Raw genomic sequence first — 55,437 nt, 5'->3', positions numbered from 1 at the left:
GTATGGCCGTCATCCGAGCGAAAATGCCTGGCCCTCACATGGCTGGGCACGGTTGATTGACTGGAAGCTGCTCGACAGCAGCCATGACGACGATGGCGTGCGGCTGCATTGGCAGCTTCAGCTTTGCGACTGGCAAGTGGACCTGCACGCACACCTTGGCGAACGCATGGATCTGCGCCTGAGCACTGAGCATCAGGACAGCCTGCCGTGCCAATTGAGCCAGGCTTTGCATGCGTATTGGCGTATTGGTGATGTCGGAGAGATAGCGCTGTCTGGGCTCGATGGCGCCCAGGGTTACGACCAGTTGAATCGTCAGGTTTGCCAGCAGGAAGGGGAGTTAAGGGTCGACGGTGGGTGTCAGCGGGTGTTCCAGCATGACGGTGAATTGCAGCTCAAGGACCACGCCTGGCAGCGGGAATTGTGCATCGACACCGGTGACCATGCGGACACGGTGGTCTGGCATCCCGGCTCGCGGCCGTTGCTGGGAGTGAGCTGGGACGAGATTTCGGAGTTTGTGTGTGTTGAAGCGGCGAGTGGCGGGACGGACAGTTTGAGCCTGGCACCGGGGCAGAAGGCGCATTTGAGTTTGCAGGCGAGGGTTGGGGTTTAGTTCAAAGTCTATGGTGTTGCCGCTGACGCCTTCGCGGGCAAGCCTCGCTCCTACAGGGTTGATGCTGGCCGCGAATGGATGGCCAACCGAAAAGTCGTAGGAGCGAGGCTTGCCCGCGAAGAGGTCAGCACAGGCAATGAAGATGCTGGCCTAGTTGAACTCATCCCCAACCGGATACCGGCTCGCATTCAGGCTCTCTTTGATCTTGCGCAAATGCGGCTGGAAATCCACGCCCCGGCGCAAGGTCATGCCCGTCGCCAGCACATCCAGCACAGTCAACTGAATGATCCGCGACGTCATCGGCATATAGATGTCGGTGTCTTCCGGCAGCGGAATATTCAGGCTCAAGGTACTGGCCTTGGCCAATGGCGAGCCCTCGGCCGTAAGACCCAGCACCGAAGCACCGTTCTCCCGGGCGATACGCGCCACCTCCACCAATTCGCGGGTGCGGCCGGTGTAGGAAATGATCACGAACAACTCGCCGGTATGCGCCACCGACGCAATCATGCGTTGCATCAGCACGTCGGCATGGGCGGTGACGGCGAGGTTGAAGCGGAAGAACTTGTGCTGCGCATCCAGCGCCACCGGGGCGGAGGCCCCGAGGCCGAAGAAGTGGATCTGCCGGGCCTGGATCAACAGGTCGACGGCGCGGCTGATCAGGTTCGGATCCAGCGCCTGCAAGGCACTGTCCAACGAGGCGATGGCGCTGCCGAAAATCTTCTTCGTATAGGCTTCAGGATTGTCATCAGCCTCGACCGCACGGCTGACATACGCCGCGCCGCTGGCCAGGCTCTGGGCCAACTGAAGCTTGAGTTCGGGGTAGCCGCTGACGCCGAACGAACGGCAGAAACGGTTGACCGTCGGCTCACTGACCTTTGAAGCCTGGGCGAGGGCGGCGATGCTGAACCGGGTGGCCTGCTGTGGGTTGAGCAGGATCACTTCAGCGACTTTGCGTTCAGCCTTGTTCAGGTCTTCAAGGCGATTCTGGATCTGTTCCAGTAAATTTCGCACGCGGTCCATTTCATGTTCCTTAGGTCAGCAGCGCAAATAAGCGTTCGGCTAATGCAAATTGGGCCTTTGATACGGCCCGTAACGGTGGCCTATCCTACTGATGGCTCCGACCGACCACCACTCGGAATCTGTATTTTGCGAAAATGTTGTGGTTATTACTACATTTTCCCTTGAGTGATGCCTTGAAAAAAGGTATTTGTAGCTTAACTTGATAAAAGAACAAACATCATGCCTTCGATTACGGTTGAACCGTGCACCTTTGCCTTGTTCGGCGCCCTCGGCGATCTGGCCCTGCGCAAACTGTTTCCTGCCCTTTATCAACTCGATGGCGCAGGCCTCTTGCACGAGGATACGCGCATTATCGCGCTGGCCCGTGAGCCTGGCAGCGAGCAGGAGCACCTGGCGTTCATCGCCTCCGAACTGCGCCGTTACGTGGGTGCCAAAGAGCTGGACGAAGCTGTGGTCGAACGCTTCCTGGCCCGTTTGAGCTACCTGCATGTCGACTTCCTCAAGGCCGACGATTACGTCGCCCTGGCCGAAGTGGCCGGCAGCGCTCAGCGAGTCATTGCCTACTTCGCCACGCCGGCCGCCGTTTACGGCGCGATCTGCGAGAACCTGGCGAAAGTCGGCCTGACCGAAAACACCCGCGTCGTGCTGGAAAAGCCCATCGGTTCGGACCTGGAATCCTCGCGCAAGGTCAACGACGCCGTGGCGCAGTTCTTCCCGGAGAACCGCACCTACCGAATCGACCACTACCTGGGCAAAGAGACCGTCCAGAACCTGATTGCCCTGCGTTTCGCCAACAGCCTGTTCGAAACCCAGTGGAACCAGAATTACATCTCCCACGTGGAAATCACCGTGGCCGAGAAGGTCGGTATCGAAGGCCGCTGGGGTTACTTCGACAAGGCCGGTCAGCTGCGAGACATGATCCAGAATCACCTGCTGCAACTGCTTTGCCTGATCGCCATGGACCCACCGGCCGACCTGTCCGCCGACAGCATCCGTGACGAGAAAGTCAAAGTGCTCAAGGCCCTGGCGCCGATCAGCCCGGAAGGTCTGACCACGCAAGTGGTGCGCGGCCAGTACATCGCCGGGTACAGCGAAGGCAAATCAGTACCGGGTTACCTGGAAGAGCCTAATTCCAACACCCAGAGCGACACCGAAACCTTCGTCGCCCTGCGTGCCGACATCCGCAACTGGCGCTGGGCCGGCGTGCCGTTTTACCTGCGTACCGGCAAGCGCATGCCGCAGAAGCTGTCGCAGATCGTCATCCACTTCAAGGAACCGTCGCACTACATCTTCGCCCCCGAGCAGCGTCTGCAAATCAGCAACAAGCTGATTATCCGCTTGCAACCGGACGAAGGCATTTCCTTGCGTGTGATGACCAAAGAACAAGGCCTGGACAAGGGCATGCAGCTGCGCAGCGGTCCGTTGCAGCTGAATTTTTCCGACACCTATCGCAGCGCGCGGATTCCCGATGCCTACGAGCGGTTACTGCTGGAAGTAATGCGCGGCAATCAGAACCTGTTTGTCCGTAAAGATGAAATCGAAGCCGCGTGGAAGTGGTGTGACCAGTTGATCGCCGGGTGGAAAAAATCCGGTGATGCGCCCAAGCCGTACGCGGCCGGGTCCTGGGGACCGATGAGCTCCATTGCTCTGATCACGCGGGATGGGAGGTCGTGGTATGGCGATATCTAATTTGAAACTGCCTCAGGGCGTCAGCGCCCATGAGTTCAAGAGCCCGGTGCTGCTGGCCGATGGTCTGGCGCTGAATGTGGCCAAGCACCTGAGTGACGCCATCGACGCTCGCGGCACAGCGACGCTGGTGGTGTCCGGTGGCCGCAGCCCCGTGGCGTTTTTCCAGAACCTGGCCAAGCAGAAACTGGACTGGTCCAAGGTGGTCATCACCCTGGCCGACGAGCGCTGGGTGCCGGTGGAGCATGCCGACAGCAACGCTGGTCTGCTCAAGCGTTATCTGCTGCAAGGCCCGGCGGCCAAGGCGCAGTTTCTGAGCCTGTACAGCGCCACCGCGAACCTTGAGCTGGCAGCCGAGCAGGCCGACCGCTTGCTCGCCGAGTTGCCGCCGATCGACGTGCTGATACTCGGCATGGGCGATGACGGTCACACGGCCTCGTTGTTCCCCAACAGCCCGAACCTGGCCGACGCCTTGAAAGTCGACGGCACACGCCGTTGCTACCCGATGCTGGCGCCCACCGTGCCGCATCAGCGCCTGACCATGAGCCGTGCGCTGCTGGCCTCGGCCAAGACCACCGTTCTATCGATTTCCGGTCAGTCCAAGCTGACCACCCTGAGTGCCGCATTGGCCGGTGACGATGTCGCCGCCATGCCGATTCGCGCGTTTCTGCAACCTACGTTAGAGATTTACTGGTGCCCATGAGCCAAGGATCAGCCGCTATGACAATGACATCCCCGACCGTTTCCATGGCGGACAAAGTTGCCCTGATCGACAGCCTCTGCGCCAAGGCGCGGATCCTGCCGGTCATCACCATCGCTCGCGAACAGGACGTCCTGCCACTGGCCGACGCCCTGGCCGCCGGTGGCCTGACTGCCCTGGAAGTGACGCTGCGTTCGCAGTTCGGTCTCAAAGCCATCCAGATTCTGCGTGAGCAGCGTCCTGAGCTGGTGACCGGCGCCGGTACGGTGCTGGATCGCACCATGCTCGCCGCTGCCGAAGCCGCCGGCTCGCAGTTCATCGTCACGCCGGGCATTACCCGTGACCTGCTCGAAGCCAGCGTCGACAGCCCGATCCCGCTGTTGCCAGGCATCAGCAATGCGTCCGGCATCATGGAAGGCTATGGTCTGGGTTATCGCCGCTTCAAGCTGTTCCCGGCGGAAGTCAGCGGTGGTGTTGCCGCCATCAAGGCCCTCGGCGGCCCGTTCGGTGAAGTGAAATTCTGCCCGACTGGCGGCGTCAGCCCGGCCAACATCAAGAGCTACATGGCGTTGAAAAACGTGATGTGCGTGGGCGGTAGCTGGATGCTTGATCCGGAGTGGATCAAGAACGGCGACTGGGCCCGCATTCAGGAATGCACCGCCGAGGCACTGGCGCTGCTGGACTGATCAGCTTTTTACCCAACACTTCGTTGTGTGTTCTACGGCTTTACGGTGCACTTGGTCGGTGCACCGTTTTTTTTTTGCCCAACACAAACCCTGTAGGAGCGAGGCTTGCCCGCGAAGGCGTCGGTCCAGCCGGCATCGTATGTGACTGGGCGGACGCCTTCGCGGGCAAGCCTCGCTCCTACAGGGGACATCACGCGATACATAGTTACCGCATCCCGCCGCTCGACCAGCGTTAACCTGCGTTCATCTTATGGAAGAGAGAACGTCATGGACGACAACAACTCCGTTGCACCCACCCCCCCGGTTTACCTGCTGTCTCCCGAGCAAATCGCCGGCCCGTATTTCCGCAATCCGAAACTGATCCGACGCAACATCAGCGAAAGCGCCGATGGCATTCCCTTGGTGCTGCGACTGGCGATTGTCGATGCCATGACCGGCCAGCCTGTGACCGGGGCCCTGGTCGACATCTGGCATTGCAATGCCCGCGGATCGTATTCGGGCTGGAGCAAGATCAACCCGGACAAGGAAGTCGATGTCGGTGACATCGGCTCGGTCCCGCGCACCGACGACGACACCTATCTGCGTGGCGGGCAATTCACCGACAAAAAGGGCGTGGTGCGGTTTACCACAATTTATCCGGGGTTCTATGCCGGTCGTGCCATGCACATTCATGTCGCGGTACGCATCACGTCCGGCAACAATTTCCTCGATGAGCGACACGTCGCCTGGGTCGGACAGCTCTACTTTCCCGAACCCGCCTCGCGTTCGGTGCTCAATGCCCGAGAGTACAGCGGTCGGTCCGCCTCGCCGCTGACCAACAATGAAGACTTTCACTACCGGCATCAGGGCGGCGAGGCCTCGACATTAACGGTCCACACCCTCGGTCGAGACTCGAATGAGGATGGCTTTTTCGGGCACACGACCATCGGTATCGACACCTTCGCTGCTTCCACGCAAATCAAACCGGAGGACTTCGACAAGTACACGGTCTGACGTCAGCGCAGTTCGGTCAGCGCCCGGGCCAGCAGATCCATGTCGGCCGCGGTGGTCGTGAGCCCTGGCGTAATGCGAATGCATGGCCCGCTCGCCGCGCCGCTGCGGACCACGGTGAACAGGTTGTAGTCGCTAAGCAGCCGCGCGACCATCGCCTGTTGATCGGTATGCCGGGTAAAGCGCATCGAAGTGATGCCGCAATACAGTCGTGGGTCATCGGGTGTCATGACATCGATACCTGGTAGCTCGCGAACCGCCTTGACCCACCGGTTGCGCAGGTAGTTGAGCCGTGTGCTCTTGGCCGCCGTCCCGCCCATGGCGAGATGCTCCTCGAACACCAGCGGCAGTGTCAGCAAAGCCGGGATGTTCGGCGTACTGTACGGCGTGCGGGCGCGAATATCGGTGACCGGGAAATGCATCTCGCCCATGTCCGGGTCGATGTCGGCCAAGCGTTCAGGGGCGATGTAGATAAACCCCAGGGTCAGGGGCGCGCCGATCCATTTGTGCAGGTTGAAGCCGGCGAAAGAAACGCCCAGTTCATCCAGATTTAACTCGATCTGGCCCAAGGCGTGCGCGCCATCGAGAATCACATCGATGCCGTGTTCCTTCGCGGCGGCAGTAATGGCCTGAACCGGCATGACCAATCCGGTGCGATGGGTGACGTGGGTCAGGGCCATTAATTTGAGCTTTGGATAACGCACGAATGTGTCGCGATAGGTCGCCAGCAAGCTGTCGAAAGTTGCGGGATGGGAGTGGTCGATTTCGATCACTTCCACGCCGCGATGCCGGGCCAGCCAACGCATTGCACCTTTGACCGTGTCGTACTCCAGGTCGCAAATCAGCACCTGATCGCCCGGTTGAAGGCAATTGTAGTTACGGATCAGCGACTGAAGGCCGTCCGAGGCGTTGCGGGTGAGGGCCACGGTTTCGGCTGGAACATCCATCAGCCCGGCAAGCTGCGCCCGGATCTCAAGGCTTTCGACCTGTTCGAAACGCTGGCGCACATGCACCGAGTTGCTGCGGTTGATCAGCTCGATGTTGCGCTGGTACTCCTCGACCACGGTGCGCGACATTCGTCCGAAGTAGCCGTTTTCCAGGTTGATGGGCCCGGGTTCGACAGCGTAGCGGTCGGCAAAGGTCTTCCAGAAGTGTTCATCACGGGCGCGACGGGTGTTATCGGGCATGGGTTACTCGGTTTCGGCAATTTCAGTGGCGCGGGGCAGGTTTGCCGTGTTTGGCGCGCAGTGGTTCGAGCAGTTCCGACAGACCGTTGTGATCGATCTCCTGCATTAGGGCCAGTAAACCGCCCAGTTCGCCATGGGGGAAACCTTCCCGGGCGAACCAGTTCAGGTATTGGCCGGGCAGGTCGGCAATGATTCGACCCTTGTATTTGCCGAAGGGCATTTCACGGGTGATCAACAGTTCGAGTTTTTCTGGGTTCATCATGGGTCGTCTGAATTCATTCGATCTGGAAAATACAGGCATTCTGCATGCAGGCCAATTGACAGATCATGCAAAAAAAGCGGATACAGATTTAGTCTTTAAAACTAAGTCATTGAAAAATAACGGATAAATTATCAATTCGAAGCTGGCATGCAGGGTGCAATAGCTATTGCATCTTTCATCAACCCGCAAGGAATTGAAAAATGACCGACATGAATAAAGAAGCGATCTCTGTACTCAATGACCTGATTGAAACCAGCAAAGACGGTCAGGAAGGGTTCAAGACTTGCGCTGAAGACATCAAACACCCTGAACTCAAAACCCTGTTCGTGCAACGCTCCGCTGACTGCGCCACCGCCGCTGCCGAACTCCAGAGCGCCGTGCGTTCGATGGGTGGCGATCCGGAAACTTCCACCAGCGTCAGCGGTGACCTGCACCGTCGCTGGGTCGATGTGAAAGCGATGTTCACCGGCAAGGATGAAGAAGCCGTGCTGAACGAAGCCGAACGCGGTGAAGACCATGCACTGAAGGCTTACAAAGAAGCCATGGAAAAAATCAACAAGCACAACCTGGTGGGCATTCGTGACATGGTTGAACGTCAGTACCACGGCGTGCAACGCAATCACGATCAGGTCAAAGCCCTGCGTAACCAGGCTCGCGCACGCTCTTAAGCGTCCGTAACCTGTCAAAAACGCCAGCCAGTCTGGCGTTTTTTTGTGCCTGGCGTTTAATCATGAATCATTCCTCGTAGGAGCTGTCGAGTGAAACGAGGCTGCGATCTTTTGATTTTGCTTTCAAGAAACAAGATCAAAAGATCGCAGCCTCGTTTCACTCGACAGCTCCTACATAAACTGTGTGTTGTTGATGGAATTCCGCCGAACCCGACTATCGTTAAATCGTCCTTTCAAGAGTGCTTTTCGTGCCTATCACTTTGCAGGCGTTATTCGCGCCGGACCGCCGCGCGCTGCAGTTCGCGATCAAGACCTTGATCGGCGGCGGCCTGGCACTGTGGCTGGCATTGCGCTGGGGCCTGGAGCAACCCGCCTGGGCGCTGATGACCGCGTTCATCGTCGCTCAGCCGTTGTCCGGAATGGTGGTGCAGAAAGGGCTGGCGCGGCTGCTGGGCACGCTGGTCGGAACGATCATGTCGGTGGTGTTCATGGGCTTGTTCGCCCAGACGCCGTGGCTGTTTTTACTGGCGTTGGCGTTGTGGCTCGGGTTGTGTACGGCGAGTTCGACACTGTTGCGCAGTGCCTGGTCCTACTCATTTGTGCTGGCCGGTTACACGGTGGCGATCATCGCGTTGCCGGCCATTACTCATCCGCTGACCGTGTTCGACCAAGCCGTGGCGCGCTGCACGGAAATCTGTCTGGGCATCCTTTGCGCCACGGCGGCCAGCGCGTTGCTGTGGCCGATGCGGGTCGAGCGGCAATTGGCGGATCAGGCTCGCGCAGCCTGGAACAGCGGAATGAATGCTGCGCGTGCCACCCTGGCCGGCGATGCTCAGGCGCGTAAAGGCTTGCTGGAAATCCTCGGGCGCATTGTCGCCGTCGATGCCCAGCGCGAACATGCCTGGTTTGAAGGCGGCCTCGGTCGGCAGCGCGCGCGAGCCATCAGCGGTTTGAGTCAGAAACTCCTGATGCTGTTGCGCATCGCCCGTTCGGTGCGCCGTCAGTGGAAGCAATTGGAACCGCAAGAAGCCGAGCAACTGTTGCCTTGGATGACCGAGGTTCAGGCCGCGCTCAGCGGTGCCGATACCGCGACCTTGCAAGCGTTGCGGCCCAGGTTGCTCGACGCCTGCCATGAGCCGCACATCAGCTCCGCGCAGAGTTATTGCCTGGCCCGTTTCACCTTGCTGCTCGATACCGCGATGGCGGCGACTGCGGCGTTGAAAGCGGTGGAGGAGGGCCGTGAGACGGTCGATCCGCCACGCACCCTGACGCCGCACCGCGACCTGTCATTGGCGCTGGTTTTCGGCGCGCGCAGTGCCTTGGCGTTTCTGGTGGTGTCGTGCTTCTGGCTCGCGACCGCCTGGCCCGCCGCGGCAGGAGCGTTGGTGCTGACCTGCGTGGTGTGCAGCCTGTTTGCCAGTCGCGAGAACGGTGCGCAGATCGGCATGAGTTTTATGCGCGGGATTTTCCTGGCGATTCCGGCGGCGTTTTTCGTCGGGCAGATTCTGCTGCCGCAATGGAGCGGATTTGCCTTGCTCTGCATGGGCATGGGCGTGCCGTTGTTTCTCGGTGCGCTGGGCATGGCCAAGCCGCAGATTGGCGCCACGGCCACTTCGTTCTGTCTGCACTTCATCGTGCTGGTGTCGCCGCTGAACGTGATGAAATTCGACGTCGCCACGTTCTTCAACAGCGCCCAGGCGATGGTGGTCGGTGTCGGCGCAGCGGTGCTGGCGTTTCATTTGCTGATCCTGCGTAACCCGGTGTGGCATGGCCGCCGATTGCTGGCGGCGACGCTCGACGATCTGGTACGGCTGACCCGACGCAACCTGCGCGGTGCCGAAAGCTGGTTCGGCGGGCGCATGGCCGACCGCTTGCTGCAACTGGCGCGGCACTATCCTGAACTGCCGGAACCGGCGCGAAGCCGCTGGGATGACGGATTGCTCGGTCTCGATATCGGCGATGAATTGCTGCATCTGCGGTTGAGCCTGGCGGTGGCTCAGGCGCCGGTCAGCGTGCCACAGCGACGTTATCTCGAGCAGCTGGAAAAAGTCCTCGAGCAAGGCCCGGCGGGTGACTGCGTCGATGCGCTGGAACAACCCAGTGAAGAATTCTTGAAGACCTTGTACGCGTTGCCGCCCAGCGACGCGGTGAAACTGGCCCAGGGTGCGGTGCTGCAATTGCAAAGCAGCTGGCGCGCCTGGTGCCGTCAACAGGAGCAAAGCCATGGGCTTGCGTGAGTGGTCGGTGGGCGGTGTGCTGCTCAGTCCTTTTCTGATTTATGTGCTGCTGGCACTGCTCGTCACCGCAGCCTTGCGCATGCTGTTACGCCTGACACCGGTTGGCCGCTGGATCTGGCACGAAGCATTGTTTGATTGCGCCTTGTACGTCTGTGTATTGACCCTGATCACCGTCGTCCTCGGACCTTTATAAGGAGTTGAAAATGCGTACCCCCGTACGTGTCGCGGTAACCCTGTGCCTGGTGGCGGTGGCGATCTTTGCCGGCTTCCATTTGTGGCAGTACTACATGCTCACGCCCTGGACCCGGGATGCGCGGATCCGCGCCGATGTGGTGGTGATCGCCCCGGACGTCTCGGGCTGGGTGCGTGAGCTCAAGGCATTCGATAACCAGCAGGTCAAGGCGGGTGATCTGTTGCTGAGCATCGATCGTGATCGTTTCGAAGCGGCGCTGGAGAAAGCCCAAGCGGTGGTGCAGACCCGCCAGCAACAACTCAATCTGCGCGAACGGGAAGCCAGTCGCCGCGCCAGCCTTGGGCCGCAAGCGATCAGTGCCGAGCTGCGCGAGAACGCACAAATCAACGCCGGTATTGCCCGTGGTGAACTGCGTGAGGCTCAGGCGGAAGCCAAGGTCGCGGAGCTCAATCTGGCGCGCAGTCAGGTGCATGCGCCACGTAGCGGCCACGTCACTAACCTGCGACTGGCCCAAGGTAATTACGTGAATGCCGGGCAACCGGTGATGGCGTTGATCGACGATTCGACTTTTTATGTGCAGGCGTATTTCGAAGAAACCAAGTTGCCGCGGATTCGCGTGGGCGATCCGGTGAAGGTCTGGTTGATGAGCGCGGGTGAAGCGCTGGACGGGCATGTGGAAAGCATCAGTCGCGGGATCACAGATCGCAATACCACGCCGGATGGGCAGTTGTTGGCGGAGGTCGAACCGACGTTTAACTGGGTAAGGCTGGCGCAGCGGATTCCGGTACGAATCAAGATTGATCAGTTGCCGGAGGGGATGAATTTGAGTTCGGGGATGACGGCGAGTGTGCAGGTTGGGGAGGGGGAGCGGTCGCGGTGAGTTTCAGATCTTTATCTGACTTTAGAATCACCCCTCACCCCAGCCCTCTCCCCAGTGGGGAGAGGGGGAAAGGGGGCCGATCGGGGGCTTTTCAGAGCCTGAGTTCGACTCGAACTCTCAGGTCGATGTAGCCCGAAAGAACACCTCGGTAGGTCCCCCCGCCCCTCTGGGGCGGTCCGACGTTTCGGGAGGGTTAGGGTGAGGGGTGGATTCAGCTGACACCCCTCACCGGTTCAGCCGATGCTGATCGCCGGCAACGTCGGCAATGTCACCGTCTGCTGCTTGCGCGGCGCAAGAATCTCAGCCTCGCCATCCACCACCAATTCATCGCGCTGGTTGAACACTCGAGTGGCAATCCGCACACGAAACTTCGGCAGCTTTTCCAGGATCTCCAGACGCACGGTCAAGGTGTCGCCAATCTTCACCGGCTTCTGAAAACTCATCTGCTGACCGATATAAATAGTGCCCGGCCCAGGCAACTCGCAAGCCACGGCCGCGCTGATCAGCGCACCGCTGAACATGCCGTGGGCAATGCGCTCCTTGAACATGGTGCCAGCAGCGAATTCGGCGTCCAGGTGCACCGGGTTGTGATCACCGGACATCGCGGCGAACAACTGAATGTCGCGCTCTTCGACCGTCTTGCTGTAACTGGCGGTCTGGCCGACTTCGAGGGCTTCGTAAGGGGTGTTGGTAACCTGGGTCATCTGTTTCAATTCCTGTGACGAATAAAAAAATCCACAAAAAAACTATTCCGATCTGGGTGGCCGGCGGTGGCTCAGCGCCTGGGCGATCCAGTTCAACACGTCATCGATCACTTCATCGCGGTTGCTTTCGTTGAACAGTTCATGCCGTGCCTGCGGGTAAATAGTCAGTTGCAGGTTCTGGCTGCCGGCCGCGCGCAGCGCATTGGCCAGATCATTCAGACGTTTGCCTTCGCTCACCGGATCACATTCACCGCCAATCACCAGCAACGGCAGGCCCGGATCAATCTGAGCGAGATTGGACGCTTTGCTGATTTGCTGCAAGCCGCCAAGCAAATCGATCCACAGCTGATTGGTGCAACGAAAGCCGCAGAGCGGGTCGTTGGCGTACAGATCGACTTCCGCCGGGTCACGACTGAGCCAGTCGAACCGCGTGCGCACCGGTTTGAATTTGTTGTTGAACGAGCCGAACGACAGCCATTCGATCAGCGCACTGCGGCCCTTGGGGCCCTGGCGCACGCCTTCGAGCCGGGCAATTTGTCGCGCCGCGCGATAAAGCGCGATGGGCTGGAAGTTCGAACCGCTGAGTACCGCGCCATGCAGGCTGGCGCTGTGATGCAGCAGATAGGCCTGGGCGATGTAGCTGCCCATGCTGTGGCCGAGCAGCACGATCGGCAAGCCGGGATGTTGCTGGCCGATGTGCTGGTTGAGGCTGGCCAGGTCGCCGACCACTTTGCACCAGCCATCGTCGTCGGCGAAATGGCCCAGTGTCCCGTTTTCGGCAGTTTTGCCATGTCCACGCAGGTCCGGCGCGTAGACGCCGTAACCCTGCGCGCAGAGTTTTTCCGCGAGGCGGGCGTAGCGACCACTGTGTTCCGCCATGCCATGGGCCAGCAGGATCACGGCTTTTAAAGGTGGATCGGGCAGCCACTGGTTGACGTAGAGGCGGCTGCGGTCACTCGCGGTGAGCCAGAAAGTGTCGTGGATCATGGCGATTCCTTTGCATGGGGCTGCCGGGTGGGAAAACAGCCTCGGTGCATTTTATAGCGCATCCTGCGCTTGCCGTCTGATCAGGCCACGCCGCTGCAGCAAGATTCACGCGGTCAATGACGCCCGTTGGCATATTTGCCTGTTTCGCCATAGCTGCTAGTGTCCGTGAAGCCCCGCCTTTTCAAAAGTGACAGAAAAAGCGGCCCGGATAGGCTCAGGTAAAGAGGACAAGAACAATGCAACCTGATTTCTGGAATGACAAACGCCCGGCCGGCGTGCCCCTGGATATTGACCTTGGGGCCTATAAGTCGGTGCTTGAGGTGTTCGAGCGTTCCTGCAAGAAATTCGCTGATCGCCCCGCCTTCAGCAACATGGGCGTGACCCTGACCTACGCCGAACTGGAACGCCACAGCCTGGCGTTCGCCGGTTACCTGCAAGCCCACACCGACCTGGTGCCGGGGGATCGCATTGCGGTGCAGATGCCCAATGTCCTGCATTACCCGATTGCCGTGTTCGGTGCCTTGCGCGCCGGGCTGATCGTGGTCAACACCAACCCGCTGTACACCGCGCGGGAGATGCGTCATCAGTTCAAGGACTCCGGCGCCCGGGCGCTGGTGTACCTGAACGTGTTCGGGCAGAAGGTCCAGGAAGTGCTGCCCGACACCGATATCCAGTACCTGATCGAAGCGAAGATGGGCGACCTGATGCCCAGTGCCAAGGGCTGGCTGGTCAACACCATGGTCAGCAAGGTCAAGAAGATGGTCCCGGCGTATTCCTTGCCGCAGGCGATTTCCTTCAAGAGCGCGCTGCGTCTGGGCCGGGGCCTGGGCATCAAGCCGCTGAAAGTCAGCCTCGACGACATCGCGGTCTTGCAGTACACCGGCGGCACCACCGGCCTGGCCAAAGGCGCGATGCTGACCCACGGCAACCTGGTGGCGAACATGCAGCAGGCGCGGGCGTGCCTTGGGCAGTTCGGCAGCGACGGCCAGCCACTGCTGCGCGAAGGTCAGGAAGTGATGATCGCGCCGCTGCCGCTGTACCACATCTATGCGTTCACGGCGAACTGCATGTGCATGATGGTGACCGGCAACCACAACGTGCTGATCACCAATCCTCGGGACATCGGCGGCTTCATCAAGGAGCTGAAAAACTGGCGGTTCTCGGCGTTGCTGGGGCTGAACACGCTTTTCGTCGCGCTGATGGATCACCCGGACTTCAAGACCCTGGATTTTTCCAGCCTCAAACTCACCAACTCCGGCGGCACTGCGCTGGTCAAGGCCACGGCCGAGCGCTGGGAGCAGCTCACCGGTTGCCGCATCACCGAAGGTTACGGCCTGACCGAAACCTCACCGGTGGCCTGCACCAACCCGTACGGAGACAAATCGCGGATCGGCACGGTCGGCCTGCCGGTGCCGGGCACCACGCTGAAAGTCATTAATGATGAAGGCGTAGAGCAGCCATTGGGCGAGCGCGGCGAACTGTGCATCAAGGGCCCGCAAATCATGAAGGGCTACTGGCAGAAACCGGAAGCCACCGCCGAGGTGCTGGATGCCGAGGGCTGGTTCAAGTCCGGCGATATCGCGGTGATCGACCCGGACGGTTTCGTGCGCATCGTTGATCGCAAGAAAGACATGATCATCGTCTCGGGTTTCAACGTGTACCCGAACGAGATCGAAGACATCGTGATGGCTCACCCGAAAGTCGCCAACTGCGCGGTCATCGGCGTACCGGACGAGCGTTCGGGGGAGGCGGTGAAGTTGTTTGTGGTGGCCCGCGAATCGGGGGTCAGCCTTGAAGAGCTGAAGGCCTACTGCAAGGAAAACTTCACAGCGTACAAAGTGCCCAAGCACATTGTGTTGCGTGAGTCGTTGCCGATGACGCCGGTCGGGAAAATTCTGCGACGAGAGTTGCGTGATATCGCCTGACCGGTGAATGGCCGCGCTTCGCGCGGATCGCGGGCAAGCCACGCTCCCACAGGTTTTCGCGTCGTTCACCTGTTTGTGAACAACACCGAACCTGTGGGAGCGGGCTTGCCCGCGATGCTTTTTAGGGAAGTCCCCAAAATACGGGGCTTTCAGGGCTGTATAGAATCTTTGCTCTAAAATGACCGCTAGAAATTCTTGAGTCACTATTGTGACCATAGAGGCCGCTTTTGGCTCTGGTCGACCCTTGGCAAAGCTGCTACTCTCGGCGCGCTTTGTGACTTCTCGGGCTTGTAAAAGCGCTAGATTCACCTACAAACACACACCAATAATAATCGCATCAAATGCGGTGAAGAATTCGCGTTGCTGAGGAGTGGGCTTCCATGAACGAAGACTTTTGGAAGGATAAGTACCCTGCCGGGATTGCTGCCGAGATCAATCCTGACGAGTATCCGAATATTCAGGCAGTGTTGAAACGATCCTGCCAGCGCTTCGCCGACAAACCGGCATTCAGTAACCTGGGCAAGACAATCACTTACGGTGAACTGTACGAATTGTCCGGTGCCTTTGCCGCTTACCTGCAACAGCATACCGACTTGCAGCCGGGCGATCGAATCGCCGTGCAACTGCCCAACGTGTTGCAATACCCGGTCGCTGTGTTCGGTGCCATCCGCGCCGGGCTGATTGTGGTCAACACCAACCCGCTGTACACCGCGCGGGAAATGGAACATCAATTCAACGATTCCGGTGCCAAAGCCCTGGTCTGCCTGGCCAACATGGCGCATCTGGCCGAGACCGTCGTGCCGAAAACCGGCGTCAAGCACGTGATCGTCACCGAAGTGGCCGACCTGCTGCCGCCGCTCAAGCGCCTGCTGGTCAACAGCGTCATCAAGTACGTGAAGAAGATGGTCCCGGCGTATCACCTGCCCAAGGCCATCAAGTTCAACGACGTGTTAAGCAAGGGCCACGGCCAGCCAGTGGCGGAAGCCAATCCGGCCAACAGCGACGTTGCCGTGCTGCAATACACCGGCGGCACCACCGGCGTGGCCAAGGGCGCGATGCTGACCCATCGCAACCTCGTCGCGAACATGCTGCAGTGCAAGGCGCTGATGGGTTCCAACCTTAATGAAGGCTGCGAGATCCTGATCACGCCGCTGCCGCTGTACCACATCTATGCCTTCACCTTTCATTGCATGGCAATGATGCTGATCGGCAACCACAACATCCTGATCAGCAACCCGCGCGATTTGACGGCGATGGTCAAGGAACTGTCGAAGTGGAAGTTCAGCGGCTTCGTCGGCCTCAACACCTTGTTCGTGGCGCTGTGCAACAACGAAGGCTTCCGCAAGCTGGATTTCTCCGCACTGAAAGTCACCCTGTCCGGTGGCATGGCCCTGCAACTGGCCGCGGCCGAGCGCTGGAAAGCGGTCACCGGTTGCGCCATCTGCGAAGGTTACGGCATGACCGAAACCAGCCCGGTGGCCACCGTGAACCCGATTCAGCACATCCAGATCGGCACCATCGGTATTCCGGTTCCATCCACCGTGTGCAAAGTCATCGACGATGCCGGTGTTGAGCAGCCGTTAGGCGAAATCGGCGAGCTGTGTGTGAAAGGTCCGCAAGTGATGAAGGGCTACTGGCAACGTCAGGACGCCACCGATGAAATGCTCGACAGCGAAGGCTGGTTGAAGACCGGTGACATCGCGGTGATCCAGCCGGACGGCTACATGCGCATCGTCGATCGCAAGAAAGACATGATCCTGGTCTCCGGTTTCAACGTTTATCCGAACGAACTGGAAGATGTGCTGGCGACCCTGCCGGGCGTGCTGCAATGCGCGGCCATCGGTGTGCCGGACGAGAAGTCGGGTGAGGCGATCAAGATCTTCATCGTGGCCAAACCGGGCGTGACGTTGACCAAGGAGCAGGTGATGGAGCACATGCGTGCGAACGTGACCGGCTACAAGGTCCCGCGCTCCGTGGAGTTCCGCGATGCGCTGCCGACCACCAACGTCGGCAAGATCCTGCGCCGCGAATTGCGCGACGAAGAGCTGAAAAAGCTCAACGCCAAGAAAGTCGGCGCGTAACCCACAAAAAGCCCCGCAGATGCGGGGCTTTTTGTTTATAACGATGTCAGAAGTGCTTTTGTGGCGAGGGAGCTTGCTCCCGCTCGGCTGCGCAGCAGTCGTAGTCGTCTTCCAGTCGATGGAGATACACCAAAAATACCGCAGCGCCTGATTTGGGGCCGCTTCGCAGCCCAGCGGGAGCAAGCTCCCTCGCCACAGGGGATGTGCAAAGTTATAGGCGGAACGGCGCGAAATTGACGTTGGTGCCCGCCGGGCGCATGTCCTGCAGGTACGAATCCTTGTCCGCGCTCAGTTCCAGGCTCAAAGCGGCTTTGCGCTTGCCTTCGTTGCGCACCACCAGGCCTTCAAGCTTCTCGCGCAGGAACACCGTCGGCACTTTCAGGTGCAGCAACTCGTCGGTGTCCGGCGTGTGCATCAGCAGGTGAACCCATTCGTACTGACCAATGGCCAGGCGCGCCACCGGGATATCGAACCACCAAATGTTGCGGTTGCGGTTCAATTCGGTGAAATGGCAGTTGTTGACGCCAAGCACAGCACCGCCGAGTTCCTGGTTTCTGCGGGCAATGGCCTGCTTTTTATCGAGTTTCATAACATTCCTACGGGATTGGATCTTCAGCGCCATGGCCTGAATACGTTGCGCATTCTCGGGGGTTGATCGGCAAACATAAAGCCTGATCTGCACTGAACGATGAAATGTGTGGCTGAAAATAAATGAAACTCCGTGCAAACGCCTCCGGTCAATCTTTGTGTAACGACTTTTTCCGTTGAATTGTTCACAGGAGAAACACCATGAGCAGCACTGGCGATAAAGTAAAAGGCATGGCCAACGAAGCCGCCGGCAACGTCAAGCAAGGCGTCGGCAAGGCCACTGATAACACCAAACTGCAAGCCGAAGGTAAAGTGCAGGAAAAGAAAGGCGAGGCCCAGCAAGCAGTCGGTAAAGCCAAGGACGCGATCAAGAAAGGCGTCGACAAGGCTTGATTCGGCCTTTGATGAGCAACAGGAACGGCCATCCACGGATGGCCGTTTTTGTGTCAGCCTGAACTTGCGCACGGAAATTGTTTCAAAGTCGCCAAGTAGGCTACTTTGAGGTAGCAAACGGCCCCTGAGTCGCCACGACTTCTACCCATCTTGCGGCGAAAGGAGACGCTAATGATTTTCCCGGACATGAAAGGTCTGCCCATCCATCGCGTGATGGTGCGCACGGTCACCGAGTTCGTCGACGACGAGATGTCGACCTATGCCTCGGCGCTGGCCTATCAGATGTTGTTCTCGCTGTTCCCCTTCATCCTGTTCCTGATCGCCCTGATCGGTTTCCTGCACCTGCCGGACTTCTTCTCCTGGCTGCGCCTGCAATCCGAGCTGGTCCTGCCACCCCAGGCGCTGGAACAGGTAAACCCGGTGATCGACCAACTCCAGCAGTCCAAAGGTGGCTTGCTGTCGATTGGTATCGTGATTGCCCTGTGGACCGCGTCCGCCGGGGTGCGGCTGATGATGAGCGCGATGAACGCCGCCTACGACGTGGTCGAAGGCCGGCCCGCGTGGAAGCGTTTTCCGCTGTCGATCATCTACACGGTCGGCATTGCCGGCATGCTGTTGATCGCCGCCGCGCTGATGGTGCTCGGGCCGCAATTGATGGGCTGGATCGCCGCGCAAGTCGGCATGGAAGACTTCATCGTGACCCTGTGGACCATCGTTCGCTGGCCGGTGGTGGTGATTTTGCTGATGGTGGCCGTGGCGCTGATTTATTACGTCATGCCCGACGTCAAACAGGAGTTTCGTTTTATCACCCCAGGCTCGGTGCTGGCGGTGGTGGTATGGATCCTCGCCTCCTTGGGCTTTGGCCTGTACGTCAAGGAGTTCGCCAACTACAACGCCATGTATGGCAGTATCGGCGCGATCATCGTGCTGTTGCTCTATTTCTATATTTCCGCCGCAGTGTTGTTGCTCGGCGCGGAGATGAATGCGGTAATCGAGCATATGTCGACCGAAGGCAAGGACCCTGGCGAAAAGGTCCCCGGCGAGAACGACCACGAACACAAACAGCATGTTTCGGGACTGGGTCGGGATCACTCGATCAAGCCCACCACTGACGAAGTCATCAAATGATCCGTGAAATCCTGAAAATGGGCGATGAACGCCTGCTGCGCGTTGCCCCGCCGGTCCCGGCTGAAATGTTCGACAGCCCAGAGCTGTGGCAACTGATCGACGACATGTTCCAGACCATGGAAAGCGTCGGCGGCGTTGGTTTGGCAGCGCCGCAGATCGGTGTCGATCTGCAATTGGTGATCTTTGGGTTCGAGCACAGCGAACGCTATCCGGACGCTGAAGCGGTGCCACAGACCATTCTGATCAATCCGCTGATCACGCCGTTGAGCCCGGTGATGGAAGAGGGCTTTGAAGGGTGCCTGTCAGTGCCGGGCCTGCGTGGTGCGGTGGATCGCTATCAGCAGATTCGCTACGAAGGATTCGACCCCAAGGGCCAGCCGATTGTGCGGATGGCCGAGGGATTTCATGCGCGTGTGGTGCAGCATGAATGCGATCACCTAATCGGCCGGCTGTACCCGTCGCGGATTACCGACTTCAGCAAATTCGGGTTTACCGAAGTGATGTTCCCGGATCTCGATCCGAACGCGGACGACTAAGCTTTGGACACCGCAAGACCTTGTGGGAGCGGGCTTGCCCGCGATAGCGATCTGTCTGACAACATCCATGTTGAATGTACAGGTCTCATCGCGGGCAAGCCCGCTCCCACAGGGATCTGCACTGGTTTTCAATGCTTTATTTCGCAGGGTTGACGAACCGCAACGTCAGTTGATCCGACTTTAATCGGGGGCCGACCCTACCAATGGTTCCAGGCCCATGGCGATCATCGGTTTGCTGCGTGCGTAACGGCTCAAGCGTTCGGTCATGGCATAAGGCATGTGTGGATCGAAGCAAAACCCTTGGCGCTCATAGAAGCCGCGCAAGTCGGGATGGCAGAACAGCCAGACCGGTTGCTCGAGACCGCTCACCGCTGCGGCGATCAACGCCGCCGCGATCCCTTGTTGCCGACATGCCGGATCGACGAACAGCCCCGTCAACCAATGCCCGCCCGAGACCGGACGCAAACACAGCGCGCCAATGATCTCATCACGCCTTGCGACCCACAGCTGAGCATCGCGGACCGCTTTCATCGGCGATTGGTGGGCGCGATAAAACTTGTTCATCAACGGCCATAACGGCTCGGCGAGCAGGGTGTATTGGGTGTCGGGCATGGGTCGGGTCTGTCGGTGCGCAAAGCGGGTGATTATAAAAGAACGTGCGGCCGGGGATAGGTGTATACCTGATCTCACATCCCGTATGAGTGGAGTACGTATCATGGCCAAAGGCATGGATTCAAAAAAAGCAGCAAAGAAGAAACCGGCGAAAACCGCCGATGAAAAGCGCGCAGACAAGAAGGCCAAGAAGGTGGATGTGTTCGGTCATTGATCCCGCGTTAATCGATCGTTCCCACGCTCTGCGTGGGAATGCAACCCGTGACGCTCCGCGTCACTGGACGCGGAGCGTCCTTAGAGGCATTCCCACGCAGAGCGTGGGAACGATCAAATAATCTGCAAGATTTCCCTGCGCCATTGCACAGAGGGGGACTGGTCCCCGATCTGAGCAACGCCATGCCCCATTACTTCGATGCCGCCCACCGAGAAGAAATCGAAACCCTGCGTCAACGCCTGACCGCTCGCACCGAGTGGCCGACCTGGCTGTTGCTGATCGGCGTGTACGTCGGCTGGTTCAGCATTGTGCTGACGAGTGATCGGTTGGGGCTTTGGTGGAGCACGTTGTTGCTGATTCCTCTGGTGGTGCTGTGGTTGTCGGTACAGCACGAACTGCTTCACGGGCATCCCACCCGTTGGACGTCGCTGAACAAAATCCTCGGCTACGCACCGTTTGCCGTCTGGTATCCCTACACCTTGTACCGCGACAGCCATTTGCTGCATCACCGCGACGAAGACCTGACCCTCCCCGGTGTCGATCCGGAAAGTCGTTACCTGACGGCCGCGCAGTGGCAGGGCAGTTCGTTCTTCGAACAAGGCCTGCACTGGCTGAACAAAACCGTGCTCGGGCGCTTTATGCTCGGTGCGCCGCTGGCCCTGATCGCACTGGCGAAGGAAGCACTGCAGCGGCTGATTAACGGTGAGCGGCAGGCGTGGTTGATGTGGCTGACCCACGGTGCGCTGACCCTGCTGATGCTGGTGTTCATCGCGCGCTACAGTGTGCTGCCGGTCTGGCATTACCTGTTGCTGATCAGCGTGCCGGCGCTTTCGATTGCCATGATTCGCTCCTACTATGAACACCGTCCGCACGCCGAACCCGAGCAACGCACCGTCCTTAACGAAGCGGCCTGGCCGTGGCGCTGGTTGTTCCTGAACCTCAATTTTCACCTGGTGCATCACGACTTGCCGGGCTTGCCCTGGTACGACTTGCCACGCGTCTACCACGCGCGCCGCGAGCAATGGCTGGCGCGCAGCGGCGGGTATCTGGTGCAGGGTTATGGGCAGTTGTGGCGGGAGAATGGAGTGAAGGCCATTGATAGCCCGCGGCATCCGTTCCACTGATCCATGAACCTCATTGAACCCTGTGGGAGCGGGCTTGCCCGCGATTACTATTTAACATTCAACACATCTGGTGACTGATCCAACGCTATCGCGGGCAAGCCCGCTCCCACAGGGTTACTTGTTGCCTGGAAGATTTTGATGACACAACACATCGCCGAATTACTGATGTACGTCGCCCCCGAGCCGATCCGCGCGGCAAACGAGCGCTGGCTTTCGCGCATCGTCGAACACCTGGGCCATACCCGTTTGAGTGCCGAAGACCTGACGCTGCCCAAACTCTGGCTCTCGCCGGATCTGCTGCTGACCCAAACCTGCGGCTACCCGCTGATGACCGCATTGCGCGGCAAAGTCCGGGTCGTCGGCCGGCCTCGTTATGAACTCCCCGACAGCAACGGTGGCAACCATTGCAGCTTGCTGCTTTGCCGCGCCGATGATCCACGGCGAACCTTGCCGGCCTTTCGCGACAGTCGCGGGGTGATCAATGGCGAAGACTCCAACAGCGGCATGAACCTCTTGCGGCATCGATTGGCGCCGCTGCATCGCGACGGGCATTTTTTTTCCAGTGTCGCCATCAGCGGCAGCCACCGCGAGAGCCTGCGCTGGTTGCGTGAAGAGCGTGCAGACCTGGCGGCCATCGACAGTGTGACCTTCGCCTATCTGGCGCGGCATGCGCAGGAAGAGGTTGCGGGTCTGCGCGTCGTGGCCCGCAGTGCGTTCAGTCCGACCTTGCCGTTCATCACGGCCGCGACGCAGACCGATGAACAGGTTGAAGCGCTTAGGCAGGTGATGAACACCTCATTGCATGAGTTGCCCGATGTCGCGGAAATCCTCGGCCTTCAGGAAGTGCTGCCGGCCACCTATAGCGACTATCAAGTCATTCTCGATTACCAGCAAGAGGCCGAAGCGTTGGGGTATGGGCGATTGCGTTAGTTGATGTGAAGAGATCGCAGCCTCGTTTCACTCGACAGCTGCTACGGACGTACGCCGACTCCTTGTAGCAGCTGTCGAGTGAAACGAGGCTGCGATCTTCTAATGTCTAATTCACAAAAGGAATATAAAAATACTTTTTAAGTATTATTAAAGAATAAGGCTCCTTGCTAGGATCGCGCCACCGGATCACCGGACATTCAGCGACCCTAACCCTTGGAGCCTCTATGTCTGGCACCGACGTCTCCCATCGCAATAACGTGGGCGGATTGTTCCGCGCTCATTACCCCTGGCTGTGCGCACGCTTGCGCCGGCATTCGGGGGCCGGTTGCAGCGTTGAAGACATCGCCGCCGAAACCTTCATGCAATTGCTCGAATCCCCAGGCCTGACGCCAATCCGCGAGCCTCGCGCCTTGCTCACCACCATCGCCCACCGGTTGATTTATCAGCTATGGCGCCGTCGTGATCTGGAGCATCAACATCTCGATCAGTTGCAACACATCGATCCGCAGCACGTGAAGTCGCCCGAGGAATTAATGCAACTGAGCCAGGTATTGCAGGGCCTCGACCAGACGCTTGATCGCTTGCCGGGCAAAGTCCGAGCGACCTTCCTGCTATCTCGCCTCGACGGCCTGACCTACCCGCAAATCGCCGCCGAACTGGGCATTTCCCAGCGCTCGGTCAGCGTCTACATGACCCGCTCCCAAGCATTGTGCGCCCAGCACAGCGCCAACCAACCCCTGACCCAGAGGTCCGCATGAGATCGATCAAAACCCTGCTTGGCAGTTCGCTGCTGGCCCTGAGCCTTGTGGCAACCCATGTTCCGGCCGCCGAAAAAACCGCACCGATTCACTTCGGTGACATCACGTGGGAGAGCGGGAGCCTGATCACCGAAATCCTGCGACTGATTGTCGAGAAGGGTTACGGCTACCCAACCGACACCTTGCCGGGCAGCACCGTCAGCCTCGAAGCGGCGTTGGCCAAAAACGACATTCAGGTAATCGGCGAAGAGTGGGCCGGGCGCAGTCCGGCGTGGGTCAAGGCGTCCGCCGAGGGCAAGGTGTTTGGTTTGGGCGACACGGTCAAAGGCGCCACCGAAGGTTGGTGGGTGCCGGAATACGTGATCAAGGGCGACCCGGAGCGCGGCATCAAACCGCTGGCCCCGGAGCTGAAATCCGTTGCCGACCTGGCGCGTTACAAGGATGTGTTCCGCGACCCGGAAGACCCGACTCGCGGACGTTTCCTCAACAGCCCGACCGGCTGGACCTCGGAGATCGTCAACAGCCAGAAACTCAAGGCCTATGACCTGACCGCCAGCTACGTCAACTTCCGCACCGGCTCCGGCGCGGCGCTGGATGCCGAGGTCGCTTCGTCGATCCGCCGCGGCAAACCGGTGCTGTTTTACTACTGGTCGCCAACACCGCTGCTGGGCCGATTCAAACTGGTGAAACTCGACGAGCCGCCGTTCGATGCCGAAGCCTGGAAGACCTTGGCCGATGCCAATAACCCGCACCCAAAAGGTACGCGCTCGATGCCGGCGAGCCTGGCGATTGGCGTGTCCGCGCCGTTCAAGGCGCAATACCCAGACCTGGTGGCGTTCTTTGAAAAGGTCGATTTTCCGATCGATCTGCTGAACCAGACGCTGGGGCAGATGAGCGAAAAGCGCCAGCAACCGCGTCAGGTCGCCGAAGCGTTTTTGCGCGATCAGCCTCAGATCTGGAAAGCCTGGGTGCCGGGGGAGGTGGCGACCAAGGTGAGTGCGAGTTTGTAGTTTTTTCCTGATGATTTTGCGGTGTATGAACTACCGCATTCGCGAGCAGGCTCACTCCTAGATCTGAGGTGTACACAAATAGTGTGTCCACTGAAAATCACTGTGGGAGCGAGCCTGCTCGCGATGGCCTCAAGGCTTACACCGTCTCAGCAGCCAACGCCGCCTTAACGGCTGGCCTCTGGTCAACCCTGGCCTGAAACCGCTCCAACGCCGGCCACCGTCCCAGATCAATCGCAAACAGCGGCGTCCAACGCAACACCGTAAACAAATACGCATCAATCACGCTGAAATCACCCATCAAATAATCCTGCCGCTCCAGCGTCTGGTTCAGCACCGCCAACCGCTTGAACAGCTTCTCTTTGATCTGCACCTTCACCTCATCCGCAAACTGCGAATTGAACAGCCAACCCAACCCTCCATGAATCTCCGTCGAGACGAAATTCAACCACTCCTGCAGCCGTACCCGTTCGAACGTCCCGTTCGCCGGTGCAAGGTTCGACTCGGGTTGCAAATCCGCCAGGTATTGCAGAAGTGCCGGTCCTTCAGTCAGCACCTCGCCGTTATCCAATTGCAAGGCAGCGACATACCCTTTTGGGTTGATCGCCAGGAAGTCAGCGCCGGTCTCGGTTTTCTTGGTCCTGTTATCGACACGTACCAACTCGAAGGGCAGATCCAGTTCCCGCAGCACAATGTGCGGCGCTAGCGAGCAGGCATTCGGGGCGTAATACAACTTCATCGGCAGGGAGGGCTCTGGTGAGGGATTTGCGCCAGTGTCATAGTGCGCGGCACCCTCGGTAAAATTAATCTTTCAGAGCGCTGCCATAAGGAAAGCTACTGCCATGATGAATCTGATGCATTGGCGAATGGTGGTGGCGGTGGCGGACACCGGCAACATTACCCGGGCTGCCGAGCGAGTCGGCATGACCCAGTCCGGTGCCAGCCAGGCCTTGGCGTTGATCGAGGACACCCTCGGCGTTCAGCTATTCAGCCGGGAGAATCGCCAGACCCTGCCAACGGCCATCGGCCTGCCGGTGATCGAGCAGGCGCGCATGATGCTCGGTGCCCTGGAAAACATTCGCAGCACTGTCGATGCCGCCAGAGACATCCAGCGCGGGACTATCCGTCTCGCCAGTTTCCCTATGGTGCTGGCGACTTTTCTCCCGCCGCTCTTGCGCCGGTTCAATCGCCTGTATCCCGGCATCCAGGTGGTGGCGCTGGAGGTTAGCGACGATGAAGTGGAAACCCTGCTCGCAGCCGGGCTGGTCGATGTCGGCGTGGTGTTGAACCCGGCGCCCGAGCGCAATGCCGGACGATTGGGGCGCGATGCGTGGATGGCGGTGCTGCCCGGCGGTCATCCGCTGGCCCGTCGTTCGAACGAGGAGGGCGTGACCCTTGCGGAGTTGGCCGAACAGCCTTTTGTGCTGGCGACGGGCGGCTGCTCGACCAACGCTCGAAGCCTCGCCGCCGATGCCGGTTTGCAGTTGAGTGATGTGCGGGTCGAGGTCCGTGAGTGGAGCAGCGCGTTTACGCTGGTGCGCGAAAACATCGGTGTCACCCTGGTGCCGGAAATGACCTTGCCGGGCAATCGCCAAGGCCTGCGCGTGGTGCCCGTGCATCCGCGAATCCATCGCGAGTTCGCCCTGGTGGCCGCACCCGACAAAAAAACCTCGGCAGCGGTGCGGGCATTGCTGGACATGCTCGCTGAACCGATTTTGTCCTCAATACTGGCCGACTAGTGGCCTTGCTTCCCTCAAGTGGCTGTCTAAGCTGACTCGTAGCTAACCATGTCGCTCGCAATATGAAAATTGCAGCGCAAGAGTGCGCAACCCAAGGCACCGACACGGAGCAACAAAGGAGCTGGTCGGTAAAGGGAGTTACTCATGAAAACGTTAGGGCTGGCCCGGTCCCGGGCTATCAAGAGAAGGATGTCTTGATAAGAGCGTTGCTACATGGACTCTCCGATTGAACATCATTGATCACCTGACAATTCCTCCCCTGGAGGAACGCGTGTGCCTGTTCCATAGAACGATGTGGTGGATCCGTTGAAAGACCAAAGAACTTTCATCAATCAAAAAAACGCGCTGAAGGTGATACGACCATGTTTAACCTACATCACAAGGCTGACCTGCTGGAAATCCAACGATTCAGCTGTGCGCTGACCGAGGCCAACGCCAAGTTGGCGGCTGTCAGTCGATCAATGGCAATGATTGAGTTCTCCCCGGAAGGCATCGTGCTTGATGCCAACGACAACTTTTGCAGTGTCATGGGTTACAGCGCCGATGAAGTGCGCGGCAAACATCACCGAATCTTTTGCGAAGAAGCGTTCTACCGCAGTGAGGAATACGCAAAGTTATGGCGGGACCTGGCCCGTGGCGAACCGATCAGCGGCACCTTTTTACGGCTGAACAAGCAAGGTAAAGAGATTTGGCTCGAAGCCAGTTACATGCCGGTGTTCGGTCCTGATCGCCAGGTTAAAAGCGTGATTAAAATCGCCTCGGATATCTCCGCGCGCATTTATAAGGAACACGAAAACGATAGCCTGCTGGCGGCGATCGGCCGCTCCATGGCCGTGATCGAGTTCACTCCCGACGGCAAAGTCATCACCGCCAACGAAAATTTCCTGAAGACGATGCATTACTCGCTCAACGAAGTGGTCGGTCAGCACCACAGCCTGTTTTGCCACCGCGCCGACGCCGAGTCGCAGGCTTACAAAGCGTTTTGGGCTTCACTCAATCGCGGCGAATATCACTCCCATCGTTTCGAACGCAAAGACAAATACGGCCATACCGTGTTTCTTGAAGCCTCTTACAATCCCCTGTTCGACGCCAAGGGCCGGCTGTACAAAGTGGTGAAGTTTGCCAGCGACATCACCGAGCAAGTCACCACTTTGCAAACCGCTGCGGAATCGGCTCACAGCACCTCGGTGCAAAACGATGCCTGTGCGCAGAAAGGATCTCAGGTGGTGCAGCAAACGGTGCAAATCATTCAGGACATTTCCCGGGACTTGAACGAAGCAGCGCTCAGTATCGATGCGGTCAGCAAACAGTCCGACATCATCGGCACCATCGTCCAGACCATCCGCGGCATTGCCGACCAGACCAACTTGCTGGCGCTCAACGCGGCCATCGAAGCCGCGCGGGCGGGTGAGCACGGGCGAGGGTTTGCCGTCGTGGCCGATGAAGTGCGCAGCCTCGCGGCACGCACGAGCCAGGCGACGCTGGAGATTGTCGACGTGGTGCGCAAGAACCACGATCTGTCGTTGAGCGCGGTGTCGAGCATGCAGTCGAGCTTGAGCCGAACCGGACTCGGGGTGGAACTGGCGAACGAGGCGGGGGAGGTGATCCTGGAGATTCAGCAAGGGTCGCGGCATGTGGTGGATGCGATCAGTCAGTTCAGCGAGACGTTGCAACTGAACTGAGTGATTACGCCGGCCTGTGTAGCAGCTGGCGCAGCCTGCGTTCGACTGCGAAGCAGTCGTAAATCCTACTTACGCGGTACACCTGACACACCGCGAGTTCCGATTTTACGACTGCTTCGCAGTCGAACGCAGGCTTCGCCAGCTGCTACATAAGAAGCGTTGTTGCAGCGCTATTAAAGCGAAGCGAGGAACTTGTCGACCACCTGGCTACTGCCTTTCTCACTGCTGGTGTTTTCTTTCTCGGCCTGCGCCAGTTTGATTTTGTCCTCCATGCGCTCGGCAATCTCTTTAGCGATCGCCTGTTGTTTTTCCGGCGGCATTTGCTCGACTTCTTCTTTCGTCAAACCCATCTCTTCCAGAATGGAATCCTGGATGCGCTGTTCCGGCGTTTTGCTCATGTATTCCTTGAAGGCGTCTCCGGCCGGGCTGTCACTGGTCCTGAATTGGCCATCGGCTGGCAATTTGGATGACTCGGTAGCTTGCAGCGCCACGCGGGTTTTCGCGAACGCTTCATCGACGTTGTCGCTGATCTTGCTCGCCTCACTGACTTGTTGCGTGGCTTGCTGGGTCGCGGATGCCTGGACCTGCGCCTGCACATTGGTTTGCAGGGCTTGCATCATCGAGCCCTGAAGGTCGCTTCCGGCCGAGGCTTCGGCGAGCGGATCCTTGCCCCACTGCTTGGGCAAGGGAAGGTTTTGCATGTGTTGTTTTGCACTGACCAACATGATGAGTAGACCTTGTAGGTATTTGTGGTGCAGTGCTTTCAGCAAATAGTATGCCTATATAGAAAATTCTATATATATCAGTTGGTTATAGTCTTTTTTCAGACGCTCATGCAGGTTTTGCGGTTAACCATTGCCGCCGGGCGGCAAGCAACGCATTGCATCAAGGCAAGCCGTTGCAGCCGTGTTTGAGGAAGCCCGAGCGTTGTGCCAGTCGTTGAAAATACTCGTCGATGGCCGGGTAGTCAGGCCGCTCCATCGGCGTCATCAGCCAGCGGTTGACTGACAGCCCGATGACAATGTCGGCCAGGGTGAAGCGTGGTCCGGCGACGTAAGCTTTAGTGGTCGCGAGCTGATGCTCGAGGATGCCCATCTTCTGGTTCCAGGTGCGTACACCGGCGGCAATGTGATGCGGGTCCTGGAACTCCGGATCCTTGCGCACCAACGCCGTGAATGCGTAACTCCATGAGGCATTGAGTTCGGTGGCTTGCCAATCCATCCACTGCTCCACCCGAGCGCGTGCCGCCGGATCGTGCGGTAACAGCTCGGTGTTGTGGTGCTTACCGGCGAGGTAGCGGCAGATGGTGTTGGACTCCCACAGCACACCCGCGTCGTCAATGATCACCGGCACCTGGGCATTGGGATTGAGCCGAAGAAACTCCGGCGTGTGGGTGGACGCATAGCCGCCGCCCCAGTCCTCACGTTCGTAGGCAACAGCCAGTTCCTCACAGGTCCACAGGACCTTTCTGACGTTGATGGACGATGCTTTACCCAGAATCTTCAGTGCATGTTCCATTGAGCTACTCCGTTAGCGATTCGACGCTTCAGGAATCTGACAGACCTTGCGCGGTTTTCAAACCGGATCCGGCAGTGCCGAGGCCGGCAACCCAAAGGTGCGATCAAACAGCCAGTTGAACGCGAAGGTGTAGCACGGGATGAAAAGGATCAGCGCCAAGTCCAGCAGGAAGGCTTGCACCAGGCTGATGTTCATCCACCAGGCGATCAGCGGGATGAGAAACACTATCAAGGTTAGTTGAAATCCCACGGCATGGGCGATGCGCCGTTTAACGGTGCGCGTGCGTGATGGCTGACGGCGCTCCCAACGCTCGAACAGCGTGGTGTAGATGAAATTCCAGGTCACTGCGATTGTGGTGATGATCACTGCCAACGGACCAGTGCTGCCCGGTGATGTGCCGGACAGCAGCGCCAGGCCCAGCGCCGAGAACGTCATGCCGATGACTTCGTACAGCGACACGTAGACCAGTTTGCGTTTAACGCCTTGCATGGAGATTTGCCTCTTTCTCGCGAACTTGAAGCCAGGAGCACTGGCGAAGGCGACGAAAGATAGCTTCAATAGAGTTGACAGAAAAAGTCAGTAGCTTTCAGTTTTATTGATAGGACGATGGATGAATTTCAACAGCGACAGCATCGAGTTGTTTCTTGCCGTGATCGAGCGCGGCTCGTTTTCCGCGGCCGCTCGTGCGCTGGGTAAAGTGCCGTCGGCGGTGAGCATGGGCATTGCCAACCTGGAAGCCGAGCTCGGTTATCCATTGTTCGATCGCAGCCATCGAGAACCGGTACCGACGGCGATGGCGAGTGCTTTGGTGCCACACGCGCGGTTGATCGCCGAACAGCTCAAGCAGCTGCAAGTGCATGCGGTCGAACTGTCCCTGGGGCTGGAAAGCAAGTTGTCGATTGGCGTCGTGGCGGACATCGATAAACGCCGTTTGCTGGCCGCAATCAAGGTCATCGCCCAGCGTCATCCGCTGTTGGAAATAGAAATACTCAGCGCGCCGCAGGACGATGTGCTGGCGATGCTGCACAGCGGTCGTGTCAGCGTTTGCCTGGCGTTCGCCGGTTGAGCATGAACGTGCTGGAGCGTTTCCAGTTCGTCGGCACGGAGCGGATGATCGCCACGCTCGCAGCGGACAATCCGCTGTTCCAGGGCAAGGATTTGTTTCTGGAGGATCTGGTTAACGTACGGCAAATCATCGTTGCCAGCCGCGACCTGCCGATCAGCGAAACCCGGCCCCTGGTCGCCGAATCCTATTGGCGCACCGATACCCTGGCGATGGCGCTGGAAATGGTCGAGGCCGGGTTGGGCTGGGGCAACTTTCCGTTATCGGTGGTGCAGCCGTTGCTCGACGCTGGAAGGCTCAAGCGTCTGAGTTTCAGGAACATCGAGAACGGTTTGGTGCTGCCGGTGCACGCGGTGTGGCTCAAGAGCCAGCCGTTGCAGAAAGCGGCGTTGGCGTTCGTCGGGCTCATGTCCGGCACATAACCTGTGGCGAGGGGGCTTGTCGGAACGCCGCATCGCCCCGTTGGGTTGCGAAGCAGCCCTAAAACCGTCACCTGTATGTTTCAGGCACACCGCATGTGACCTATTACGACTGCTACGCAGCCGAACGGGGGCAAGCCCCCTCGCCACAAAAGTCAGGTTTATGTGCTCTCGCGCACCTTCAACTCAAACCCCATGTCCTGCACCGGTTTGGCCACCGCATTCCCCGCCAGCAACGTCAACATCAACTCCGCCGAACGCCGGCCAATGGCCTCACGCGGGGTGCTGATGCTGCTCAAGCGCGGCACCATGTGCGCCGAGGCGGGCAAGTCGTTGAAGCCGAGGATCGCCACACGTTCGGGGATTTTGATCCCGCAGCGCATGGCTTCAAGCAGTGCGCCCTGGGCCAGGTCGTCGTTGCCGAAGAAGATCGCATCCACATCGGGGTGACTGGCCAACAGTTGCAGAAACAGTTCGCCGCCCAGACCGACGGACGACGCGCGTGGCGTCAGCACTTCCAGGTCCGGGTCATACAAACCGGCCTTTTGCAGGGCTTTGCGGAAACCTTCGCCGCGCAACAAGGTGCGTTGATCCAGCTGCGCACCAATGTAGGCCAGGCGTTTACGCCCACGGGACAGCAAATGTTGCGCCGCCGTTTCACCCGCCGCGAGCTGCGAAAAACCCACGCAATTGAGGCCGGCCGCGCTGTCCAGTTCCATCATGTACACGCACGGAATGTTGCTCGCCTCGATCATTCGGCGCGAACTTTCAGTGCGGTCGAAACCGGTGAGCAGCAAGCCACGGGGCTGGTAAGCCATGTAATTGCGCAGCAGGTTTTCTTCTTCATCACGCGAGTAATGGAAGTTGCCGATGAGCACTTCGAAGCCTTTGGGACGCAAAACCTGATGAATGGCTTCCAGCGTATCGATGAACAGCAGGTTGGACAGTGAAGGCACCAGAACCACCACCGAATGGCTCTGGGCCGAGGCCAATGCGCGGGCGGCAGGGTTGACCACGTAGTTCAGTTCAAGGGCAGCTTTCTGCACTTTTTCTACCAGTTCCGTGGCCACCGTGCTGACGCCGCGCAAGGCGCGGGAAGCGGTGATCGGGCTGACACCGGCCAGGCGCGCCACTTCGTTCAAGGTAGGGCGGCCAGTGGTGCGCGTATTTTTATCGTTTTTAGGGGAGATCATCGGACGGCTTGCCAAACAAAATTCGAGGCACTAAGGTAGCGCTGTCTCGATGCAGCTGCAAATGCGTGAGCGGGGTTTGCCTGATCCCCGTTTTTTGGCGTTGGGAACGAACATGCTGCAACCCACAAAAATGACAAGAAGGCGTCGGCAACTTCTGCTTTTGCTCACGTGTCATAACTGGCAAAGGTAGCGCTGTCTGCGCGCTGAGGTGTTACATGAATCATCCCATCACCGCCCTGGTCATCATGGGCGTTGCCGGTTGCGGCAAGACTTGCGTCAGCGAGGCCTTGTGCCAACTCAGCGGCGCGACCGCCATTGAAGGCGACACTTTTCACCCAGCCGCCAATATCGAAAAGATGAGCGCGGGGATCCCCCTCAACGACGACGACCGTGCCGGCTGGCTCGACAGCCTGTGCGAAGAACTGCGCCGCGTTGACGCCCAGGGCCAGCGCCCGGTGCTGACCTGCTCGGCCCTCAAACACATTTATCGCGAACGCCTGCGCAGCGCCTTGCCTGGCCTGGGCTTCGTGTTTCTTGAGCTGACCCCTGAAGTCGCCGCCGATCGTGTCTCCCATCGGCCGGGCCACTTCATGCCTTCGACCTTGATCGACAGCCAGTTCGCCACGCTTGAATCGCCCGTTGGCGAGCCCTTGACCCTTGCTCTGGACGCGTCGAACCACAGCGTCGAGCAACTGGCGCAACAGGCGCATGTCTGGTGGCTGGAACACGGCCTGAAACGCGCGTCATGATTTTTGCCGCGAGAGACAGCGCTGTCCTTATGGCTTGCGAATTACCCGCATTAATAACAACAACAACCAGGAGACACCCCTAATGTTTGGCATGTCCCACGAGACGTTCCTGCTGCTCGATGCAGTGGTCACGGTGATCGGGCTTATCGTCCTGATCACCAAGTTCAAGTTCCACCCCTTCATTGCCCTGATCATCGCCGCAGCCTTTCTCGGGCTGACCTCCGGCATGCCGATCGGCACCATCATCAAGGCGTTCCAGGACGGCTTCGGTGGGGTGCTCGGTTTTGTCGGGATCATCCTCGCGCTGGGCACCATGCTCGGCAAAATGATGGCCGAGTCGGGCGGGGCGGATCAGATTGCCCAGACGCTGATTCGTGCGTTCGGCAAGGACAAGGTGCAGTGGGCCATGATGTTCGCCGCGTTCCTGGTCGGCATTCCGCTGTTCTTCGAAATCGGCTTCGTGCTGCTGATCCCGCTGGTGTTCATCGTCGCCCGGCGTACCGGCGTGTCGATCATCAAGATCGGCATTCCACTGCTGGCGGGTCTGTCCGCCGTACACGGTCTGGTTCCGCCGCACCCGGGTCCGTTGCTGGCCATCGGCGTGTTCGGTGCCGACATTGGTAAAACCATTCTGTACGGCCTGATCGTTGCGCTGCCGACGGCCATCATCGCAGGCCCGATCTACGGCACGTTCATTGCCAAATACATCCCCGGTCATCCTAACCAGGAACTGGTGGATCAACTGGCACGTGAGAACGATTCTGCCGATCTCCCGAGTTTCTCCATCACCTTGATCACCGTGCTGTCGCCGGTTTTCCTGATGTTGCTCAAGACCTTTGCCGATGTGGTGCTGCCGGACGGTAACTTCTTCCGCACCTTTATGGACCTGATCGGTCACCCGATCTCGGCCCTCCTGCTGGCGTTGCTGCTGTCGCTGTACACCTTCGGTTACAAGCAGGGCATTGGCTCCAACCAGATGCTCAAATGGCTGGATGCGAGCCTCGCGCCAACCGCCGCGATCATCCTGATCATCGGTGCCGGTGGTGGCTTCAAGCAGATGCTGGTGACCAGCGGTGTTGGTAATGTCATCGGCAACATGGCGGTGGAAGCGCAGATCTCGCCGATTTTGCTGGCGTGGCTGGTGGCGGCGGTGATCCGTATAGCGACCGGTTCGGCGACCGTGGCCACCATTACCGGCGCGGGCATCGTGGTGCCGGTGGTGGGGATGATTCCGGGTGTGAACCGTGAACTGCTGGTACTGGCGACCGGTGCCGGTTCGTTGATCTTGTCTCACGTCAACGACGCGGGTTTCTGGCTGGTGAAGCAGTACTTCAACATGACCGTGGCTGAAACCTTCAAGACCTGGACCGCGATGGAAACCATCCTGTCCATCGTTGCGCTGGGCTTTATCCTGCTGCTGTCGATGTTCGTTTAAAAGCTTCGCGGGCAAGCCTCGCTCCTACAGGTCACACCGACCAGTAGGAGCGAGGCTTGCCCGCGAAGGCGATTTAACTGGCGTTGGTTTTCTGAACTAACCCATCCGCCCTGAACATCCCGCGAATCCCGCGCACAGCCTGACGAATCCGGTCCTGGTTTTCGATCAGCGCGAAGCGCACATGATCATCCCCATACTCACCAAACCCGACACCCGGCGACACACAGACTTTCGCTTCGGCCAGCATCTTCTTGGCAAATTCCAGCGAACCCAGATGTGCGTACGCTTCGGGAATCTTGGCCCAGACATACATCGACGCTTTCGGGTTTTCCACCATCCAGCCCAGTTCATGCAGGCCTTTGACCAGCACGTTGCGGCGCTGCCGATATTGCTCGGCGATGTCTTTGACGCACTGCTGATCGCCTTCCAGCGCCGCAATGGCCGCGACCTGCAGAGGGGTGAACGTGCCGTAGTCGTGGTAACTCTTGATCCGCGCCAGGGCGTTGACCAGCTCAGCGTTGCCGACCATGAAACCGATCCGCCAGCCCGCCATGTTGTAGCTCTTGGACAGGGTAAAAAACTCCACCGCAATGTCCTTGGCGCCCGGCACTTGCATGATCGACGGGGCTTTCCAGCCGTCGTAGACGATGTCGGCGTAAGCCAGGTCGTGTACTACCAAAACGTCGTACTGCTTGGCGAGGGCGATCACCCGTTCGAAGAAATCCAGCTCCACGCACTGCGCGGTGGGGTTCGACGGGAAGCCGAGGATCATCATTTTCGGTTTCGGGATCGAACCGCGAATGGCGCTTTCCAGTTCGGCGAAGAAGTCCACGCCAGGGATCAGCGGCACCGAACGCACCTGGGCACCGGCAATCACGGCACCGTAGATGTGAATCGGGTAACTCGGGTTCGGCACCAGCACGGTGTCGCCCTGGTCGAGGGTGGCCAGCATCAAATGCGCCAGGCCTTCCTTGGAGCCGATGGTGACAATGGCTTCGCTTTCCGGGTCGATGTCGACTTCGTAGCGATCCTTGTACCAATTGGAAATGGCCCGGCGCAAACGCGGAATGCCCTTGGACGTCGAATAGCCGTGGGTGTCTTCGCGCTGGGCGACGGTGACCAGTTTTTCGACGATGTGCGGCGGAGTAGGGCCGTCAGGGTTGCCCATGCTGAAGTCGATGATGTCTTCGCCACGACGACGGGCGGCCATCTTCAGCTCGGCAGTGATGTTGAATACGTAAGGGGGGAGTCGATCTATGCGCGCAAAGCGGCGCGGCGAACCTGGGTTAGCCATTGTTGCCTCGGTAACGTGAGCGCCCGGAACCGTCCGAGCGACGCTGGCCACTGCGGTGGCCTGTGGCGGAATGTAAGGGCTGTTGTGGCACACTGTCCAGCGACTATGTAAACAAATTTGTCCGAAGGAACCCGGTTGATGGAATTTACCAGCGGCTTTTTGCTGAGCCTTTCGCTGTGCCTGGATATCGGCGTGGCCAATATCGCGATGATCACGTTGGCCATGCAGCGCGGCTATTTTCAAGGCTTTGCCTTGGGGTTGGGGACGTGTGTCGGCGACCTGATTTACGCAGTGCTGGCGCTGGCGGGCATGACCGTTTTGCTGCAATACGAAACCGTGCGTTGGGTGCTGTGGATTGGCGGTTCAGCGCTGCTGGTGTATTTCGCGGCGAAGATGATCTACTCGGCGATTCACCATGAGGCGGTGCTGGCGCAGTCCGCGGAAGTGGGGCAGAACTCCCACCGTAAGGAGTTTTTCCGCGGGATCTTCCTGGCCATGTCGTCCCCCAGCGCCATCCTCTGGTTCGCGGCGGTGGGCGGCACGCTGATCGCGCGTTCAGGTGGCGGCGATGCCCTGAGTTCGGCGCTGTTCCTCGGTGGGTTTCTCTGCGCTGGCGTGCTCTGGTGTGTCGCTTTGTGCTTCGCCGCGAGCCATGGCGGCAAGTTGCTGGGTGACAAACTGTTACGTTACTCCTACATGGCATCGGCGGCGATCTTCTGTTATTTCGCGGTCTACGTGATCCTATCGGGTTATAACGAGTTCGTTGGCAGCGGCGCCGTCGAACAGTTGCACGCCCTGTAAGTGGGCGAATCGGGTTTGGCTTCTATACTTCCAGCCGAACCCACTTTTTTCGTCTCAGGAGTTGAGTCATGGATGAGCAAACAGGCGTAACACCGGCCGAGCCCCGCTTCGAACACGGGCACTTCCTGCTCATTGCAGGGTTGGGTGGTCGATTTACCCAGCAGACTACCCAAGGCATCCCCGACCTTTGGGAGAAATTCGTTCCCGAGATTGGCAAAATTCCCGGTCAAAAAGGTGAAGTGACCTACGGCATCTGCTGCAATCCCGATGGCAAAGGTGGTTTCGAATACATCGCCGGCGTGGAGATCGACAAACTCGACGATCTGCCCGAAAAGTACCGCTGGGTCGAAGTTCAACCCCAGCATTACGCGGTGTTCGAGCACAAAGGCACGCTGGACCAGTTGCCCGCGACCTTTCAGTACATCTGGAAAACCTGGCTGCCGCAGTCCGGTAAAGAAGCGGCGGACGCCCCGGAGTTCGAACGCTACAGCGAAGACTTCAACCCGAAGCTCAACACCGGCGTGCTGGAAATCTGGCTGCCGCTCAAATCGTAATGAACCAAGCCGGGAACGGGCACTTCACAGTGCCCGTTCGTGACTGTCGTTGCCCCCTCGCATCACCTCCCGCCTACCGCCCGTTTCGCTCGATCTATACGCCGTCTTAATACCGCGGCCCCCAATCAGTGTCCGTCCTTGATACCCCCTCACTTAACCTGCACAGCGCAGATAAGAGCGCGTGTTCAGTGCGTTTTTTGCTCTGACGCGCTCTACCGGGGCCCGATTGCGGGTGCCCATTCGTTAAGTCAGGGGGAGCTGTCTTGTTAACACTCGAGTTCATTTACATCGCCAGCGGCCTGTGCGCCGCCCTGTTGTTCGCCTACCTGGGTTACGCCCTTATCCGTGCAGAAAAGTTCTGATGGCCGCAGTCATTGCGGCACAGGCGTTTTTATTCGCCCGCCAGGGCGGTCTTGAGAAAGGAAAACGGCAATGTACGACCTGATTTTCATGGGGGTTAGCGTGGTGTTTTTTGCTGCGACAGCCATGGTCATCGTCGCCATGGGCAAGATTTGAACGGAGCATCGACATGTTGAGCACTATGCTGGAATTTGCGGTGATTCTCGGGTTGATGACCGGGCTCGCCGTTCTGATGGGGAAGTGGCTGACGCTGGTATTCACCGGGCGAAACCATGCCTTGGCGGAGCGCGCCACGTATCGTTTGCTGGGGATCGATTCGACCGAAACCATGGGCTGGGCACGTTATGGCTCGGCCCTGTTGCTGTCGAACGCGGCCATGATGTTGCTGGGTTACATCGTGTTGCGTCTGCAAGGTTTCATGCCACTCAACCCCTTGGGGCTGAGCGCGCAAACGCCGGATCTGGCGTTCAATACCGCGGCGTCTTTTATCACCAACACCAACTGGCAGGCTTATTCAGGTGAGACCAGCCTGTCCAACTTCAGCCAGATGGCGGTTATCACCTTCCTGATGTTCGTCGGCGCAACAGCGGGCGTTGTGGCTGCGGCGGGATTCATTCGCGGCCTCAGTCGGTCGAACTCCGCTGACATCGGCAACTACTGGGTGGACTTCACTCGCACGCTGTACCGGGTGATGCTGCCACTGTGTTTTGGCATGGCGCTGGTTTATGTCTGGCAAGGCATGCCACAAACCCTGAACTCCCAGGCCCTTGCCACTACGCTGGAAGGCGCACAGCAGCAATTGATCGTCGGCGCGGTGGCGAGCTTCGAGTCAATCAAGCACATCGGCACCAACGGTGGCGGCTTTTTCAGCATGAACGCCGCGCATCCGTTCGAGAACCCGACCCCGCTGACGAACATGCTGCATATCCTCAGCATGTTGCTGATCCCGTCAGCGCTGACGTACACCTTCGGTAGCATGCTGATGCGTCGGCGTCAGGGCTGGGTGTTCTTTGGCACGTTCCTGGTGATGTTCGTCGGCTTTCTGAGCATCGTTTACACCGCCGAACAAAGTGGCAACCCGCTGTTGACTCGAGTGGGTGCGGATCAGGTGCTGTCAGCGACCCAGAGTGGCGGCAACATGGAGGGCAAGGAGTTGCGCTTCGGGATTGCCGACACCAGCCTGTTCGTGACCACCACCACCGGCGCAACCACCGGCTCGGTGAACGCCATGCATGACTCGCTGACGCCTATGGGCGGCTTCGTACCGCTGGCGCAGATGATGCTCAACTGCGTGTTCGGTGGCGACGGCGTGGGCTTTATCAACCTGATCCAGTACGCGCTGCTGACGGTGTTTCTGGTGGGCATGATGATCGGTCGCAGCCCCGAATTCCTCGGCAAGAAGATAGAGGCGCGGGAGATCAAGCTGGTCATGCTCTCGGTGCTGGCCCACCCCATCTGCATTCTCGGCTTCACCGCCCTGGCGGCACTCTGGCCCGACACTCTCAATAGCCTCAACAACCAAGGGCCTCATGGCTTCAGCGAGGTGCTGTATGCCTACACCTCGGGCACTGCCAACAACGGTTCGGCGTTCGCCGGGCTGAATGCCAATACGCCGTTCTTTAACACCACCATCGGTCTTGCCATGTTGCTCGGACGCTTCTTCACGATGCTGCCGATGCTCGCGGTCGCCGGTTCCTTGGCGATGAAAAAGAACATCCCGGCCGGTGCCGGCACCATCCCGACCGCCACGCCGCTGTTCATGTTTCTGGTGGTGTTCGTGGTGTTGGTGGTGGGCGGCCTGACTTTCCTGCCGGCGCTCGCGCTCGGCCCGCTGGTCGAGCAACTGCAGTTGCTGTCCGGCCAGACCTACAAGTGAGGGGGATGTGATGACTCAAGTACAAACACAAACCAAGGTGCAATTTCTGTTTGTCGGCCTGTTGCGCCCGGTGCTGATTTCGGCGGCGTTCTTCATGTTGCTGACCGGGCTGGTGTATCCGTTGTTCACCACGCTGGTGGCTAACGTGCTGTTCCCCTATCAGGCCCGGGGCAGTCTGGTTGAACGGGACGGGTTGGTGATCGGTTCGGCGGTGATCGGCCAGCATTTCACTCGCCCCGAGTATTTTCAGGGGCGGCCGAGCATGACCCTCGGCGCTGACCCGCTGGATCCGAGCAAGAGCGTGGCCCAGCCGTACAACGCAGGTTCCAGTGGCGCCAGTAACCTTGGCCCGACCAACCAGAAGTTGATCGACACCGTGGCCATGCGCGTCGAAGCCTACCGCCGACAGAACGGTCTGGCAGCCGATGCCCAGGTGCCGGTGGATGCGGTCACCTCGTCGGCGTCAGGTCTGGACCCGCACATCTCGGTGGCCAACGCACAGATTCAGGCTTCGCGCGTCGCACGCCTGCGTCACCTGCCGGAAGCCGATCTGTTGAAGCTGGTGAATGCCCACACTGAGCAACGCACCTTTGGTTTGCTCGGCGAGCCCCGGGTCAATGTGCTGCAACTCAACCTCGCGATGGATGCTCTGACGCCTGCGCATCAGCCATCCCTTGCGGCCAGTGAACAAGAGAAACAACCATGAGTAAGCAAGTTCGTTTGCCTTTGTTCGACCGTGGATTGTTGCTCACGGCGTGCCTGGATGCTTTCAAGAAATTGCTGCCCCAGGCGCAGTGGAAGAACCCGGTAATGTTTGTGGTGTACCTGGGCAGTATTCTCACCACGCTGTTGTGGGTTCAATCACTGGTCGGCAAAGGGGAAGCCCCCAGTGGTTTCATTCTCAGCATCACGCTGTGGCTGTGGTTCACCGTGTTGTTTGCCAACTTCGCCGAAGCCCTGGCCGAGGGGCGCAGTCGGGCCCAGGCGGCCAGCCTGCGCGGGATGAAGCGCCAGACCCTGGCCAAGCTGTTGCAGCAACCCCGGCACGGTTCCGCCTGGAGGCTCGTGCCTTCCAGCGAACTGATCAAGGACACCGTGGTGTTGATCGAGGCTGGCGATCTGGTGCCCCTCGATGGTGTGGTGATCGAAGGTGTGGCGTCGGTGGATGAAAGCGCGATCACCGGGGAGTCGGCACCGGTGATTCGCGAGGCGGGCGGCGACTTTTCATCGGTCACCGGGGGCACAAAAGTGCTGTCGGACTGGCTGGTGGTGCGTATCAGCGTCAATCCCGGCGAGTCGTTTCTGGATCGCATGATCTCAATGGTCGAATCCGCGAAGCGCCAGAAGACGCCCAACGAAGTCGCGCTGACCATTCTGCTGGTGGGGCTGACGTTTCTGTTTCTGTTGGTGATCGTGACGCTGGGCCCGTATTCGATGATGGCGGTGACCATGAGCGGCGGCGACGTGGTCAGCGCAACGGTGCTGGTGGCGTTGCTGGTCTGTCTGATCCCCACGACCATTGGCGGCCTGCTGTCGGCGATTGGTGTGGCGGGCATGAGCCGGATGATGTCGGCCAACGTCATTGCCACCTCCGGGCGGGCTGTGGAAGCGGCGGGTGACGTTGATGTCCTGCTGTTGGACAAAACCGGCACCATTACCTTGGGTAATCGCCAGGCCAGCAGTTTCCTGCCAGCGCCCGGAGTCAAGGAGTCGGAACTGGCGGACGCCGCGCAGTTGGCCTCGCTGGCCGACGAAACGCCGGAAGGACGCAGTATTGTGGTGCTCGCCAAGCAGAAGTTCGACCTGCGGGCGCGGGACCTCAATGCCCTGGGGGCGAGCTTCGTGCATTTCACCGCGCAAACCCGTATGAGCGGCGTCGATCTGGCCGGCGGCCGGCGCATCCGCAAGGGTGCGGCAGATGCCATTCGCCAGCACATCGAGGCGCTGGGCGGCAGCTTTCCGTCGGCATTGCAGAGCAAGGTCGATGAAGTCTCGCGCCGTGGCAGTACGCCGCTGGTCGTGTGCGATGGTGAAAAGGCATTGGGCGTGGTCGAGCTCAAGGACGTGGTCAAGGGCGGTATCAAGGAGCGTTTTGCCGAACTGCGGCGCATGGGGATCAAGACGGTCATGATCACCGGCGACAACCGCCTGACGGCGGCGGCGATTGCCGTGGAGGCCGGTGTCGACGACTTTCTGGCCGAGGCCCGGCCGGAAGACAAGCTGCAACTGATCCGCGACTACCAGGCGCAGGGCAAGCTGGTGGCGATGACGGGCGATGGCACCAATGATGCGCCGGCACTGGCGCAGGCGGACGTGGCCGTGGCCATGAACAGCGGTACTCAGGCGGCCAAGGAAGCGGGCAACATGGTCGATCTGGACAGCAACCCGACCAAGCTGATCGAGGTGGTTGAAGTCGGCAAGCAGATGCTCATGACGCGCGGCGCGTTAACCACCTTCAGCGTGGCCAACGATGTGGCCAAGTATTTTGCTATCGTACCGGCCGCATTCGTCGCGACCTATCCGCAACTGGGTGCCCTGAACGTGATGCACCTGAGCAGCCCGAACTCGGCGATCCTCAGCGCGGTGATCTTCAATGCCCTGATCATCGTGTTTCTGATCCCGCTGGCGCTGAAGGGTGTGACCTACCGAGCCATCGGCGCCGCGGCGTTGCTCAATCGCAACCTGCTGATCTATGGGCTGGGTGGCGTGCTGGTGCCGTTCGCGGGGATCAAGGTGATCGACATGCTGTTGGCCGGGCTTGGCCTGGTTTGAAAGGACTGACTGCGCGGCGCCCTGTGTGGCGCCGTGCAGCTCAAAAGGATTGCCATGCTCGTAACTGATACGTTCACCGCTTCACGTGACGGCCGCCCTGATCCCGACGCGCTGCTGGAGAAGTTGCAACAAGACGAACAGGCCGCCCTGCGTGGCAAATTGCGCATCTATTTCGGCTCCAATGCCGGAGTGGGGAAAACCTGTGCCATGCTCATCGCGGCTCAACGCGAAGTGACCCAGGGCCGTGACCTGGTGGCTGGAGTGGTCGAAACCCATGGCCGCCGGGAAACCGCTGAACTGCTCACGGGTCTGGAGCTGCTGCCGCGCTACAGCGTGATGCATCGCGAGTGTGCCCTCAGCGAGTTCGATCTGGATGCCGCGCTGGCGCGACGTCCGGCGGTGCTGCTGGTGGATGAGCTGGCCCACAGCAACGTTCCCGGCTCGCGTCACCCCAAACGCTGGCAGGATGTCGAAGAACTGCTGCGCGCCGGCATCGACGTCTGGACCACCCTCAATGTCCAGCACCTGGAAAGTCTCAACGATATCGTCAGCGGGATCATCGGCATCCGGGTGCGCGAGACCGTACCCGATCATCTGTTCGACGCTGCTCATGAGGTGGTGGTGATCGACCTGCCACCTGATGACTTGCTACGCCGTCTCAAGGAAGGCAAGGTCTATCTGCCGCCCCAGGCCGAGCGCGCGTCCCGGCATTTCTTTCGCAAAGGCAACTTGCTGGCCTTGCGCGAGCTGGCGCTGCGGCGCACGGCCGATCGAGTCGATGCACAGATGCGCGACTATCGCCGCGAGCGGTCCATCAACACCCTTTGGCCCGCGCGCGAGCGTCTTCTGGTCGGCGTGGCAGGCTACCCGTCGGATGAACGTCTGGTTCGTGAAGCGGCGCGTCTGGCACAAAAACTCGAGGCGGACTGGATTGTCGTCCATGTGCCTTCGGTCCATCGCCGTGAAGGCGGCGAGAACCGCTATGCCGCCGCCATGAAAACCCTGGCGCTGGCCGCTGAGTTCGGTGCCGACACGGCCACGCTGTCAGGCATGGACGTGGCCGAGACGCTGGTGGCGTTTGCCCGTGAACATAACGCCAATCGCCTGGTGCTCGGGCATTACCCGCGCAAGGTCTGGCAGTTCTGGCATCAGTCGATCAGTGACCGTATCAGCCGTCGTCACCCCGAGATCGATCAGATTGTCATCGCTCATGGCCCGTTGCCCGTCGTGGTTGCGGTGGCGGTGAACACGGATGCCGCGTTGCCGCCGAGCAGGGCTGCGGCGTACCTGTGGGCCAGCCTTGCCTGTTTTGCCGCCACGGCTGTGGCGGCCTTGTTGTTGCAGGTGTTTGATCTGGCCAACGTGGTCATGCTGTTTTTGCTCACGGTGGTGTTGGTCTCCCTGCGTTACGGGCGCGGGCCGGGTGTCTGGGCGGCGATGCTGGCGGTGCTGTGTTTTGATTTCTTCTTCGTCCAGCCACGCTGGTCGTTCACGGTCAATGACACCCAGTATTTCTTTACCTTCGCCCTGATGCTGGGTATTGCGTTGATCACCGGTCAACTGACGGCCCGCTTGCGTCATGAGGCTCGCACCGCTGCTGGCCGTGAGCGGCGCGCGACGTCATTGGCGAGGCTGGCTCGCGACCTGTCGGCGGCGCTGACGGTGGAGCAGATTACGGAGGTGGCGCTGCGCACCTTCAGTGGCGTGTTTGAAGCGCGGGGCGGGCTGGCACTTCCGGACGCTATAGACAGTGTCCATTCCAGTGGCGCCGGCACGTTCCCGATCGATGAAAGCATTGCCCAATGGGTTTACGACCACGGCCAACCCGCGGGTCAGGGCACCGATACACTGGCGGCCGCTCAAGGCCGCTATTTGCCATTAAAGGCGCCCATGCGCGTACGCGGCGTGTTGGTGCTCGAACTGGCTGAACCCGAGCGATTGAGCGAGCCTGAAGAACAGCGTTTGCTCGAAGCGTGCATGAGCCAACTGGCGATTGCGCTGGAGCGGGTGCATTTCGTCGAAGTGGCGCAGAGCACCCTGGTGCAGATGGAGGGCGAGCGCATGCGCAATACGCTGCTGGCCGCGATCTCTCATGACCTGCGCACGCCGCTGACCACCATTATCGGCGCGGCAGATGCGGCGGCACCTCACGCGCCGCCCGGACCGCTGACGCAGTTGCTGGGCGGTATCCGCGATCAGGCCAGCTCCATGCAGCGGTTGATCGAAAACCTGTTGGACATGGCCCGGATGCAGGAACGCGGTGTGCGCCTCAACCGGCAATGGCACTCACTGGAGGAAATCGTCGGCAGCGCTTTGCGTCAACTGCGCGAGCCGTTGGCGCGGCATGTGGTGCGCACCGCACTGTCGCCGCAGTTGCCGTTGGTGGAAGTCGATGCGCTGTTGATTGAGCGCGTGCTGGTCAACCTTCTGGACAACGCCGCCAAGTACACCCCGGCCGGAACGCTGGTGCAGGTGGCGGCCCGGCAAGAGGAGGACAGCATTGTGCTGGAGGTGATCGACGCCGGTCCCGGTTGTCCTCAGGGCAGCACACCTCAGAGCCTGTTCGAGCCGTTCACCCGTGGCCAGCAGGAGTCGGCCGTGGCCGGCATCGGCCTTGGGCTGGCGTTGGCAAAACGCATTGTCCAGGCTCATGGCGCAACGATCGAGGCCCAACCCCTGGCCACCTCGGGTATCCGCTTTGTCATCACTCTACCGGCGGGTCACCCGCCTTCCATGGAATCGCTATGACCAGTGCACGCATCCTCATTGTCGAGGACGAGGCCAACATCCGCCGTTTCATCGGTATCGCGCTGCAGGATGAAGGTTTTCAGGTGTTCGAAGCCGACAACGTCAAACGCGCCCTGATCCACGCTGCCAGCCGTCAACCGGATCTGGTGATTGTCGATCTGGGCTTGCCCGACGGTGACGGCAAACAATTGATCAGCGAGCTGCGGGGCTGGATGACGGTGCCGATTCTGGTGCTGTCGGCCCGTGATCGTGAAGAGGAAAAAGTGGCGGCACTGGATGCGGGCGCCGACGATTACCTGGTCAAACCCTTCGGCGTGCCCGAGTTGCTCGCGCGTATCCGCGCCCAGCTGCGTCGACATGTGCAGAACGGAACCGCCGCCGTCACCAGCAAGGTGACGTTCGGCATGATCGAAGTGGACCTGTCCACGCACGAGGTCCGGAGCGAGGGCCAAGCGGTCCATCTGACGCCCATCGAGTATCGCCTGCTTTGCGCGTTGATTCGCGGACAAGGCCGGGTCATGACCCATCGCCAGTTACTGCTGGAAGTGTGGGGGCTGGATTACGTCGATCGTGCTCACTACCTACGGGTGCACATGGCGCACTTGCGGCAGAAACTGGAGGCCGATGCGGCCCAGCCGCAACATTTCATCACCGAATTGCAGGTGGGCTATCGCTTGGTGGGGCTGTAGAGCAAGGCTGGCGCTGGTTGAAGCGCCTGACCTTGTGTCGTTCACTTGCCTTTCTTGATTCGGCGCTCGCGCAGGAAATCGATGTACAGCGTGATGAAGCCGAACGAGCTAATGCTGAACAACACGAGTAGGCCGATTTGAGTCGTGCTCATGATCACAGTCCTGTGAGTGGGACGAGGAGGGCTCAACCTGCCGTGGCTGGGCGTCTTCAATCGTCGAGGCACAGATAAATAATACGAACCCGAGGCATTGGGTAGCGGTTATATGAAAGCTTTACGGTGCCGTCCTTTAACCCTATGCACTTTATACGAGCGCTGAGTATCGGGCGTTCAAGGGCCAGTCAGTGTTGTTAGAATCGGCGAGCGATACTCTGTCTTCTCACTTGCCCCAAGGTTGCTGTTGCGCCATGAACTCGTCGAACCCTGTCATCCGAAACGTCCTGCCTGCTGACCTGGACCGCTGCTTCGCCATCGAAACCGTTGCCTACGAAGGCGACGAAGCCGCCACCCGGGAAAAAATCGCCACCCGCATTGCCACCTGGCCCGAGGGTTTCATCGTCGCGGAAGTGGACGGAGTGGTAGCCGGTTTCATTAATTCCGGAGCGGCATTTGAGGTGGAAATGTCAGACGAAGCGTTCAAGGAACTGATCGGCCACGACCCGGCCGGCCCGCACGTGGTGATCATGTCGGTGGTGGTGCACCCGGATTATCAGGGGCAAGGATTGGCAAAGCGTTTGATGGGCGAGTTCATCGAGCGCATGCGGGGTTTGGGCAAGAGCACCATCCACCTGATGTGCAAGGAGCGGCATATTCCGCTGTATGCCGGATTCGGTTTTGCCTACATCAAGCCTTCGGTCTCGGACCACGGTGGCATGGCGTGGCATGAGATGGTGTTGGAGTTGTAACCGGAGCAAATGATCGCTTGAGATAAGTTTTTTAATAGCCTAAATTCAGACCTTGTGAGTTGGCCAGCCTGTCCGGATGGCGAGCAGAGGAACGAATGATGCGAGTTGAAACAATCAGTTTTGTCAAAAAAAATGCGGCAGCGCTGGATCTCTCCGAGCCAATGCTCGTGACCCAAAATGGTGTCCCGGCGTATGTGATCGAGTCCTATGAGGAGCGTAAACGCCGGGACGAGGCGATCGCGCTGATCAAGCTGCTGTCGTTCTCCTCCCGCGACAAGGAACAGGGAAAGCTGATCTCTGGTGAGACTTTGCTGGCTAAACTGGCGAAGCGGCGTGAACCTTCACAAGAAGATAACGATGCCTGAGGTCTTCAGGGTAGAGTTTGCGACTGCTGCGGAGCATGGGGTTATTTCGCTGGAGCATTATCTGACGCAGCAATGCGGTCGCAAGAAAGCGGCAGAGATCGTAGATCAACTGGTGATGCAGATTGTTACGGCTTTGGGCTCTCAGGCCCACGTTTATGGTGTTTGCCAGGAAGCCGCGTCCCTTGGTGTGACTCATTTTCGTGAGTACTTGCCCATGGGGCAGCGGGTTTTGTATGAGGTGTACCCGAGTGAGAGCCTTGTCGTAGTCGCTTTGGTTATCGGCCAGCGTCAAAGTATCGAGAAACAGTTGCTCGACTATTGCCTACTTCTCTGACGGCTATTCAAATTCCCAAAGGGTTGCCTCATGGCAACCCTTTCATTTATTGATCAGTAGAGACTGTCACGCACTCGGGCCGGCGCTTCCCGGTCATACGTTTCGGCATCGAACTGCCCATCATTCAACCGCTTGTGAAATGCCCCGGCCGTTGGCAGCGCCGAGCGATCCAGATGCTTCTCCGGATTCCGCAAATCCGAACGGACAATCGCTTTCGAGCAATGGAAGTACGCCGCTTCCACCGTCACCAGCATCACCGTGCGCGCCGGTTTGCCGTTCACCGCAAAGCTTTCCAGCAACGCCGGTTCCGCACTTATTTGCGCTGTGCCGTTGACCCGTAACGTCTCGCCGATCCCGGGAATGATGAACAGCAGCGACACCCGCGAATCGAGCACCACGTTGCGCAGCGTGTCGATGCGGTTGTTGCCTGGACGATCAGGGATCGCCAGGGTCTTCGGGCCAATGATCCGCACAAAACCCGGCGCATCACCCCGGGGCGAACCGTCCATGCCGTCGGGGCCGACCGAGCTGATGATCACCAGCGGCGAGGCGCGGACCATCGCCTGATAGTCCTCGTTCAGAAAGGCAATTTGCTTGCGCACCGCACGGTCGTGGGGTTGGCCATAGATCGCTTCCAGTGCTTCGATGCTGTCGAGCATAACCACCTCAGAAAATCAGACTCATGCGCCGTTCATAACCGATCCGGCCCCGGTACGCCTCGCCGCTGTCGACCCAGCCGAATTTCGCATAGAGCGCGATAGCCGCCGCGTTGTCCGCATCCACCGAGAGCTCCAGCGCCTTGATCTCCGGAAACGCCTGCCGGGCCACTTCGGGCAAAGCTTGCAGGCAGGCTTTTCCATACCCCTTGCCTTGAGCGCGGTGATCGACTTGCAACGCATGCAAGGTCGCGCTGTGTTCGTCGGCCCACGCCGGCAACACGGGCGGGCGTTTCAGCAGCAAGAAGGCCACGGGAACCTCCTCGACCAGCAGCGCAAATCCCTGGACGCCGGGGCCGGGTTTGGACAGCAAGGTGTGCAACGCACCGTGGATGTCGCCGGAGAATTTGATCTGTTCTTTATGAACTTCGATGGCCTCGATCTGCTGGCGCTGGCGCGCGTTCAGGTTTTCGTAAGGCACGAGTCGGGCTGTCACTGGAGTGTCCTTTTTCCAACAAAATATGGTTCGGATTCTAACGAGTTTGCGTTCATGGATTATTTTTATTTCGCCTGTCGATTTGGCTGTTCGCCAGACGACTAAAGGTGTCTTCACAACAAAAACCACGGAGAACCACCATGATCGCTACAACTGAAATCCAGACCCTGATCGACAATTATCGCCAGGCGGTAATCGCCAAGGATGTCGACAAACTCATGTCCTTTTACGGCGACGACATCGTCTCTTACGACGCGGTCAAGGCCCTGCAATTCCGGGGCAAGGCGGCTTACCGCGCACATTGGGAGGAGTGCATGGAAATGTGCCAGGGCGCGCACAAGTTCGACTTCGACCACATGAACATCGTCGCGGACGAGCACATCGCCTTCGCCCACTGGCTGGCCCATTGCGGCGGCACCAACGAGCAAGGTGAAACCCAGGCCTGCTGGATGCGTGTGACCGCCTGCTATCGGCGCGACGCGGGGCAATGGCGCATCGTTCACGAACACTGGTCGGCCCCGTTCGACATGACGAGCGGCACGGCGCTGTTCAACCTTGAACCCTGATCATCGGGTGCTTCGTCGGGAATGTCGCGAAGGCGCCCATCTGCAGCCATAGTTGATCAGTTCGATCCGGGAGAGCCCACATGAAGTACTTATGCCTGGTCTACAGCAACGAACAGGAGTTGCACTCGCAGCCCGACAGTCCCCACGACGCCGAGTGCATGGCCTATGCCGAGTCGATCGAGGGCAGCGGCCGGATGATCGCGGCCGAGGCGCTGGAGTCGGTGCAAACCGCGACCACCGTGCGCATGCGCAACGGCAAGATGTCGATCACCGACGGTCCGTTCGCCGAAACCAAAGAGCAGTTGGCCGGCTTCTACCTGATCGATGCCAAGGACCTCAATGAAGCGATTCAGGTTGCCGGCAATATCCCGGCGGCCCGGGTCGGCAGTGTCGAGGTGCGTCCCGTTCGCCAATTGAATCCCTGAATAACAAGCACAAGACAGGAAATTCCCATGAGTCCACTGCCTTATAAGCAACAGCCTGCCGAATTCGGCGATCGATTGGTGACGCTGGTGACTGAAGGCATGCCGGGCTGATGCCTGACGTGTCGGTCACGGCTCGGGTCGAGCAGGTTTACCGTGAAGACTCAAGGCGGATTCTGGCGACGCTGATCCGCTTGCTCGGCGATTTCGACCTCGCCGAAGAGGCCTTGCACGAGGCGTTTTTCGTCGCGGTCGAGCGGTGGCAGCGTGACGGCGTGCCGGACAATCCACGCACCTGGCTGGTGTCCACCGGGCGCTTCAAAGCCATCGATGTGTTGCGTCGGCGCGCGCGTTTTGCGGCGTCCAGGCCAATATTGATTGCTCAACTGGAGGAGCTGGAACAGGCCGACTGGAGTGATGAAGACGTGGAAGATGATCGCTTGCGGCTGATCTTCACTTGTTGTCACCCGGCCCTCGCGTCGGACGCCCAAGTGCCGTTGACCCTGCGAGAAGTGTGCGACCTGACCACGGAGGAAATTGCCCGCGCCTTTCTCTCGGCGCCAGCAACCATCGCCCAGCGAATCGTGCGCGCCAAAGCGAAAATCCGTGACGCCAAAATCCCTTATCAAGTGCCGACGCTGGCGGAACTGCCCGAGCGTCTGGACAGTGTGCTCAGGGTCATTTACCTGGTGTTCAACGAAGGCTACTCGGCGTCAGTCGGTGCAGAACTGACCCGCGAAGACCTGACGCGCGAAGCCATTCGGCTCGGGCGATTGTTGATGGAGTTGCTGCCGGAATCGGAAGTGATGGGGCTGCTCGCGTTGATGCTGTTGCATGAATCACGACGCCCGGCCCGGACGTCGGCGAGCGGTGTGCTGATTTTACTGGACGAACAGGATCGCTCGTTGTGGGATGCCGGGATGATCGCCGAAGGTTGCGCGCTGGTGGAAGCGGCGCTGACCACTGGCCGGTTCGGGCCTTATTGCCTGCAAGCAGCAATTGCGGCGGTGCATGCCGAAGCACCCACGGCGGGGGAGACGGACTGGCAACAGATTGTGGGTTTGTATGACGTGTTGTTGGCGGCGGTGCCTTCGCCGGTCATTGAGTTGAACCGTGCGGCGGCGATCTCCAGGCGGGATGGACCGTTAGCGGGGTTGGTGCTGGTGGAAGGGATTCTGGAGCGAGGGGATTTGCTGGATTACCACTTGGCGCATTCGGCGCGGGCGGATTTTTGTCGGCAGTTGGGGCGGGTTGAGGAGGCGCGGGCGGCGTATGAGCGGGCGCTGGAGTTGACGCAGCAAATGCCGGAGCGGCGGTTTATTGAGGCGCGGATCAAGGCTTTGAAGTGATGTGAGCTGGCGGGCCCCATCGCGAGCAGGCTCACTCCCACAGTGGATCGCGGCGATCACACAATTTGTGGACGCCACCAATCCCTGTAGGAGCGAGGCTTGCCCGCGAATGGCCGCACCGCTATTCCAGCATTTTACTGAGCAACCAACTCCCTGCCGGCCCCGGCGGATGCGGCCGTGACCACAAGGCGTCGACAAACACCGGTTTCGGCCAGCCGCGCACGTTCAGCTCAACCAGCGTCCCCGCCCCGAACCGCCCCACCAGCCACCGCGGCAACGGCGCCCAGCCAAACCCACCCTGGGCCATTTCCAGCAGCATCAAATAACTAGGCGCCGACCAGACACGTCCCTTCGCACGGCTCTCGTACGGATTGACGATCGTCGCCAGGCGCAACTCCCGATGCAGTTGCAACACGTCTTGATCGATGTGGTCCAGCGTCGCCAACGGATGTTCACGGGACACGAACAGGGCAATCTCCGTCCGTTCCTCCACGGTCGAACTGACCAGATCCGGCGGGTAACTGTCCTGCTTTTCAGCGAAGGCTACATGCGCCCGACCGCTCTGCACCAATGCCACCAGGTCATCGCATTCAGCGATCAGGCATTCGAGTTCGAGGTCTGGATAACGCTGCTCGAAAGCACTCAGCGCCGCTTCGAAACGGTCGGACTGATACGTGTCGGAAATCGCCACCGTCAGCTTCGGCTCAACCCCTTGGGACAGTTGGCTGGCGGTCATTTCCAGGCGGCTGGTAGCGGCGAGAATTTCCTCGGCCCGTTGCAGCATCACATGCCCGGCCGGGGTCAGGCTCGGCTTGCGGCTGCTGCGGTCGAAGAGGGTCAGGTTCAGATCGATTTCAAGGCTCGCCACCGCGGCACTGATGGTCGACTGACTGCGCCCCAGTTTGCGCGCCGCCGCGGAAAACGAGCCTTGCGTCGCCGCCTGCACAAATGCCTGCAACACTTCCTGAGAAGCCATGAACTATCGCCTTGATCGATGGTTATTGGTTATGAAGTATCGGTGCGAGGCGTGATCATGGCAACCACAGTCACTCAGGGAACCCTGATCATGAACGCCAACAAATCCATCACTGAACGTATTTTCCAGGCCATCGGTTTCGAAGTGTTGGCCATCCTGATCTGTACGCCGCTACTGGCGTGGATCATGGACAAACCGATGCTCGAAATGGGCGCTGTCACCGTTGTGATTGCGGCGCTTGCTCTGGGCTGGAACGTGGTCTTCAACGGCCTGTTCGATCGCTTGCTCAAACGCTTCGCCATCGTGCACAACGCTTGGGTGCGTGTGATCCATGCGCTGCTGTTCGAAGGCGGATTGGTCGCGATGGGTGTGCCGCTGATTGCGTGGTGGCTGAACGTCAGCCTGTGGCAGGCGTTCCTGCTGGACATCGGCGTGTTGCTGTTTTTCCTGCCGTACACCTACGTTTATCACTGGGTGTATGACGTGGTGCGGGAGCGAGTCCTGATGCGCCAGGCTGTCTCGGGATAAACGCAAAAGATCGCAGCCTCGTTTCACTCGACAGCTGCTACATGGACGCATTCCAATGTAGGAGCTGTCGAGTGAAACGAGGCTGCGATCTCTTGATCTTGATGGTGTATTACAAAAACATCCCGCCGGACGCCTCGACACGCTGGCCGTTGATCCACTGGCTACCCGGTGCCAGCAACAACGCAACCGCAGCCCCAATGTCGTCCGGCTGACCGACGCGACCCAACGCGGTATTGCTGGCGACGTAGCTGTTTACGTCGCTGTTATCGCGCACCGTGCCGCCGCCGAAATCGGTTTCGATGGCGCCCGGTGCCAGGGTGTTCACGGAAATACCGCGGGCACCCAGTTCCTTGGCCTGGTAGCGGGTCAGCACTTCCATCGCGCCTTTCATTGCTGCGTAAGCGCCGTAACCCGGCAAGCTGAAGCTGGTCAGTCCGCTGGACACGTTGAGGATGCGCCCACCGTCAGCCATCAACGGCAGCAGGTTCTGGGTGAGGAAGAACGGCCCCTTCAGGTGGATGTTCATCAACAAGTCGAACTGGGCGACGGTGGTGTCGACGAAATTCGCGGTCAGGCCGATGCCGGCGTTGTTGAGCAGGAAGTCGAAGTGTTGGCGATCAAACCGGCTGCGTAATACATCGGCGACTTGCGTGGCGAAATCTTCGAAGCGTTCGCTTTGGCTCACGTCGAGTTGCAGCATCACCGCCCGAGCGCCGAGGCTTTCGATTTCTGCGACCAGTGCCTGCGCTTCATCGGCCTTGCTGTTGTAGGTGCCGATAATGTCGACGCCTTGAGCGGCCAGGTGCAGGGCTGCGTTTTTGCCGAGGCCGCGGCTGGCGCCAGTGATCAGTGCGATTTTACGGTTCATGGGACTTCCTCAAGGGTGGTAGGTAACGGTGTGGAGGAAGTTTATTTATCCGGCCCAGGGTGATAAACAGACTAAAACTGGAATCACTGGTCGGACAAACCGAACAATTGAGAGGCGGCCCATGAACAAACTGGAACTGCTGCGTTCCTTCGTGCGTGTCAGTGAGATGTCGAGTTTTACCCTGGCGGGCGAAAGTCTGGGGGTGCCCAGGTCGACCGTCTCGGAACACGTTCAGGCGTTGGAAGCCTTATTGGGGACGCGTCTGCTGCAACGCACGACGCGCCGGGTTCAGGCGACGCAGGATGGCCTGGTGCTGTACGAGCGCAGCCGGGACTTGTTGTCGCACATGGATGAAATCGAAGGGCTGTTTCGTCAGGACGCGGCCTCGCTCACCGGGCGCATTCGCTTTGACATGCCGAACTTTCTGGGACGGCAAATGGTGCTGCCGCGCTTGCCGGAATTCATGGCGCTGCACCCCAATCTGGAACTGGAAATCAGCACCACGGATCGCCGGGTTGATTTGCAGCGGGAAGGCTTTGATTGTGTGGTGCGGGTCGGTGCGCAGCCGGATCAGTCAGTGGTCGCGCGTCACGTGTGCGATTTTGCGATGGTCAATTGCGCCAGTCCCGCCTACTTGCAGCGCTATGGCATGCCGGAAAGCCTTGAGGATCTGACACAGCATCGAATGGTCCATTACGTCGGCGTACTGGGTTCGCGCTCGGAGGGGTTTGTGTACGAGGTGGACGGGGCAGAGCATCGATTACCGATGGCGGGCAGCGTCACGGTGAACAGCACCGACGCTTATGAAGCGGCGTGTCTTGGGGGATTCGGTCTGATTCAGGCGCCGGTCAAGGGCATGCAATCGCATTTGGATAGCGGTGATCTGGTGGCGGTGTTGCCGCAGTTCAGCGCGCCATCGATGGAGGTCTCGCTGCTCTACGCCCGGCAACGGCATTTGCCGCTGCGGGTGCGAGCGTTTATGGACTGGCTGGCCAATGTCATCCAGTCCACAACATAACCGCCCCCTGTAGGAGCGAGGCTTGCCCGCGAAGAACGATAATGCGGTCATTCGGTTAGACCGCGTTATCGTTCTTCGCGGGCAAGCCTCGCTCCTACAGAGGGCGGGTTATGCATTAGACGTGGAAATAGCCTACGCAGCTATCAAACGGCAGGCGTTTGAGTTCGATCTTGTTCAGGTCGAGCACTTCACGCAGGGCTTTGGTTTCGCCAGGGAAGTTGCGGTAAGCCACTTCGTCCAGGACCACGATCGCGCCTTTTGGCATGTACGGCAGGAAGGTTTCCAGCGCGACTTTGGTCGATTCGTACAGGTCGGTGTCGAGGATCAGCATGGCCACGACCAGGTCCGGACGGGTCTTGACCCATTCAGGTACGGTTTTGACGATGTCACCTTTGACCAGCTCGCAACGCGGGATGCGGTTGACCGGGCGCAGCAGGTCGTTGGCGTCGATCATGTCCTGGATCAGCGACTGGTCGGTGTCGGAGAACATGGTCTCGTTGACGTCGGCCGGGTCTTCTTTCTTATCAATGCTCTGGAAGCCTTCGAACGTGTCGAAGCCAACGATCGAACGGTTGATCGCGTACGGCTCGAGAATCATCGACAAGTGCATGTACAGCATCAGCGAGTTGCCCTTGTACACGCCGCACTCGATGATCGCGCCCGGTACTTCAGCGACTTTCTTGAACAGTTCCATACGCGACAGCGCAGCGGTGACGCCGATGCGGTTGGCGAAGACGAACGGCGCGTCGGCCACGTACTCGGCATCGACCCGTTTCAGAACGTTGGCACGGGTTTCGTTGTACTGGGCCTCGGCAGGCGTGATGCGACGCTTGGTCATTGCTGGATTCCTTGGAAATTCGAGAAGTCGTGGGCGTGGAAATAGTCTTTGAAACCGGCGCCGACGTCAGGGCAGGCGCTGTCGACGTTGATCGCGCCGCGCTTGTGCTTGAGGTCGTCGAGGTGCATCAGGCGGAAGTCCACGCTGAAGCGGGTTTGATTGGTGTGGTTGGCGACCGTGCCGTGCAGGTGCGAACCGGAGAAGATCAGCATCTCACCGGTGTTGCCGGCGATGCGCACTTCAGACGCGGTATTGATCGCTTCCATCGGCACCGGGTGCACACGGACTTCCTCTTTGAGGTTGTCCTTGGCCTTGTGCCGCTGGTTGCTGATCCAGTCGTTGAGGCTCCATTCGCTGGAGGTGTTCTTCACCGGCACGTCGAAGTAACCGGCGTTGATCATCATGGTCTGGTCGGGGCGGATGGTGTGCACCGGCATCCAGGTGTTGATCTGGCAATCGACGCTGCCATACCACGTGTCGCGATGCGGTTTGTAGGCATAGCTGACACCGGCGTGCAGGTAGTCATAGTTCGGCACCACGCGAATGCGCGGCACGTCGAAGATGTACTCGCGCGGGTCGACGCCGATCTCGTCGATAAACGACAGGATCAGGTCCTTGGCGCGCTGGCTGTTGGTGAACTGGCCCTTGAGGCGCGTCACCAGAACCACGAATTCTTCCACCGGCATCAGCGTGTGCAGCGCCTGGTGATTGGTCTCGCCGTCGAAGGCGGCGGTGATGCTTTCCTGGGCGAACGCACACAGCTCTTTGGCCGCGCGCAGTTGAGTGTTCAGGAAGATGTCGCCGGCGTAGATGGCTTCTTTGAAGTCAGCTTTGTGTTGAAGCTGATTGATGTACAGATTCACGATTCCACTCCTGAATGCATCGAGTCTCTTAAGAGTCGGCCACACGTTAGCAAACTGAAGTGCAATCCGGCGGGTGGTGGATCAATAAAAACGCAAACGCCTGAATTTGCGACGAAATGCGTTCTACAGGCGATAAAAAACCCTGTAGCAGCTGGCGAAGCCTGCGTCCGGCTGCGCAGCAGTCGTAAAACCATGACACGCGGTACATCAGACAAACCGCGTGTGTCGGATTTACGACTGCTGCGCAGCCGGACGC

General features: G+C 59.4%; 57 protein-coding genes and 2 pseudogenes (1 of these 59 running past the window's edge). 40 read left to right on the top strand and 19 right to left on the bottom strand.

Going from position 1 to position 55,437, the window contains the following annotated elements; genetic code table 11:
* Positions 1-610, top strand: the 3' portion of a protein-coding gene (locus ACYZT6_RS20265) for a D-hexose-6-phosphate mutarotase (protein ID WP_462028367.1). Its footprint begins 245 nt before the window's first position; only the last 610 of its 855 coding nucleotides appear in the window; the start codon falls outside the window, past its left edge; it ends in the stop codon at positions 608-610.
* 150 nt (positions 611-760) lie between these two features.
* On the opposite strand, the gene ACYZT6_RS20260 is transcribed toward ACYZT6_RS20265, so the two are convergent.
* On the bottom strand, positions 761-1,621 hold the full coding sequence (locus tag ACYZT6_RS20260; protein ID WP_175649041.1) for a MurR/RpiR family transcriptional regulator: 861 nt from the start codon (positions 1,619-1,621) through the stop codon (positions 761-763).
* A 228-nt stretch (positions 1,622-1,849) separates the two neighbouring features.
* Here ACYZT6_RS20260 and zwf point away from each other — a divergent pair, with 228 nt between their 5' ends.
* From zwf to ACYZT6_RS20240, 4 genes are all read left to right on the top strand, one after another.
* Positions 1,850-3,319, top strand: coding sequence for a glucose-6-phosphate dehydrogenase (gene zwf, locus ACYZT6_RS20255; protein WP_462028366.1), 1,470 nt, complete (start codon positions 1,850-1,852; stop codon positions 3,317-3,319).
* Positions 3,306-4,019, top strand: coding sequence for a 6-phosphogluconolactonase (gene pgl / locus ACYZT6_RS20250; RefSeq protein ID WP_462028365.1), 714 nt, complete (start codon positions 3,306-3,308; stop codon positions 4,017-4,019). Before zwf ends, pgl begins: the two co-directional genes overlap by 14 nt.
* Before the next feature lie 17 nt (positions 4,020-4,036).
* On the top strand, positions 4,037-4,702 hold the full coding sequence (locus tag ACYZT6_RS20245) for a bifunctional 4-hydroxy-2-oxoglutarate aldolase/2-dehydro-3-deoxy-phosphogluconate aldolase (RefSeq protein WP_461955353.1): 666 nt from the start codon (positions 4,037-4,039) through the stop codon (positions 4,700-4,702).
* Positions 4,703-4,969: 267 nt separating this feature from the next.
* The gene (locus tag ACYZT6_RS20240) at positions 4,970-5,695 is read left to right on the top strand and encodes an intradiol ring-cleavage dioxygenase (protein WP_462028364.1); all 726 of its coding nucleotides are present in this window, start codon (positions 4,970-4,972) and stop codon (positions 5,693-5,695) included.
* Between the two features lie 2 nt (positions 5,696-5,697).
* On the opposite strand, the gene ACYZT6_RS20235 is transcribed toward ACYZT6_RS20240, so the two are convergent.
* Together ACYZT6_RS20235 and ACYZT6_RS20230 are read right to left on the bottom strand one after the other, a co-directional pair.
* Positions 5,698-6,879, bottom strand: coding sequence for an aminotransferase class V-fold PLP-dependent enzyme (locus ACYZT6_RS20235; protein WP_462028363.1), 1,182 nt, complete (start codon positions 6,877-6,879; stop codon positions 5,698-5,700).
* Between the two features lie 22 nt (positions 6,880-6,901).
* Complete coding sequence (locus tag ACYZT6_RS20230; protein ID WP_007949456.1) at positions 6,902-7,138, bottom strand: DUF3820 family protein; 237 nt, start codon at positions 7,136-7,138, stop codon at positions 6,902-6,904.
* A gap of 203 nt (positions 7,139-7,341) precedes the next feature.
* On the opposite strand from ACYZT6_RS20230, the gene ACYZT6_RS20225 reads away from it, so the two are divergent.
* The 4 genes from ACYZT6_RS20225 (at position 7,342) to ACYZT6_RS20210 (ending at position 11,119) form a co-directional block, all read left to right on the top strand.
* Positions 7,342-7,809 (top strand): ferritin-like domain-containing protein, encoded by a 468-nt coding sequence (locus ACYZT6_RS20225; protein ID WP_403107335.1) that lies wholly within the window; start codon positions 7,342-7,344, stop codon positions 7,807-7,809.
* Positions 7,810-8,057: 248 nt separating this feature from the next.
* A complete protein-coding gene (locus ACYZT6_RS20220) occupies positions 8,058-10,046 on the top strand; it encodes an FUSC family protein (RefSeq protein ID WP_462028362.1) in 1,989 nt (662 codons plus the stop codon).
* A complete protein-coding gene (locus tag ACYZT6_RS20215) occupies positions 10,033-10,239 on the top strand; it encodes a DUF1656 domain-containing protein (protein WP_094471041.1) in 207 nt (68 codons plus the stop codon). Before ACYZT6_RS20220 ends, ACYZT6_RS20215 begins: the two co-directional genes overlap by 14 nt.
* A gap of 10 nt (positions 10,240-10,249) precedes the next feature.
* On the top strand, positions 10,250-11,119 hold the full coding sequence (locus ACYZT6_RS20210; RefSeq protein WP_462028361.1) for an efflux RND transporter periplasmic adaptor subunit: 870 nt from the start codon (positions 10,250-10,252) through the stop codon (positions 11,117-11,119).
* Positions 11,120-11,352: 233 nt separating this feature from the next.
* On the opposite strand, the gene ACYZT6_RS20205 is transcribed toward ACYZT6_RS20210, so the two are convergent.
* Together ACYZT6_RS20205 and ACYZT6_RS20200 are read right to left on the bottom strand one after the other, a co-directional pair.
* Positions 11,353-11,823 (bottom strand): MaoC family dehydratase, encoded by a 471-nt coding sequence (locus ACYZT6_RS20205; protein WP_008151121.1) that lies wholly within the window; start codon positions 11,821-11,823, stop codon positions 11,353-11,355.
* A gap of 42 nt (positions 11,824-11,865) precedes the next feature.
* Positions 11,866-12,810, bottom strand: coding sequence for a lysophospholipase (locus ACYZT6_RS20200; protein WP_462028360.1), 945 nt, complete (start codon positions 12,808-12,810; stop codon positions 11,866-11,868).
* A gap of 236 nt (positions 12,811-13,046) precedes the next feature.
* Between ACYZT6_RS20200 and fadD2 the strand changes: the two genes are divergently transcribed.
* Positions 13,047-14,735, top strand: a complete 1,689-nt coding sequence (fadD2, locus tag ACYZT6_RS20195; RefSeq protein WP_462028359.1) for a long-chain-fatty-acid--CoA ligase FadD2 — start codon at positions 13,047-13,049, stop codon at positions 14,733-14,735.
* A gap of 380 nt (positions 14,736-15,115) precedes the next feature.
* Positions 15,116-16,816: a long-chain-fatty-acid--CoA ligase FadD1 gene (gene fadD1, locus ACYZT6_RS20190; protein ID WP_462028358.1), complete on the top strand. Its 1,701-nt coding sequence runs from the start codon at positions 15,116-15,118 to the stop codon at positions 16,814-16,816.
* 211 nt (positions 16,817-17,027) lie between these two features.
* Here the strand turns inward: fadD1 and ACYZT6_RS20185 are convergent, their stop codons facing one another.
* A complete protein-coding gene (locus ACYZT6_RS20185) occupies positions 17,028-17,405 on the bottom strand; it encodes a hypothetical protein (RefSeq protein WP_109634211.1) in 378 nt (125 codons plus the stop codon).
* A 200-nt stretch (positions 17,406-17,605) separates the two neighbouring features.
* Here ACYZT6_RS20185 and ACYZT6_RS20180 point away from each other — a divergent pair, with 200 nt between their 5' ends.
* The 3 genes from ACYZT6_RS20180 (at position 17,606) to def (ending at position 19,461) form a co-directional block, all read left to right on the top strand.
* Entirely contained in the window at positions 17,606-17,797 is a 192-nt protein-coding gene (locus tag ACYZT6_RS20180; protein WP_462028357.1) for a CsbD family protein, read from the top strand.
* 171 nt (positions 17,798-17,968) lie between these two features.
* A complete protein-coding gene (locus ACYZT6_RS20175; protein WP_462028356.1) occupies positions 17,969-18,925 on the top strand; it encodes a YihY/virulence factor BrkB family protein in 957 nt (318 codons plus the stop codon).
* Positions 18,922-19,461, top strand: coding sequence for a peptide deformylase (gene def / locus ACYZT6_RS20170; RefSeq protein ID WP_131059751.1), 540 nt, complete (start codon positions 18,922-18,924; stop codon positions 19,459-19,461). The genes ACYZT6_RS20175 and def overlap by 4 nt, the downstream gene beginning before the upstream one ends.
* Positions 19,462-19,641: 180 nt before the next feature.
* Here the strand turns inward: def and ACYZT6_RS20165 are convergent, their stop codons facing one another.
* Entirely contained in the window at positions 19,642-20,073 is a 432-nt protein-coding gene (locus ACYZT6_RS20165) for a GNAT family N-acetyltransferase (RefSeq protein WP_462028355.1), read from the bottom strand.
* Between the two features lie 396 nt (positions 20,074-20,469).
* On the opposite strand from ACYZT6_RS20165, the gene ACYZT6_RS20160 reads away from it, so the two are divergent.
* From ACYZT6_RS20160 to ACYZT6_RS20145, 4 genes are all read left to right on the top strand, one after another.
* Entirely contained in the window at positions 20,470-21,411 is a 942-nt protein-coding gene (locus ACYZT6_RS20160; RefSeq protein WP_462028354.1) for a fatty acid desaturase, read from the top strand.
* A gap of 138 nt (positions 21,412-21,549) precedes the next feature.
* Positions 21,550-22,341, top strand: a complete 792-nt coding sequence (locus tag ACYZT6_RS20155; protein ID WP_462028353.1) for a phosphate/phosphite/phosphonate ABC transporter substrate-binding protein — start codon at positions 21,550-21,552, stop codon at positions 22,339-22,341.
* A gap of 224 nt (positions 22,342-22,565) precedes the next feature.
* Entirely contained in the window at positions 22,566-23,099 is a 534-nt protein-coding gene (locus tag ACYZT6_RS20150; RefSeq protein ID WP_462028352.1) for a sigma-70 family RNA polymerase sigma factor, read from the top strand.
* Entirely contained in the window at positions 23,096-24,109 is a 1,014-nt protein-coding gene (locus ACYZT6_RS20145; protein WP_462028351.1) for an ABC transporter substrate-binding protein, read from the top strand. Before ACYZT6_RS20150 ends, ACYZT6_RS20145 begins: the two co-directional genes overlap by 4 nt.
* Positions 24,110-24,245: 136 nt before the next feature.
* On the opposite strand, the gene gstA is transcribed toward ACYZT6_RS20145, so the two are convergent.
* A complete protein-coding gene (gene gstA / locus ACYZT6_RS20140; RefSeq protein WP_462028350.1) occupies positions 24,246-24,845 on the bottom strand; it encodes a glutathione transferase GstA in 600 nt (199 codons plus the stop codon).
* A 103-nt stretch (positions 24,846-24,948) separates the two neighbouring features.
* Here gstA and ACYZT6_RS20135 point away from each other — a divergent pair, with 103 nt between their 5' ends.
* The 3 genes and pseudogenes from ACYZT6_RS20135 to ACYZT6_RS20125 all read left to right on the top strand — a co-directional run bounded on the left by ACYZT6_RS20135 (position 24,949) and on the right by ACYZT6_RS20125 (position 27,527).
* Positions 24,949-25,845, top strand: coding sequence for a LysR family transcriptional regulator (locus ACYZT6_RS20135; RefSeq protein WP_462028349.1), 897 nt, complete (start codon positions 24,949-24,951; stop codon positions 25,843-25,845).
* 362 nt (positions 25,846-26,207) lie between these two features.
* Positions 26,208-26,984 (top strand): annotated as a pseudogene (locus tag ACYZT6_RS20130) (PAS domain-containing protein); the annotation flags it as partial.
* Entirely contained in the window at positions 26,958-27,527 is a 570-nt protein-coding gene (locus ACYZT6_RS20125) for a methyl-accepting chemotaxis protein (protein ID WP_462029990.1), read from the top strand. The pseudogene ACYZT6_RS20130 and the gene ACYZT6_RS20125, both read left to right, overlap by 27 nt.
* Positions 27,528-27,700: 173 nt before the next feature.
* Here the strand turns inward: ACYZT6_RS20125 and ACYZT6_RS20120 are convergent, their stop codons facing one another.
* The 3 genes from ACYZT6_RS20120 to ACYZT6_RS20110 all read right to left on the bottom strand — a co-directional run bounded on the left by ACYZT6_RS20120 (position 27,701) and on the right by ACYZT6_RS20110 (position 29,534).
* Entirely contained in the window at positions 27,701-28,252 is a 552-nt protein-coding gene (locus tag ACYZT6_RS20120) for a hypothetical protein (protein WP_462028348.1), read from the bottom strand.
* Between the two features lie 160 nt (positions 28,253-28,412).
* Positions 28,413-29,045, bottom strand: a complete 633-nt coding sequence (locus tag ACYZT6_RS20115) for a glutathione S-transferase family protein (RefSeq protein WP_462028347.1) — start codon at positions 29,043-29,045, stop codon at positions 28,413-28,415.
* 57 nt (positions 29,046-29,102) lie between these two features.
* Positions 29,103-29,534: a PACE efflux transporter gene (locus ACYZT6_RS20110; protein WP_462028346.1), complete on the bottom strand. Its 432-nt coding sequence runs from the start codon at positions 29,532-29,534 to the stop codon at positions 29,103-29,105.
* A 121-nt stretch (positions 29,535-29,655) separates the two neighbouring features.
* Between ACYZT6_RS20110 and ACYZT6_RS20105 the strand changes: the two are divergent.
* Positions 29,656-30,530, top strand: a pseudogene (locus ACYZT6_RS20105) (LysR family transcriptional regulator).
* A gap of 158 nt (positions 30,531-30,688) precedes the next feature.
* Here the strand turns inward: ACYZT6_RS20105 and gntR are convergent.
* Positions 30,689-31,720 (bottom strand): HTH-type transcriptional regulator GntR, encoded by a 1,032-nt coding sequence (gntR, locus tag ACYZT6_RS20100; protein WP_131059738.1) that lies wholly within the window; start codon positions 31,718-31,720, stop codon positions 30,689-30,691.
* 215 nt (positions 31,721-31,935) lie between these two features.
* On the opposite strand from gntR, the gene ACYZT6_RS20095 reads away from it, so the two are divergent.
* On the top strand, positions 31,936-32,469 hold the full coding sequence (locus ACYZT6_RS20095; protein ID WP_462028345.1) for a gluconokinase: 534 nt from the start codon (positions 31,936-31,938) through the stop codon (positions 32,467-32,469).
* Positions 32,470-32,551: 82 nt separating this feature from the next.
* Positions 32,552-33,904, top strand: coding sequence for a GntP family permease (locus ACYZT6_RS20090; protein ID WP_462028344.1), 1,353 nt, complete (start codon positions 32,552-32,554; stop codon positions 33,902-33,904).
* Positions 33,905-33,977: 73 nt separating this feature from the next.
* On the opposite strand, the gene alaC is transcribed toward ACYZT6_RS20090, so the two are convergent.
* Complete coding sequence (gene alaC, locus ACYZT6_RS20085; RefSeq protein ID WP_462028343.1) at positions 33,978-35,198, bottom strand: alanine transaminase; 1,221 nt, start codon at positions 35,196-35,198, stop codon at positions 33,978-33,980.
* A gap of 138 nt (positions 35,199-35,336) precedes the next feature.
* Between alaC and ACYZT6_RS20080 the strand changes: the two genes are divergently transcribed.
* From ACYZT6_RS20080 to ACYZT6_RS20030, 11 genes are all read left to right on the top strand, one after another.
* Positions 35,337-35,999, top strand: coding sequence for a LysE family translocator (locus ACYZT6_RS20080; protein WP_462028342.1), 663 nt, complete (start codon positions 35,337-35,339; stop codon positions 35,997-35,999).
* Positions 36,000-36,067: 68 nt separating this feature from the next.
* A complete protein-coding gene (locus ACYZT6_RS20075; protein WP_462028341.1) occupies positions 36,068-36,553 on the top strand; it encodes a GyrI-like domain-containing protein in 486 nt (161 codons plus the stop codon).
* Positions 36,554-36,816: 263 nt separating this feature from the next.
* The gene (gene kdpF, locus ACYZT6_RS20070) at positions 36,817-36,915 is read left to right on the top strand and encodes a K(+)-transporting ATPase subunit F (protein ID WP_095130908.1); all 99 of its coding nucleotides are present in this window, start codon (positions 36,817-36,819) and stop codon (positions 36,913-36,915) included.
* Positions 36,916-37,082: 167 nt separating this feature from the next.
* Positions 37,083-38,789, top strand: coding sequence for a potassium-transporting ATPase subunit KdpA (gene kdpA, locus ACYZT6_RS20065; RefSeq protein WP_461953587.1), 1,707 nt, complete (start codon positions 37,083-37,085; stop codon positions 38,787-38,789).
* A gap of 10 nt (positions 38,790-38,799) precedes the next feature.
* Entirely contained in the window at positions 38,800-39,495 is a 696-nt protein-coding gene (gene kdpC / locus ACYZT6_RS20060; protein ID WP_462028340.1) for a K(+)-transporting ATPase subunit C, read from the top strand.
* Positions 39,492-41,561 carry a potassium-transporting ATPase subunit KdpB gene (kdpB, locus tag ACYZT6_RS20055; protein ID WP_462028339.1) on the top strand — a complete coding sequence of 690 codons (2,070 nt, stop codon included), beginning with the start codon at positions 39,492-39,494 and terminating at the stop codon, positions 41,559-41,561. Before kdpC ends, kdpB begins: the two co-directional genes overlap by 4 nt.
* A gap of 54 nt (positions 41,562-41,615) precedes the next feature.
* A complete protein-coding gene (locus ACYZT6_RS20050; protein WP_462028338.1) occupies positions 41,616-44,309 on the top strand; it encodes a DUF4118 domain-containing protein in 2,694 nt (897 codons plus the stop codon).
* On the top strand, positions 44,306-44,998 hold the full coding sequence (locus ACYZT6_RS20045; protein WP_462028337.1) for a response regulator: 693 nt from the start codon (positions 44,306-44,308) through the stop codon (positions 44,996-44,998). Before ACYZT6_RS20050 ends, ACYZT6_RS20045 begins: the two co-directional genes overlap by 4 nt.
* 406 nt (positions 44,999-45,404) lie before the next feature.
* Positions 45,405-45,902 (top strand): GNAT family N-acetyltransferase, encoded by a 498-nt coding sequence (locus tag ACYZT6_RS20040; protein ID WP_462028336.1) that lies wholly within the window; start codon positions 45,405-45,407, stop codon positions 45,900-45,902.
* Between the two features lie 98 nt (positions 45,903-46,000).
* Positions 46,001-46,267: a type II toxin-antitoxin system Phd/YefM family antitoxin gene (locus ACYZT6_RS20035; RefSeq protein ID WP_462028335.1), complete on the top strand. Its 267-nt coding sequence runs from the start codon at positions 46,001-46,003 to the stop codon at positions 46,265-46,267.
* Entirely contained in the window at positions 46,260-46,601 is a 342-nt protein-coding gene (locus ACYZT6_RS20030; RefSeq protein ID WP_462028334.1) for a type II toxin-antitoxin system RelE/ParE family toxin, read from the top strand. The genes ACYZT6_RS20035 and ACYZT6_RS20030 overlap by 8 nt, the downstream gene beginning before the upstream one ends.
* A gap of 53 nt (positions 46,602-46,654) precedes the next feature.
* Here ACYZT6_RS20030 and ACYZT6_RS20025 read toward each other — a convergent pair whose 3' ends face one another.
* Both ACYZT6_RS20025 and ACYZT6_RS20020 read right to left on the bottom strand, forming a co-directional pair.
* Complete coding sequence (locus ACYZT6_RS20025; protein WP_462028333.1) at positions 46,655-47,260, bottom strand: pyridoxamine 5'-phosphate oxidase family protein; 606 nt, start codon at positions 47,258-47,260, stop codon at positions 46,655-46,657.
* 7 nt (positions 47,261-47,267) lie between these two features.
* The gene (locus ACYZT6_RS20020) at positions 47,268-47,753 is read right to left on the bottom strand and encodes a GNAT family N-acetyltransferase (RefSeq protein ID WP_462028332.1); all 486 of its coding nucleotides are present in this window, start codon (positions 47,751-47,753) and stop codon (positions 47,268-47,270) included.
* A gap of 140 nt (positions 47,754-47,893) precedes the next feature.
* Between ACYZT6_RS20020 and ACYZT6_RS20015 the strand changes: the two genes are divergently transcribed.
* The 3 genes from ACYZT6_RS20015 to ACYZT6_RS20005 all read left to right on the top strand — a co-directional run bounded on the left by ACYZT6_RS20015 (position 47,894) and on the right by ACYZT6_RS20005 (position 50,090).
* A complete protein-coding gene (locus ACYZT6_RS20015) occupies positions 47,894-48,319 on the top strand; it encodes a YybH family protein (RefSeq protein ID WP_462028331.1) in 426 nt (141 codons plus the stop codon).
* Between the two features lie 80 nt (positions 48,320-48,399).
* Positions 48,400-48,744, top strand: a complete 345-nt coding sequence (locus ACYZT6_RS20010) for a YciI family protein (protein ID WP_438662675.1) — start codon at positions 48,400-48,402, stop codon at positions 48,742-48,744.
* A 110-nt stretch (positions 48,745-48,854) separates the two neighbouring features.
* Positions 48,855-50,090, top strand: a complete 1,236-nt coding sequence (locus ACYZT6_RS20005; protein ID WP_462028330.1) for an RNA polymerase sigma factor — start codon at positions 48,855-48,857, stop codon at positions 50,088-50,090.
* Between the two features lie 121 nt (positions 50,091-50,211).
* Here the strand turns inward: ACYZT6_RS20005 and ACYZT6_RS20000 are convergent, their stop codons facing one another.
* The gene (locus tag ACYZT6_RS20000) at positions 50,212-51,066 is read right to left on the bottom strand and encodes a LysR family transcriptional regulator (RefSeq protein WP_462028329.1); all 855 of its coding nucleotides are present in this window, start codon (positions 51,064-51,066) and stop codon (positions 50,212-50,214) included.
* 90 nt (positions 51,067-51,156) lie between these two features.
* On the opposite strand from ACYZT6_RS20000, the gene ACYZT6_RS19995 reads away from it, so the two are divergent.
* Positions 51,157-51,594: a multidrug/biocide efflux PACE transporter gene (locus ACYZT6_RS19995; protein WP_462029989.1), complete on the top strand. Its 438-nt coding sequence runs from the start codon at positions 51,157-51,159 to the stop codon at positions 51,592-51,594.
* A 109-nt stretch (positions 51,595-51,703) separates the two neighbouring features.
* Here ACYZT6_RS19995 and ACYZT6_RS19990 read toward each other — a convergent pair whose 3' ends face one another.
* A complete protein-coding gene (locus tag ACYZT6_RS19990) occupies positions 51,704-52,462 on the bottom strand; it encodes an SDR family NAD(P)-dependent oxidoreductase (RefSeq protein ID WP_462028328.1) in 759 nt (252 codons plus the stop codon).
* A gap of 121 nt (positions 52,463-52,583) precedes the next feature.
* On the opposite strand from ACYZT6_RS19990, the gene ACYZT6_RS19985 reads away from it, so the two are divergent.
* Complete coding sequence (locus ACYZT6_RS19985; protein WP_462028327.1) at positions 52,584-53,480, top strand: LysR family transcriptional regulator; 897 nt, start codon at positions 52,584-52,586, stop codon at positions 53,478-53,480.
* Between the two features lie 115 nt (positions 53,481-53,595).
* On the opposite strand, the gene ACYZT6_RS19980 is transcribed toward ACYZT6_RS19985, so the two are convergent.
* Together ACYZT6_RS19980 and ACYZT6_RS19975 are read right to left on the bottom strand one after the other, a co-directional pair.
* On the bottom strand, positions 53,596-54,318 hold the full coding sequence (locus tag ACYZT6_RS19980) for a TylF/MycF/NovP-related O-methyltransferase (protein ID WP_046031989.1): 723 nt from the start codon (positions 54,316-54,318) through the stop codon (positions 53,596-53,598).
* The gene (locus ACYZT6_RS19975; RefSeq protein WP_462028326.1) at positions 54,315-55,181 is read right to left on the bottom strand and encodes a hypothetical protein; all 867 of its coding nucleotides are present in this window, start codon (positions 55,179-55,181) and stop codon (positions 54,315-54,317) included. Before ACYZT6_RS19975 ends, ACYZT6_RS19980 begins: the two co-directional genes overlap by 4 nt.
* Positions 55,182-55,437 lie beyond the last annotated feature (256 nt).

The organism is Pseudomonas sp. RT6P73 (genome assembly GCF_054897715.1).
The sequence above is the reverse complement of the archived record's forward strand: the minus strand, read 5'-3'. Positions and strand labels throughout refer to the sequence as shown.

Bases quoted from the DNA above. Each gene is read 5' to 3' on its own strand.
- zwf (WP_462028366.1), top strand. From the start codon at position 1,850: ATGCCTTCGATTACGGTTGAACCGTGCACCTTTGCCTTGTTCGGCGCC.
- pgl (WP_462028365.1), top strand. From the start codon at position 3,306: ATGGCGATATCTAATTTGAAACTGCCTCAGGGCGTCAGCGCCCATGAG.
- ACYZT6_RS20245 (WP_461955353.1), top strand. From the start codon at position 4,037: ATGACAATGACATCCCCGACCGTTTCCATGGCGGACAAAGTTGCCCTG.
- ACYZT6_RS20240 (WP_462028364.1), top strand. From the start codon at position 4,970: ATGGACGACAACAACTCCGTTGCACCCACCCCCCCGGTTTACCTGCTG.
- ACYZT6_RS20235 (WP_462028363.1), bottom strand. From the start codon at position 6,879: ATGCCCGATAACACCCGTCGCGCCCGTGATGAACACTTCTGGAAGACC.
- ACYZT6_RS20230 (WP_007949456.1), bottom strand. From the start codon at position 7,138: ATGAACCCAGAAAAACTCGAACTGTTGATCACCCGTGAAATGCCCTTC.
- ACYZT6_RS20225 (WP_403107335.1), top strand. From the start codon at position 7,342: ATGACCGACATGAATAAAGAAGCGATCTCTGTACTCAATGACCTGATT.
- ACYZT6_RS20215 (WP_094471041.1), top strand. From the start codon at position 10,033: ATGGGCTTGCGTGAGTGGTCGGTGGGCGGTGTGCTGCTCAGTCCTTTT.
- ACYZT6_RS20210 (WP_462028361.1), top strand. From the start codon at position 10,250: ATGCGTACCCCCGTACGTGTCGCGGTAACCCTGTGCCTGGTGGCGGTG.
- ACYZT6_RS20205 (WP_008151121.1), bottom strand. From the start codon at position 11,823: ATGACCCAGGTTACCAACACCCCTTACGAAGCCCTCGAAGTCGGCCAG.
- ACYZT6_RS20200 (WP_462028360.1), bottom strand. From the start codon at position 12,810: ATGATCCACGACACTTTCTGGCTCACCGCGAGTGACCGCAGCCGCCTC.
- fadD2 (WP_462028359.1), top strand. From the start codon at position 13,047: ATGCAACCTGATTTCTGGAATGACAAACGCCCGGCCGGCGTGCCCCTG.
- fadD1 (WP_462028358.1), top strand. From the start codon at position 15,116: ATGAACGAAGACTTTTGGAAGGATAAGTACCCTGCCGGGATTGCTGCC.
- ACYZT6_RS20185 (WP_109634211.1), bottom strand. From the start codon at position 17,405: ATGAAACTCGATAAAAAGCAGGCCATTGCCCGCAGAAACCAGGAACTC.
- ACYZT6_RS20180 (WP_462028357.1), top strand. From the start codon at position 17,606: ATGAGCAGCACTGGCGATAAAGTAAAAGGCATGGCCAACGAAGCCGCC.
- ACYZT6_RS20175 (WP_462028356.1), top strand. From the start codon at position 17,969: ATGATTTTCCCGGACATGAAAGGTCTGCCCATCCATCGCGTGATGGTG.
- def (WP_131059751.1), top strand. From the start codon at position 18,922: ATGATCCGTGAAATCCTGAAAATGGGCGATGAACGCCTGCTGCGCGTT.
- ACYZT6_RS20165 (WP_462028355.1), bottom strand. From the start codon at position 20,073: ATGCCCGACACCCAATACACCCTGCTCGCCGAGCCGTTATGGCCGTTG.
- ACYZT6_RS20160 (WP_462028354.1), top strand. From the start codon at position 20,470: ATGCCCCATTACTTCGATGCCGCCCACCGAGAAGAAATCGAAACCCTG.
- ACYZT6_RS20155 (WP_462028353.1), top strand. From the start codon at position 21,550: ATGACACAACACATCGCCGAATTACTGATGTACGTCGCCCCCGAGCCG.
- ACYZT6_RS20150 (WP_462028352.1), top strand. From the start codon at position 22,566: ATGTCTGGCACCGACGTCTCCCATCGCAATAACGTGGGCGGATTGTTC.
- ACYZT6_RS20145 (WP_462028351.1), top strand. From the start codon at position 23,096: ATGAGATCGATCAAAACCCTGCTTGGCAGTTCGCTGCTGGCCCTGAGC.
- gstA (WP_462028350.1), bottom strand. From the start codon at position 24,845: ATGAAGTTGTATTACGCCCCGAATGCCTGCTCGCTAGCGCCGCACATT.
- ACYZT6_RS20135 (WP_462028349.1), top strand. From the start codon at position 24,949: ATGATGAATCTGATGCATTGGCGAATGGTGGTGGCGGTGGCGGACACC.
- ACYZT6_RS20120 (WP_462028348.1), bottom strand. From the start codon at position 28,252: ATGTTGGTCAGTGCAAAACAACACATGCAAAACCTTCCCTTGCCCAAG.
- ACYZT6_RS20115 (WP_462028347.1), bottom strand. From the start codon at position 29,045: ATGGAACATGCACTGAAGATTCTGGGTAAAGCATCGTCCATCAACGTC.
- ACYZT6_RS20110 (WP_462028346.1), bottom strand. From the start codon at position 29,534: ATGCAAGGCGTTAAACGCAAACTGGTCTACGTGTCGCTGTACGAAGTC.
- gntR (WP_131059738.1), bottom strand. From the start codon at position 31,720: ATGATCTCCCCTAAAAACGATAAAAATACGCGCACCACTGGCCGCCCT.
- ACYZT6_RS20095 (WP_462028345.1), top strand. From the start codon at position 31,936: ATGAATCATCCCATCACCGCCCTGGTCATCATGGGCGTTGCCGGTTGC.
- ACYZT6_RS20090 (WP_462028344.1), top strand. From the start codon at position 32,552: ATGTTTGGCATGTCCCACGAGACGTTCCTGCTGCTCGATGCAGTGGTC.
- alaC (WP_462028343.1), bottom strand. From the start codon at position 35,198: ATGGCTAACCCAGGTTCGCCGCGCCGCTTTGCGCGCATAGATCGACTC.
- ACYZT6_RS20080 (WP_462028342.1), top strand. From the start codon at position 35,337: ATGGAATTTACCAGCGGCTTTTTGCTGAGCCTTTCGCTGTGCCTGGAT.
- ACYZT6_RS20075 (WP_462028341.1), top strand. From the start codon at position 36,068: ATGGATGAGCAAACAGGCGTAACACCGGCCGAGCCCCGCTTCGAACAC.
- kdpA (WP_461953587.1), top strand. From the start codon at position 37,083: ATGTTGAGCACTATGCTGGAATTTGCGGTGATTCTCGGGTTGATGACC.
- kdpC (WP_462028340.1), top strand. From the start codon at position 38,800: ATGACTCAAGTACAAACACAAACCAAGGTGCAATTTCTGTTTGTCGGC.
- kdpB (WP_462028339.1), top strand. From the start codon at position 39,492: ATGAGTAAGCAAGTTCGTTTGCCTTTGTTCGACCGTGGATTGTTGCTC.
- ACYZT6_RS20050 (WP_462028338.1), top strand. From the start codon at position 41,616: ATGCTCGTAACTGATACGTTCACCGCTTCACGTGACGGCCGCCCTGAT.
- ACYZT6_RS20045 (WP_462028337.1), top strand. From the start codon at position 44,306: ATGACCAGTGCACGCATCCTCATTGTCGAGGACGAGGCCAACATCCGC.
- ACYZT6_RS20040 (WP_462028336.1), top strand. From the start codon at position 45,405: ATGAACTCGTCGAACCCTGTCATCCGAAACGTCCTGCCTGCTGACCTG.
- ACYZT6_RS20035 (WP_462028335.1), top strand. From the start codon at position 46,001: ATGCGAGTTGAAACAATCAGTTTTGTCAAAAAAAATGCGGCAGCGCTG.
- ACYZT6_RS20030 (WP_462028334.1), top strand. From the start codon at position 46,260: ATGCCTGAGGTCTTCAGGGTAGAGTTTGCGACTGCTGCGGAGCATGGG.
- ACYZT6_RS20025 (WP_462028333.1), bottom strand. From the start codon at position 47,260: ATGCTCGACAGCATCGAAGCACTGGAAGCGATCTATGGCCAACCCCAC.
- ACYZT6_RS20015 (WP_462028331.1), top strand. From the start codon at position 47,894: ATGATCGCTACAACTGAAATCCAGACCCTGATCGACAATTATCGCCAG.
- ACYZT6_RS20010 (WP_438662675.1), top strand. From the start codon at position 48,400: ATGAAGTACTTATGCCTGGTCTACAGCAACGAACAGGAGTTGCACTCG.
- ACYZT6_RS20005 (WP_462028330.1), top strand. From the start codon at position 48,855: ATGCCTGACGTGTCGGTCACGGCTCGGGTCGAGCAGGTTTACCGTGAA.
- ACYZT6_RS20000 (WP_462028329.1), bottom strand. From the start codon at position 51,066: ATGGCTTCTCAGGAAGTGTTGCAGGCATTTGTGCAGGCGGCGACGCAA.
- ACYZT6_RS19995 (WP_462029989.1), top strand. From the start codon at position 51,157: ATGAACGCCAACAAATCCATCACTGAACGTATTTTCCAGGCCATCGGT.
- ACYZT6_RS19990 (WP_462028328.1), bottom strand. From the start codon at position 52,462: ATGAACCGTAAAATCGCACTGATCACTGGCGCCAGCCGCGGCCTCGGC.
- ACYZT6_RS19985 (WP_462028327.1), top strand. From the start codon at position 52,584: ATGAACAAACTGGAACTGCTGCGTTCCTTCGTGCGTGTCAGTGAGATG.
- ACYZT6_RS19980 (WP_046031989.1), bottom strand. From the start codon at position 54,318: ATGACCAAGCGTCGCATCACGCCTGCCGAGGCCCAGTACAACGAAACC.